The organism is Billgrantia desiderata, assembly GCF_900108215.1.
GTDB classification, from domain to species: Bacteria; Pseudomonadota; Gammaproteobacteria; order Pseudomonadales; family Halomonadaceae; genus Halomonas; species Halomonas desiderata.
Genome location: NZ_FNVC01000008.1, coordinates 57,010 through 113,095 on the forward strand (window position 1 = coordinate 57,010; position 56,086 = coordinate 113,095).

Genomic DNA, 56,086 nt, shown 5'->3' on the forward strand with positions numbered 1-56,086 from the left:
CGTGCCAAATAAATCATCGGCACGTGCCTTGGCATCTTGAGCCTGATACTCCGCCCTACGCCACATCCTGCACCTCTCGGCACTTGGGATAGGCCGAGCAGCCCCAGAATCGGTTACCGGCGTTTGCCCCTCGTTTCGATGTGCGCAGCACCATGGCGCTGCCGCACTTGAGGCAGGTTCTGTCGGAGCTGGATTCGAAGCGGGCCTGGAGCCGTTTCACGTGCTGACGGTGCGTTTGTCGCGTGGCTGCCAGGCGGCCGGTGGTGATCTTTTCCAGCACTCGCTCTACCTGGGCTTGCGCCAGCACGGGCTCGCGGAACGATTTGATGTAGCGCACATAGCCGCCGCCGATGGTGACGTTGTCGGGCATGCGGGTCTTGAACACGGCGCTGCCGGAGAAGACCACCAGCGAGTGAATGGTGTCTGGCGGCACGTCGAGCAGGGCTTCCAGCGCCTTCACGTGCTTGTAGTTCTGGCGCAGCGGGTTCTGAAACTTGAAGCTCTTGCGGTAGAGCTTCTGGGTCCACTGCCCCTGCCGTTCGCTGCCGAAGATCCAGCCCGCCATGTGCTTGGTCTCGATGACGAAGATGCCGTAGCGGGAGACCAGCACGTGGTCGATCTGGGTGGTGCCGTCGGGCGTGGGCAGCGTGACGTTGTGAACGCCGCGGTACTCCTCGGCCGGCAGCCGCACCTTGGCGATCAGCTTGACGAAGGCTTCGCCGAACATGCCCTTGAACCAGCGGGACTTGAGCACGCCCAGGAGCACGATGAGGGGCAGCACCCACCATAGCGGTCTGGCGGCTTCAAAGAGGATCGAATAGTCCAAAGCAACATCTCGTTTCAGCGATTCGGCTAGTGTCGTTTGCTTCAGCTGCTTAGGTCACGCTAGCGCTTTCTATCGTGTAATTCTACGTAACGGGCCTGAATATTGACCTATGTCGCTTCGAAGTAGGCAAAAGCTTATACGATGTAAGAAACGGCTTACGCCAGGCTGGCGAAAGGAACTACGGCTAAACGCCACGCAATGTGGAAAATTGGCGAGCGGCCTTCACGCCTTGGCACGCTGGCTTGCATGGATGTGCTGACTGCCGATTTTACGTATGAAACCTGAGCAGGATTCCGTGCATGCACCCATATCAAGAAGATCAAGAACATCGCCGGTCGGTGCTGCAGGCCATGCTGCTGGTCACCATCGCCAGCGCGCTCGTCTTTGCGGCGCTCAACTTTCCCGACGGCATGATGTTGGTCGGCGGTATCCAGGTTGCCCTTGCGACTCTCGCCGCCGGCCTGCTGGTCGTGGTTCGTCGCACACGGCGAGTCCAGACATGGTGCCTGCTCTTTTTGCTGATACTGCTGTCGGTAACGATTCTGCTGCTGAGCCGACCGGAGATCTCGCCGTTCGCCTTCATCTGGCTGCTGGTCATCCCGCTCGTCACGCACCTTCTGCTCGGTTCCAGGCTGGGCCTGCTGCTCTCGGTGGGCTCTATGGGGGCTGGCGCCGCCCTCTTCTTGTACCGCTTTGGCGGCAACCCCGAACTCGTTCGGGTGGAGGTGATGTCCAACGCCATCATCGCCGCGCTGACCACCCTTGGCATGTCACACTTCTACGAGCGTACTCGTGAACGGTCCGAGCTGAGGTTGACGCGCCTGGCCACGATCGACCCGCTGACCGGGCTGGCCAATCGCGCGCGTCTCATCGATGTCTTCCACTGGGAGCAGGCACAAGCGCGGCGCAATGGGACCCCACTCTCGTTGCTGATGCTGGACCTTGATCGCTTCAAGCGGATCAACGACGAGCACGGGCACGAGGCCGGCGACGCAGTGCTGGTCGCCTTCGCTCGCATGCTGCAGCAGCGCCTGAGGGAGATCGACCTGATCTCACGCTTTGGCGGCGAGGAATTCCTGGTACTACTGAACAACACCGATAGTAAGCGAGCCGTCGACGTTGCCGAGGAGCTTCGGCAGAGCCTGGAGCAACTGGATATCGAATATCAGGGCAAGAGCCTGAAGCTCACCGTCAGCATAGGCGTCGCCGAATACGGGCCCGACGGGCTTGACCTGGATACGCTCAGTCGAGTCGCCGATAAACGGCTGTACCAGGCCAAGGCGAGTGGGCGCAACTGCGTTCGCGGCCCAATTGCGGAATCCGGTGTTGAGCAGGAAGCGGCTCTCAGCAAGTAGCCGGGCGAGGTGGATGTTGGATCATGTCGTGGAAATTCCTGCCCCTGAGGACCCGGTTACCAGCTACAGTTCAAAAACCGAGCCAATGCGCCTGCAGCCGAGCTTTTCGTAATATCCATCCTCATCCGAAAGTACATAAACGCTTTGATTCGGATGCGCTTTTTTTAATTTTCCGAGAAGCTCTCTTCCGAAGCCCCTGCATCTGTAACGCGGCGCAACGTAAAGCTCGCTTACGTAAATACCGAACTCATCAACCAAGGCACGGAGATACCCACACACCTCGCCATGGCTTTTATAGATATAGGTTTCGCTGCTCAACAATGCAGCCTTGAATGCCCCTAACGCTTCCCCGCGAACAAACGCGTTCCAGTCTGGCTCGGATTCCAGAAGTGCGATCAATTCTGATTCTTGATTCTTATCGTACCGAATGATATTGCCTGTAAATTTCATCATAGGATCCTACACTGAAATTTCTGCAATTCTCGTGCTCAACCATTCACATATACCTCCACCACAGCATGATAAGGTGCACCGGAACCAGTCACCGGTCTGCCGTGGCTGGCGCCCCTTTACACCGGGCGGCTGTTGCCTCTCCAGTCAGCGCTTACTAACCCAGAGCGAACTGCCTCCCCTTGCAGTGATCGAGCGGCCGGAGGTGGATGCCGGTGATCATGTCCACCCTCTCTCCTTGCTAAGCCGTTGCGTTTTGGAGCAAGACTATCATCTGCCCTGGTGGTTGACTGAGTGTTCGCACAAAGGAGACATGGATGGCAGCGTGAGGATCGGATATAGCTTGAGAGGGACTTCCTGAAAGGAGAAAGGAAGTGCGGCGCAGCATACCCATGCAGCGGCTGGACGGGCTTGTCGATCCACGGCAAGGGCTGAGTACGGCCGAAGCCCAGGCGCGGAGCGCTCGCTACGGCCCCAATACCATTATCCCGGGGGTGCGAAGCGGCTGGCGCACCACCCTGGCGGATACGCTGCGTGATCCGATGCTGTGGTTCCTGCTGGCCACCGGCGCGCTGTTCACGCTCATCGGCAGCTACACCGAGGCGCTGGTCATGCTGCTGGCCCTGGTGCCGCTGTTCGGCATGGACGCCTACCTGCATCGGCGTACCCAGGCGTCGGTGGAGGGGCTCAGCGGTCGGCTCGCGACCACCGCCAGGGTGCTGCGCGATGGTTCGCAGCAGACCGTGGCGGCCGAGGGGCTGGTGCCAGGCGATCTCGTGCTGGTGCGCTCCGGCGAGTTCTTTCCGGCCGATGGCCTGATCGTCGCGGGTGAAGAACTGCAGGTGGATGAGTCCACGCTCACGGGCGAGGCCTGGCCGGTACACAAGCAGGTGGTGGAGCGGGAATTGTTTTCCAACGTCCGTGAGACTGCGGTCGAAGATGTTTACTGGGGTCTGGCCGGCACCCGTCAGCTGACGGGGCACGCCTGGCTGCGCGTCGCCCTGACCGGCGCCGAAACCCTCTATGGCGAAGTGGTACGCTCGGCGGTAGCGGGCACCCACGCCCAGACCCCGTTGCAACGCTCGGTGGCACACCTGGTCAAGGTGCTGATCGTTGCGGCAATCGTCTTCTGCCTGGCGCTGGCGTGGCTGCGCTATCACCAGGGGCACGGCCTCGTGGACGCCCTGCTCAGCGCGCTGACCCTGGCCATCGCCGCTCTGCCCGAAGAGTTTCCCGTGGTGCTCACCTTCTTTCTCGGCGTGGGCGTCTATCGCCTCGCCCGGCGACGCGCCCTGGTGCGGCGCAGCCTGGTGGTGGAAAACATCGGCCGCGTGAGCTGTGTCTGCTCGGACAAGACTGGCACTCTCACCGAAGGACGGCTGAGGCTGACGCACCTGCTCCCGATGTCGAATATCAGCGAGCAACGCTTACGAACGCTGGCGGCGGCCGCTTCCCAGGCCGACAGCGGCGACCCGCTGGACGAGGCGGTATTATCGAACTGCCCGCCGCCGGTGGAGCAGCACATACTGGCTCGTTTTCCATTCACCGAAGATCGGCGCAAGGCGACCATGGTGAGCGAGCAGCCAGATGGCCTGCTGGTCGCGGTCAAGGGTGCGCCAGAAGTGGTGCTGGGTCTCTGCGAGCTGCCGGTGGCCGAACGGCGCGACTGGCTGGCAGCGGTGGAAGCCTACAGCAATGACGGCCACAAGGTGATCGGCTGCGCCTACCGCACCCTCGCCAGAGAGAGCTGGACAGGGGGCGAACCTGACCGGGGGCTGAGCTTCGCCGGACTGCTGGCCTTCGAGGACCCGGTGCGCCAGGGGGTTCCGGAGGCCATTGCGGCCTGCCGGGCGGCAGGCATCCGCGTCATCATGGTCACCGGAGACCATCCCGGTACGGCTATCGCCATCGCGCGTGAGCTGGGGCTTGGCGGTGAACAACCGCAGCTGATCACGGGAGACGAACTCGCGGCACAAATAGCGCGCGGCGAGCCCATCGCCAGCGAGATCGACATCGTCGCGCGAACCCTGCCGGCACAGAAGCTCGCCCTGGTGCGCACCCTACAGGCCGGTGGCGAAATCGTTGCGGTGACCGGCGATGGGGTCAACGACGTACCCGCCCTGCAGGCGGCCGACATCGGCATCGCCATGGGGGAGCGAGGTACCCGCAGCGCCCGAGAGGTGTCGGCCATCGTGCTGCTTGACGACGACTTCGGCAGCATCGTCGGGGCCATCGCCGAGGGGCGCCGCCTGTTCACCAATCTGCAGCTGAGCTTCCAGTACCTGCTGATGGTGCACATTCCGCTGGTGATCACCGCCGCTTTGATCCCGATGCTGGGCTATCCCCTGCTCTACCTGCCGATCCACATCGTATGGCTGGAACTGATCATTCACCCCACCGCGCTGCTGGTGTTTCAGAACCTGCCGTCGGCTCATGCCATGGGGCCACCCCCAGCGAAAGGAACTCAGCCGCGCTTCTTCGATCGGCGCGAGTGGTGGGTCATCCTGGCAGTGGGCGCAGTAGTGACCCTGGTGGTCACGAGCACGTACTTGAATAGCCTCGGAGCCGACTACGCCGTCGACCATGCCAGGACCGTGGCGCTGCTCTCGCTGATCTTCGCCGGGGCCGGTATCACGGCAGCGTTGAGCCGCCTGCGCAACATCGCGGCATGGCTCATGGTGGTTGTTTCCCCTGCCCTGTCGGCCCTGCTCGTTCAAACGCCCGGGCTGGGCACATTGCTGCATCTGCAACCGCTGCACCTGGAAGATTGGCTACTGGTATTGGGCGGCGGGCTGCTCGCCGCCCTGCTGGTACGCCTGGGCCTGTGGCGGCGGGAGCCGCGCGCTTGAAACCGCGGCACTACTGCAATGCTTGCTTCAACGAAAGAAACGCCTCTTGGTCATCTCGGTGCATACCAGGTAAGCGGCGAGCAGCATGAGCATGAACGCCAGCAGACTCCCTTGCAGGGGCACGAACAGCCAGCGTGGCTCGGCATTGCGTGCCAAGCGAGCAAAGCTTTCCAGTTCGCCGAGATGGGTAACTACGAGCATCGGGCTCAACAACAGCACCAGCCCGACATACCAGGAACGCTGGTGCCGCTTCAGGAAAGCGATAACGGTACGCCGCAGGCTGGCGCTACCGTTCGTGAACAGTCGCCTGGTCATGGCGCCTGTCGATCCCGTGGATAGGCCGGAGTCCGTATGCAGGAAGACGGAAATGGGGCTGCTGCGAATCCATGATGCACGATCATCCGGCCTCCCAGGAACTGGCGATTCAAGTCTGAATCGCACAACCAAGCTCACCTGACGACTTAGATTCGTGTCCTGCACTCGACGAGGATGACGAGAAGCGCTACATCAATATGTATGTCCGCAAGGAGAAGGAGGCAAGCCAAATACGTGAACCAGAACAGGCACTGGGAGTGAGGCAGCGTCAATCATGCTACCCGACGAGGAGCTAGGCGAAGAAAAGGGCCACGCTTGTCATGAAGTGAGCCCGCAGACGACTCCCGAGGTCGAGATGCTCGACGCCTACTCGCGAGCCGTCATAGCCGTGGTGGACGCGGTGGGTCCCGCTGTGGTCAGCCTCTTCACTAGTGGTAACCCGAGCCATGGCGGTGTCGAGCAACAAGGCGCAGGCTCGGGCTTCATCCTTGCTCCGGATGGCTATCTGCTGACCAACAGCCACGTGGTCGGCAAAAGCAAGCAACTGAGGACGATTTTCACCAGCGGACAAAAAACCACAGCTGCAGTGGTGGGTCGAGACCCCGACACCGATTTGGCTGTTCTGCGGACCGAGGCCACCGCTCTGCCCTACGCCACGCTGGGAGACTCCAGCCAACTTCGTGTTGGGCAGTTGGTTATTGCCATGGGCAATCCGCTGGGTTTCGAGTCGACAGTTTCCACCGGTGTCATTAGCGCCCTCGGACGCACCTTCCGGAGCCAGAATGGACGACTTATCGAAAACGTCATCCAGCATACCGCCCCCCTGAACCCCGGAAACTCTGGTGGTCCGCTGCTGGACTCGAGGGGGCGCGTAATTGGCATCAACACCGCCATCATTGCCGCTGCCCAAGGGATCGGCTTCGCCATACCTGCTAACACGGCCAAGTGGGTGGTGTCTCACCTGATCAGGCACGGTCGGGTAAAGCGCAGTTACTTGGGTATCCACGCCCGTAACCGAAAATTGGATCGGCGCTTAGCCCGTTTGCACCGTTTGGAGCAAGACACAGCCGCCGAAATAATGATGGTGGATCCGCAAGGCCCGGCTAGCAAGGCCGGCCTCAAAGAGGGCGACCTCGTCGTCGCCATCGATGAAAAACCCCTGTTCAGCGTCGACGATCTGCAACGGTCGTTGGCGGAGCACAAGCCAGGAATAGCTGTCAGGCTGATGTTCATCCGCAGGCTTGAGCTACTCAATGTGATGATCGAGCCTGTTGAAGCGAACTGATACGACTCATGTAGGGCAGTTGAAGCTCTCGCATCATGCAGCCTAAGTGCTTAAAACAACCGTCTCACCCGGGAGCGACGGTGGAATCCCCGGCTGTTCATCGCTTCGCTTCGTCGCGAACGATATGTCCATCCACCAGTTCGATGACCCGGTCGCAGCGTGCCGAAATCCGCGGGTCATGAGTGACGATCAGCACCGCGCAATCGTGTTCGGCATTGAAGCGACGAAACAGCTCGAACACTTCTTCGGCACTGACGGTATCGAGGTTGCCGGTGGGTTCATCCGCCAGCAGCAGCACCGGCTCGCTGACCAGGGCCCGCGCAATCGCCACGCGTTGCTGCTGGCCGCCCGAGAGTTCATTGGGCCGTCGGGACGCAAGGGCAGCCAGCCCTACCGCGGCCAGCAATCCCCTGGCCCTGTCGATCATCGCGGCGGTTGGCCGACCTTGCCGAATCATCAACGGCATCAGCACGTTGTCCAGCACGCTGAAGGCCTGGATCAGGTGATGGAACTGGAAGACCAGGCCGATCGTGCCACCGCGCAGGTCGGTGCGCTCCTGGTCGTCCATGGCACGGGTCGGCCGCTCGAGAACGAACAGCTCTCCTGATGTTGGTGTGTCGAGCAGGCCGATAAGGTTGAGCAGCGTACTCTTGCCCGAGCCGGAGGGTCCGGTGAGGCTGGCAAAGGTACCGCGATCGAGGCGTAGGTCGATCGCATGCAGCACTTCGTTCTCCACCGGGGTGCCTACGTCATAGGCCTTGCACACGCCGGCCAGCCGCAGCACTTCGTTGCCCTGAACCTCGTGGCTCTCAATCTCATGGCTCCTAGACATGGCGAATGGCCACCGCGGGGTCGAGTCGGGCCGCCCGGCTGGCGGGCCATGCGGCAGCAGCGAGGCCCGCCATACTAGCCAGCGCCATGGCCGCCGGAATGAGCCACGGGTTGAAACCGATCACGAACAGGCGGGGGCCGAACACGTCGAAGGCCAGCACCAGCAGCGAGCCGAACAGTGCCCCCAATCCCCCACCGGCCAGCCCCAGCAGTGCCCCCTGGATCAGAAACACACGCAGGATTCGCCCCCGGTCAAGGCCCATTGCCCGCAAAATGCCGATCTCGCGGGTGCGCTGCACCACGCTGACCGCCAGCACGCTGGCGATGCCGAATGCCACCGAAAGGCTGACGAAGCTACGAATCATGGTCGTGGAGAGGGTCTGGGAGCGCAGCGCATTGAGTAGCTGCGCATTCGTCTCCATCCAACTCTCCACGCGCTGTCCGGTTAGCGCCTCAAGGCGAAGCGCCAGCCGGTCGGCAGCGAACACCTCCGCTACGGTGAGTTCGAGCGCCGTCACTCCCCCGGGCAGGTCAAGGAGGCTGCGAGCCTCGTCCAGGTCGAGATACATGAGTCGATTGTCGATCTCGCGAACCCCCAGCTCGAAGACACCCGCCACGGTCATGACCACGGTGCGCTCCCCGGCAGTGTCGAGACGCATCCGGTCACCGCTCTGAAGCCCCAGGTCATCAGCCAGCTCCCGGCCGATCAGGATCTCTCCGGGACGCAGCCGGAACACGCCTTCGACCATATGGTCGGCAATGGGCAGGATGGCCCGCAGCCGCTCCGTGTCGGCCCCGATGATCGAGACCGAGCGATTGGCGCTGCCGCGCACCGCCAGGGCCGGACCGCTGATCGTCGGCGATACCGCGGTCACGCCCGGCCAGCGATCGAGCACGGGCACCAGCGCCTGCCAGTTGTCGATGGAGCGCAGGCGCTGCGGTCTGCGGTCCTCCAGCACCAGGGCGATCGGCGCCGGGTCCTGCAACGGCAGTACGCGATTGAACTCCTCGGGCGGCAGCAGGCGAATGTGGGCCTGAGTGCCCAGGGTGCGCTCGATGATATTGGCTTGGAGACCGGAGATGAGGGCACTTATGAAAACCACCACGGCCGCCCCCACCATGATACCGACCAGCATCAGGGCAGTCTGGGCGCGTCCATCACGCAGCAGGCTCCAGGCGATGAACCCTTCGATCCACATGATCGTCACCGAATGAAGGAAAAAGGCTCCCGGGACGGGGCGGGCGCCCCCTGCTCCGGGTGGTCGGTGATGCGGGGCCGGATGCGCTGCCCCGGGCTGAGGCCAGGATCGGCCAGCACGATCTCTCCCGCCGTCAACCCTGCAGTGATCTCGGTGTGGAGCAGCCCCCTCAGCCCCAGGGTCACGCTGCGAGGTGAAACACGGCCTGCTTCGACCCCGTACACCCGGGCAGAGGCGCCCTCGACCCCGAATAGGGCATCGTTGGGCACGACCAGCGCCCGTTCAAGGCGCGCCGTTTCCACATTGACCGAGACGGTCATGTCCTCACGCAGAAACCAGGGCTCCTCATCCATGACCAGCCTTACGTCCACGGTGCCGCGGGCGGCGTCGACGATCGGTGCAATCAGGCTGATCGTGGCGTCGAACGGTTGGTCGGGATAGGCGTCGGTGACGCAGCGGGCACGCTGCCCCACCGCGAGCTGGCCGAGGTGTCGCTCGTCGAACGGCACCCGCAGTTCGCGCTGCCCGGTGCGAGCGATCTCCAACAGTACCCTGCCGGGTTGCACCACATCCCCTGGCTCCACGTTACGGGTCAGTACCGTGCCGGTGACCGGGGAGTGGATGACGGCACGCTCCAGGGCGGCCTCAGCGGCGGCCAGCCGTGCTCGCAGCAGCGCCTCCTCCGCACCGCCCGGTGCCAACGCTTCCACGTCGAGGCGCGAACGCTCCAGGGCGGCCCGGGCCGCGGCCTCACGCTCTTCGGCCTGCTCTACCGCCTGGCGCGAGACCATGTTGCTTGCCAACAGGCGGCGTACTCGCTCATGTTCCCGCTGAGCCTGCTCGAAATGCACCCTGGCGTCGGCAAGTCCGGCCTCGGCCTGGGGCCGCCGCGCGCTCTCCAACTGGCGAAGTGCCGCTCGAGTCTCCTGCACGCGCTCGGCAAGTTCCGATGAATCGAGCACCACCAGGACGTCGCCGGGCTCGACCTGCTGCCCTTCGCGTACCAGGCGCTCGGTCACCCGCCCCACGATCTCGCTGCCGATCTGTGCCCGCGACGAAGCCACCACCCGGCCGCTGGCCACCACCTGCTGGGTCAACGCGCCCTCTTTCACTTCATACGCCGTGGCAGCAACAGGTATCCGCCAGTAGACGAGCCCTGCGGCCACCATGGCGACAACCACAACGAGGAGAACGATCCATCGGCTCATGGGCATCTCACGTACTGCCGCCATCCATCGCACGAAGTCAGGAAGAAAGCCCCGTTGCGCCGCTGCTTCTTGTCCATCTCATGTTACCGCCCAAGCGCTCAATGAGATTCACCTGATCATAGCCCACGCAGCCAGAATAGAACGGGGGTAGGCAGAGGGTCTTGATCCCAGGCAAGTTTGATGAATATCAATGGCCGAAGTGACGAAGCCTGCAATACTGGTGCTTGAGCTTAACGGACCACCGCGACGGCGATTGCCCGCGGCCAACCCGCCTCGATCATGGAGGCCATGTCATGTCGCCCGATTCACCCAACCCGTCCGACCCTGATGTCACTCCCCAGGCCGCCCCCTGTGAACGACTACCCGCTACCGCGGAGCGCCCCAACCCAGGGTTCTACTCCACCCATGCCCTGGATCGGGCCTTCAAGGCCAACCTGGCCAGGCTGACCGCCGGCATTACCCCGGCCGGCCTGGCCAGCGTCTATTTCGAGTGGCTGGTCCACCTGATGCTCTCCCCGGGCAAGCAACTGGAGCTGGGCGAGAAGTTCACTCGCAAGCTGACGCGATTCGGGCAGTACCTCGGTCGCCAGGCGCTCGAGCCCTGCCCGGGTGCCTGCATCGAGCCCCTGGAACAGGACCGCCGCTTCAGTGGCGAGGAGTGGCAGCGCTGGCCCTACAACCTGATCTACCAATCCTTTCTGCTGACCCAGCAGTGGTGGCACAACGCCACCAGCGAGATCGACGGCCTGTCGCCGGAGAGCGAGCGGGTGGTGAACTTCATCACCCGCCAGATACTCGACCGGTACTCGCCATCCAACTCTCCGTGGCTGAACCCTGAAGTGGTTGCTACCACTATGGCGACCGGTGGGCAGAATCTGGCGGTGGGTTGGCAGCACTTCATCGAGGACTGGGAGCGGGCCGTGTCCGGCAAGCCACCGGTCGGTGCCGAGGCGTTCCGCGTAGGCAAGAACCTGGCGATCACTCCCGGAAAGGTGGTGTACCGGAATCACCTGATCGAGCTGATCCAGTACTCACCAACGACGAAGCAGGTTTACGCGGAACCGGTGCTGATCGTGCCCGCCTGGATCATGAAGTTCTACATTCTCGACCTTTCTCCCTCCCAGTCATTGGTCAAATACTTGGTGGACCAAGGCCATACCGTCTTCATGATCTCCTGGCGCAACCCGAGCTCGGAGGATCACGACCTCGGCATGGAGGATTATCGTCGCCTGGGACCGATGGCGGCGCTGGATGCAATCTGTGCCATCACTGGCAACCACAAGGTCCATGGGGTGGGTTACTGTCTGGGTGGTACGCTGCTCTCCATCGCGGCGGCCGCCATGGCGCGGGATGGCGACGAGAGGCTGGCTTCCCTGACCACCCTGGCCACTCAGGTGGACTTCACCGAAGCCGGCGAACTGATGCTGTTCATCGGCGAAAGCCAGGTCTCGTACCTGGAGAACATGATGTGGGATCAGGGCTATCTCGACGGCTACCAGATGGCCGGCGCTTTCCAGATCCTGCGCTCCAACGATCTGATCTGGTCGCGCATCGTGCATGACTACCTCCTGGGCGGACGCCAGCCCATGAATGCTCTGATGGCCTGGAATGCAGACCTGACTCGCATGCCCTACCGCATGCATTCCGAATATCTTCGCCAGCTGTTTCTGAACAACGATCTGGCCAATGGGCACTATCGGGTGGATGGCCGACCGGTCGTGATTCAGGACATTCGGGCGCCACTGTTCGTCGTCAGTACCACCACCGATCACGTGGCTCCCTGGAAGTCCGTCTACAAGATCCATCTGCTGGCGGATACCGACGAGGTCACCTTCGTGCTGACCAGCGGTGGGCACAACGCGGGTATCGTCAGTGAGCCGGGGCATCCGGGCCGCCGCTTTCGGATGTCTGAGCCACAGCATGAGCAGACGTACCTGGATCCGGAAACCTGGCAGCACATCACGCCCGAGCAGGACGGCTCCTGGTGGCCGGCCTGGCATCAGTGGCTAGCGGCCCATTCCTCCGGGCAGGTACCGCCGCCAGGCATGGGTAGCCAACAGCACCCTCCCCTGACCGACGCGCCGGGAAGCTATGTGTTGGCGCCATGAGAGGTGGGTTGCGAGGCGCGCCATATCACCACCGCTCTACCCAGGAACATGCCGCCAAGCAGACCGTAAACGAGGCTGACAGTGGCGGCGAAGGCGGCCGTATCAGCGATGGGAAGCTGCATGCCGATAATCACGCCAACGGCAAACTTGGCACAGAAGATCGTCAGCATGAGTGCAAGCGGAAGCCAGCTGCCCGGCACGTGGAAGGTTTGGTCCTGCGGTGAGAAGCACACGCCTCGGGGCAGCTCGAGCTTGAGATGGAGCAGTACGGCAAGGCCGATACCGAGCGACCAGAGGGTGAAACTTACTGGCTCGGCGCCGAATGCATTGATCAAGCCATAGAGCCCGAGGAAGAGGAAAATCGCCGGAATGATACCCAGCTTGGAAAGACCGATGGTTCGATCCTGACTCTGCTGATAGCCCCGATAGAGCAGAAACAGCAGCAGCGGCCATACCCATAGCGGCGTGTTTGTTATTATCTCGATCAGCATCGGTATTCCCTGGCGTTGTGTTTCGCCCCAGCATAGCGAGGCGCAGCCAGCCCCTCCAGTCAGTGCTTACTAACCCAGAGAGAGTCGCTCTGGGCATCAAACCGGCTTTGTTGCTCTCCTCGCGCCTATTCAGCTAACGCGTCCGGGCGCCCACTGACCCCGATCATGATCCACTGCCCTGCTTCCTTGAAGGGTAGCATGGCCAAGGCTTTGCTTGAGCTAAATCAAGAATTCATGAATCACTCTGACTACACTGACTGCAAACTCACCCTGGATGAGGAAAGGCGAATGTTCACTCTCGAGAATCAGGTAGCACTGGTAACGGGTGCCGCCAAGGGCATCGGCAAAGGGATCGCCACGGTGCTGGTGAAGGCCGGCGCTAGGGTGATCATTGCCGATATCGACGAGCAAGCGGGCAAGGCCACGGCCGAGGCGCTGGGCGCGGAGTTCGAGCATCTCGATGTCGGCGACCTGGCCAGTTGCCAGGCGGCGGTCAAGGCGGTGCTGGACCGCCACCAACAACTCGACATCCTCTGTTCCAATACCGGCATCTTCCCCCAGGCCACGCTGGACAGCATGAGCGAGGCCGACTGGGAGCAGGTGATGTCGATCAACCTACGAGGTACCTTCTTCATGGTGCAGGCCGCACTGCCGGCCATGCGAGCTCAGCGGTATGGTCGCGTCGTCATTACTTCATCTATTACTGGTCCGATCACCGGCTTTCCCGGTTGGGCGCACTATGGCGCCAGCAAGGCTGGTCAACTCGGCTTCATGCGGTCGGCGGCCCTGGAGTGCGCCCGCGACGGCATCACCATCAACGCGGTGATGCCCGGTAACGTACTAACCGAGGGGCTAAAAGCCCAAGGAGAGGAGTACCTGCGCCAGATGGCCGAATCGGTGCCAGCCAAGATCCTGGGCGAACCTGAGGACATCGGCCATGCCGCCTGCTTCCTCGCCTCTCCCGAAGCACGTTATATCACCGGCCAGACACTGGTAGTGGATGGCGGGCAGGTGCTGCCGGAATCATTCGAGGCAATATAAGCACGCCGCCTACCCTCTCCCACGCATCGCCCGGACGTCTTCTAGGTCCACCGGTCGTGACAATGCCAGCTTATAGCGAACCAGATCCTCTTTGAGCATCAGCGGAAGCTCCACGCCGAGGAGGTACCTGGTTTCATAGCGCGAGAAATCGATATCAAGCGGAATCCATGTCTGGCTTTCCTTATCGAAGATGCTCGCTCCAGCGGCACACCCTACTTCGATCTTGATGTCTTCATATTTGAACTGTACGTAGGTCAGGTCCCAGCCTTCCTCACGATAGTGAGCAGCAGGCTTGGTTATGAATTCCTGGCCTGCCTCCACCACTTCTGAGAAGCGCTCACCGGGAACGAACAAGTCGACGTCGTTCAGGTCGCGCTCGGAACCGTACCCCTTTGCTGCCAGCCCGCCACAGATCAGAAAGGGTATGTTTCTGTTCCTCAGCAAACCTGCGATCCATTTGATGGCTTCCTGATGCACTCTGTCTCCCGTTACAACCTTACTGCTTCGGGGCTTCAAAAATGGCGTTCAGCTCATCGAAGCTTGCCGCATTGCCCAGGCCTTCGAAACTCCCTTCCTCTGCCATCATTCTGGCGGCCCGCATGAAGGCACCCCAGGCGGTGCGTGCGAGCGCCGAGCCGACGCTGATACGCCGCACGCCGAGTTCGGCCAGGTGCTGCACCGTCAGTCCCATATTGCCCATCACGATGGCATTGACCGGCTTGGGCGCGACGGCGCTGACGATGGCGCTCAGTTCCTCCCGCGTTCGCGGCCCGGGTGCGAAGAGCACGTCTGCACCCGCCTCCGCGTATGCCATCAGGCGTTGCAGCACGTCCTTGAGCGGCTCCGGCTGGCCCACCAGATAGCTTTCCGCCCGTGCGGTGAGCAGCACCTGGGCTCCCGTCGCGTCTATCGCGGCGCGGGCAGCCCGAATGCGCTCCACGGCGAGCGCCAGGTCGTATAGCTGCCCGGGCTCACCGGTGGCGTCTTCGATGGAGAGTCCGGCTACCCCGGTACCGACACAGCGGGCGACATTGGCCGCCACGCCTTCGGGCTCTTGTGCATAGCCGGACTGGAAGTCCGCATTCACCGGCAAGTCGGTGGCGTTCACCATCTCGGCAATATGCGCGAGCGCCGCTTCGCAAGAGAGCCCCAGCACGCTGTCGGCCTGGCCCTGGCTGAATTGAAATCCTGCGCTGGTGGTTGCCAGCGCGCGAAAACCGCAGTGCTGGAGAAAGCGCGCCGTACCGATATCCCAGGGATTGGGAATCACGAAGCAACCGGACTCATGAAGTCTGGCAAATTCTGCGCGTCGCTGTTCGAGATCGACCATGACACCTCCTAATGGAGCAACCAACCCCAGTCAGTACTCACTAACCCATCACGCCCGGTTTCAGCGACCGTTCAGCCCCTTTCCGGCTAGAATGTCAGGCATGCACTTCTCGATTCGTGACGCACGCGTGCTGGATTGCTTGGCGCCGGAAAAGTGCAGAATGTAGCCTCTCTGGCGGCCAGGGGTGAGCGCTTCGAAGGCGGTTTTCAGGGCAGTGTTTCCATCCAGCGCGGTCTGAAGTTCTGCCGGATACGCCAGCTCATGTTTCTCGCTGAAGTCCACCTTGGCGCCGGCCTTCTCCAGCGCGATGGCCTCGAGGAGATAGGCTTCAAGTACGGCGGCCTGCGATTCGATCTCGCTCAGTTGTGTGAAGCGGGCCTGGCGCATTGCCTGGGAATGCTCGCCGGGGGCAACGAGGATTCTTTCGGGGTCCTTCAACAGGCTACCCTTGAAAAAGCCGAGCGCGCAGTAGTCTTTCATACTGAAGATTATGGCTACGTTGCCGCTCTGCGCCGAGTAGCAAAGCTTGCCCCACTTCACGCTTTCGGACAGTTGGCATGGGAGTGCTATCGCTCGCAGTCTCTTGCGTTCGTCATGCCATTGCGGCTGGCTCAGCAAGGCTTCCACTTTCCGGTTGGTATCGTTCATCTTCTTTGTTCTCGTTATTGGCGATGAGGCCACCCAGTCAGTACTCACTAACCCATCAGGCCCCATATATAAAGGCTTCTTCTCATCATTGCTCATCAGCCTGGTGGTTGACACCATCTCTTGTCGGGATGTTCGGTATCTTCAGTGGGTTGATTCCCTCCAGGCAAGCCACGTTGAAGCCGTACTGGTTAGGGTTAGATCGCCGCTGATGGTGAGTATAGATTCCGCAGATTTCGCAAAAATAGTGTTTGGCCGTTTTGGTATTGAACTGATAAAGCCTGAGCTTATCTTGTCCGCGGATAACCGTAATCCCCTTCAGAGGTACAGAAGCGACTATCGCTCCACGACGCCTACACATAGAACAATCACAGCGACGTAAATCGATGAGCCCTTCCGGCAGATCGAGCTCGAGCACCACCGAGCCACAATGGCATGTGGCCCTGTGCTTCTTCTCGATGGGTATTCCATCGACTGCTTTCAGATTAAGCGACATGGCTCCCTCCTGAGCCCTCTAGCTATACCACTCCAACCCTTCATAGGGAGTTTCTCGCAGTGCCGCCAGTCGGCTTTGCAGATCGCCGGTGTGAACCTCCAGCTTGTGGCCGTCCGGATCGAGAAAATAGAGGGAGTCGCCTTCGCTGCGATTCTCCTTCCAGATCGCTACGCCCTGCTCGCGAATGACATTGGTACAGCGAGCGAAGGCCTCTGCGCCGACGCTGAAGGCGATGTGAGTATATTCAGGCAGCGGGCCGGTGCGCGTCTCAGCGTCGAGCGACAGGCAGATCCAGTCATCACCAGCATGAAGATAGGCGCCCCGAGCCCATTTCACCACCGGCTGGAGCCCCACCACCCGGGTGTAGAAGTCGAAGGAGCGTTCGAGATCGCGAACTGCAAGCGTCAGGTGGTTGATGCCGGTGATCATGCCCCTCTCCTCAGTCAGCCTCGGTCAGGGGTTTCTTCCTTGAGCGGGCGTACCACCCGGCAAGGGTTGCCGGCGGCGAACACGTCCTCGGGGATGTCCTTGGTCACCACGCTGCCGGCACCGATGACAGTGCGGGAGCCGATGGTGACGCCGGGGCACAGAATCGCCCCACCGCCGATCCATACGTCGTCGCCGATGGTGATCGGCTTGGCGGCTTCCAGGCCGCTGCGGCGCTCTTTGGCATCGAGCGGGTGGGTGGCGGTATAGACCTGTACGCCCGGGCCGAACATGGTGTATTTGCCGATGGTGACTTCCGCCACGTCGAGGATCACGCAGTTGAAATTGAAGAAGACCTTTTCGCCCAGCGTTATGTTGCCGCCGTAGTCGCAGTGGAAAGGTGGCTCGATGAAGGTGCCCTTGCCCATGGCACCGAACAGCTCACTCAGCAGCCGCTTGCGCTCCTTTCCCTGTGCGTCGCTGGTGTCGTTGAAGGCCTTGGTCAACAGGCGGGCACGATGGCGCTCACGAAGCAGCTGCGGGTCGCGGGGGTCGTAGAGCTCACCGGCCAGCATTTTCTCTTTTTCGATCATGCGGTCTCCTTGTTATTGGCGGAATGACAGCTATCGACAATCAGCCGCCAAAGAGCTTCCACGCCAGCGGCAGGAACAATGCGCTGAATACGCCGACCAGGCTCATGCCGAGAGAGGCGAAAGCGCCAGCCTTGGGGCCGAGTTCGAAGGCGCGCACGATGCCGATGGCGTGGCCGTTCGCACCCAGCGCGAAGCCGAGTATGCGCTGGTCGGTGATGTTGAGCAGACGCGCCAGCAGAGAGACGAAAATGGTGGTGAGCACTCCGGTGATAAGCAGACCGCCCAGCATCAGCGAGAGCGAGCCGCCAATCTGCTCTTGAATGCCCATGGCCAGCGGTGCGGTGACCGATTTGGGCGCCAGCGAGGCCAGCACCGCGGGTGGGGCGCCCAGCAGCCAGGCGATGAGCACGGCATAGAAGGCCGCCAGCACGGCGGCGAGCGGTAGACTGCAGAGAATCGGCTTCCACAGAGCGAAGATGTGCTGCCGCTGCTGATAGAGCGGTACTGCCAAAGCCACGGTGGCCGGGCCCAGCAGCAGGGTGAGCCAGGCGACGTTGCGCTGATAGTCGGCGAAGTCGTAGCGCAGTAGCCACAGGCCGGCTGCCGTGAATACGGCGCCGATCAGTACCGCCGGGCACCAGCTCGGTCGGCCCATGCGCTCGAACAGGGTAACGCCGCTGAGATAGGCGGCCAGGGTCAGCGCCACGGCGAGCGTGGGTGTGTCGAGCAGCGAGTCGTATAGCGCGTTCAAGACAGGCGCTCCTGTTCGTCGCCGCTGTCGGCTTCCTTGGGCATGAACCGCAGCATCAGCCATAGCGTGGTGAGCACGCTGAGGAAGGTGCCCACTCCCAGCGCGATCATTACCGCCGTCCAGTGGCCGGCGAACTCGTCGATGACGAAGAATACCCCCACCACCCCGGGCATGATCAGCATGGCGAGCAGGGGAATCAGCGCCTGGCTCGCGGTGGCCACGCTCTCGTTCAGGCGTCGCTTGACCAGCAGCCACGCCAGTAGCAGCAAAAGCCCCGCCATGGCATGGGAAACCGGCAGCGAAAGCAGGTCGACGAAGGCATGACCCAGCAGTTGAAAGCCAAGTAGCCAGAGGAAACCGCGCAACAGCTTCATGCCATCTCCACACCCTGAAAAGAGAGCGCCCCGAGCGATTCCACGGCGAAGTGACTGCCGGCTCGGAGCCCGCGACAAAGATTAGCATGCTTATACTAAATCAGGTGGCAGCTAAAGCGTCCGCAGGAGCGTGAACGCCCCCAGTAAACCTTTCGTCTAAAGCCAGAGTCAAACCGGCAGGCAACGTGGCCTGGTGGAGTTAAGGACGAAACCCATGGAATCGACGCAGAAAGAAGCCCCAAAGCGGCCCATGAAACACCGCCTGTACCATGACGAACTCCCCCAGGAACATGAAGATCCGCTCATCGGTCACTTGCATCGGATTATTCGCTATGCCGTCAAGGTTCTATCGGTTCTGATGGTCATCGTGATCATCTGGGGTGTGATCGATGTGGTCTACATGCTCTATACCCGACTCATGACTCCACCGTTCATGCTGTTCGAGGTGAGCGATATCTTTGCCATCTTCAGCGCCTTCATGGTGGTGCTGATCGCCATCGAGATCTTCATCAACATTCGGCTTTACCTGGGCACCAACATGCTGCCCATCCAACTGGTGATAGCTACGGCATTGATGGCCATCGCCCGTAAGGTCATCATCATGGACACCGATTACATTACCGCAATGGAAATCATGGCCATTGCCGCCGTTGTGCTCGCCTTGGGCATTACGCACTGGCTGGTCACGCGTCGGCCTTGATTCTCGTTTAGCCAAGCGCCGGGTAGGCCCAGTAGTTCTGCCAGGGCCTACCCCGGCGTGGGGCGGCTCGAAGCTCTCTCGATATACAACCAGGCGGGCATGCTGGCCCGCTTCAACCAAGGCAGCCTTGCCAGAACGGCGATAATCAACAGAGCGAAAGCAAGTCGCGCCCATAGCAGGCCGGAGAGGTCCGCTCCCATTAGCATGATCAGCAGCGTGTCTTCGATCAGGCTGTGGCACAGGCCGAGGAAACAGAGCGTGAGGACGATATCCCGTGGGGTCAGTCGGCCCGAGCGCGCCTCACGCAGCAGCAGGCCGGCACCGAAGGTGAGTCCCAGGGTAATGCCAATGACGGTGATGTTGGCTGCTGCCGGGCCGATGCCCAGCAGCCGCAGCAGCGGGTAGAGCAGCTTGTGGATCAGCCGCTCCACGCCCAGCCAGCGCAGCAGTTTGAGCAGGCTCATCAGCGCGAAGATCACCACGAAGATGGTCGCCAACGTCACCGCCTGCCCCTGCAGCCAGGCCGTCAGCGTCGCATCCTGGACCGCGGGTTCCCACACTACTTGGTTGGCATGCTGCAGCCAGCCGCCCCACGAATAGCTCAGATGCAACAGCCAGCCCAATAGCCAGGCACCGCCTGCACGCAGCAGCACGGTCAGCCACCAGGGCACGCCGGCCATGCGCGCCACCGCACCCTCAATCGGCAACGAGTGCCCTACGGCCATCAGCACACCCAGCACCGTGACTTGCGCCACGGTCAGCGGCGTATCCCGCGTGACTTCGAAGAAGATCACCAGGCCGGTGTAGATGTTGGTCAGCAGCGTGGCGGCCCACACCACGCTGAGCGGCTCCGGCAGCCCCAGAGGCGACATCAGCGGAGACAGCCACTGGCTGAGCAGTTCGGTCATGCCCAGCATCTCGAGCGCTTTCACGATCAGCAGCGCCGGCACCATCACCTTGAGCAGGGTCCAGTACACCTTGGCGGCTTCGCGCAGGAGGTTACCCACCGTACCGAAAAGAGGGGCGAGGCGTCGTTGTATCATGGAGTGGGATCCATCAAGGAGCAGCCGCCTAGTTTACAGGCAAGCTCTGGAAAACACTGCCATCAGCGACTCAGGTCTACCGCAAGCTACTCGTCCTTGGGCCCGACCCAGGCGAAGGGGTTGTGGGCAACTTCCCACAGATACCCATCCGGGTCGGCGAAATACCCCGAATAACCGCCCCAGAACACCTTCTGGCCCGGCTTGATCAGCCTGGCGCCGGCAGCGACCGCCTGCTCCAGCAGCTCGTCCACCTCCTCTTCCGATGCCAGATTGTGGGCCAGAGCGATGCCGGAAAAGCCGCTGCCCTCGGGAGATACACCGGCATCCTCAGCCAATGCCTCGCGGCCGTAGAGCCCCAGCCAGGTACCGTTGAGGGTGAAGAAGGCCACCTCCGGCGGCGACTCCATGCGCGGTAAGCCCAATCCCTCTTCGTAGAACCGAATCGACGCCGCAAGATCGCTTACGCCAAGCGTGATCATGCTGATCCTTGGCTTCATGTTGCCTCCTGTACGGTCCAAGATCGCTATTTGCTTACAGCCGACATTTCGGCCTCGGCTCGAGCAGCCAGGCACTTCTGTTGCCACTGACTACGACGCATGCGGTAGAGGCGCACCGGCTGCTGGTTGAGGCTCAGCATCTCGAAACGGCCAAACCCTATCTTTTCGGCCACCCGCAGCGACGCCGCATGATCCGGCTCCACCAGCACGATGATCGAATCGAAACGCCGCTCTTCGAAGGCGTGGTCGAGAGCGGCAGCCGCTGCTTCGGTAGCAAGACCCAACCCCCAGAAGGGCCTGGCGAGCCGATAGCCCAGGTTCCACTCGGTAGAGCCCTTCACCTGCTCGGGCGAGACACCGCAGAAGCCGACGAACTCGTCGTTTTCACTACTCAGCATGGCCAGAGGGCCGGTGCGGTACTGGATGTAGCAATCGAAGCACCAATCCAGGAACAGGCGGGTCGCCGATTCGTCGCAAACGCCGTGCAGCGAATGACGCATCACCTCCGGGTCGGCCAGCATATCGGCAAGCGCGGGCACGTCGGCTGTGGCTAGCGGCCGCAGCCGTAAACGCGGCGTTTCCAATTCGAACATGACACCCTCCCTGGCAGCGGCTCGTTTATCGGTGTCGGCTAGACGGCCCTGTTGTCACGGGTACGGCAATATCGAAGTGCAGCACGTCTTCACGCTTGCCCAGCTTAGTGTAGAGCTCAATGGCCGGGGTATCGCCATGATCCGCCTGAACGTAGACCACGTAGGCACCGTGCTGAGCGGCGATGCCCTGCAGCTGCTCGATCAAGGCGGTAGCGATGCCCTGCCGACGATGCGCTTCTCTTACGGCTAGATCATAAATATAGATCTCGCTGCGCTCCTGCTCGAACTTGTGCAGCACATAGGCGGCCAGACCACCCACTATTTCATCGCCCATGCGCGCCACCAGAGCAATGAATGTGTCGCTGCCCAGTAGCCGCTCCATGTAGGCCTGCCCCGGGCGCGCGGCGCCATAGGTTTCCACCTCATTGAAGGCCTCGCCGAAAACCGTGAGCAGCTCGTGCATCAACGCCGTGTCATCGGGATTTAGTTGGGTCAGGGTGAAGGGATCGGGGGGCATGGGCTGAACGCTCTCTAGCGAGCCATCCTCTGGGCCTGCTGCCTCAGCGCTTCGAACTCCTCTGCGCTGACGGCATTGCGCTCGGCATCGAGAATATGGCCGCCAATGTCGGCAATGGCCTGAGTGATCTGAATCAGCGTTTCGGGATTGCGCGCCACGCTGCGCTTGCTGATGAAGTGAATCAGGATGGAGACCCCGGCCACGGTGGGCTGGTCATCGCCATCGTGAATGGGCGGCAGCGTGCCCGGCGGCGACGAGTTGGCGATGGTCAGCTTGTAACCGGCGAGCTGGTCGCGGATGGTGTAGACGCCAAGCTTGGCGTCATAGTGCGCGTTGTACTCTTTGAGCAGGCGGGCAAGACGCCGATTGGTGTCCAGGCCCGGCCAGTCGAGAATCACGAACAGGCACTGCTTGATGTCCTTGCTCGACACGACCTGAAAACGGCGCATCGGCTCGGGGGCCGGCTCCGGCTCGGTGGGCTGAGCAGGCGGCACGGGTTGAGACGGCGCTGGCTGAGTATCGACGACTCGGGCCTGAACCCGCGGAGCGAGTTCGGCATCTTCACGTTGACGTCGGCTCTTGATGAACGCTACCAGACACAATAGCGCCAGCAACAGCGCGACACCTGCCACGATCAAAACACTTACGACCGGATCCATCCTGCATACCTCGACCTTCACTGGCCCACGATGTTACCCCTGCCACCTGCTCGCACCCTGATGGGCAAACGTGTAGCCATTGTTATTTTGCGTAATGCTACGCCTTTTTGCCACGTCGCGCATGCCGACTTCTCAACGCTGGCGGCCGGCCAAAGCGAGCTCACGACTTTACCATATGAAACGCATTACGCTGCGTTGAAGCATTTCGATGGCAGCGCGAAGCGAGAGACTCCATGCTAAGGGTAACTTGAGCAAAAGAGGAGCCCTGCCATTCACGTGACACTGGTCGCCAGTAGCCGAACTGTCACGCCATGGAATGATGTGAAGGCCAGTGTTGTTGGTGCCGTCAACTCAGGAGTGCTACCCCGATGGTACGACTCGACAAGAAAGCCAAGCGGTTGTACGTGCTGGATACCAACGTTCTTCTGCACGACCCCGCTGCCTTGTACCAGTTCGAGGAACACGAGGTGGTCATCCCCATGACCGTGCTCGAAGAACTCGACAAGCTCAAGAACGGCCTGCGTGAGATTGCCCGCACCGCCCGCCAGGTCAGCCGCACCCTCTCCGACCTGACCAATCAGGTCACCTTCGATGAAATTCAACGGGGCATCCCGATTCCCCGTGCCGGTGGCACCACCCTCGGCAAGCTCCGCTTTCTCTGCTACCCGGAACTGAAGCCGCTGGAGCATCTGGAGGAGAGCCCCGACAACGTGCTGCTGGCCGAGACCTGCCGGCTGCGTGACGAGCGCCCCGATGCCTCGGTCATTCTCGTTTCCAAGGACATCAACCTGCGGGTCAAGGCCGCCGCCCTGCACGTGCCGGTGGAGGACTACCTGACCGACCGCGCCTTCAGCGACAGCGACGTGATGCTCGAAGGGGTGCGGATCTATCCCGAGGCCGAAGGCAGCAGCGGCCCCTGGGATCAGATGGAGGTCGAAGTCGAGGTCGAACGAGTCGACCACCATACCTTCTATCGCCTCGAGGGGCGGATACCGAGCGACTGGCACCTGGGCATGCTGGTGTCCGACAGCGAGAACGGCGCCAGCTTCGAAGCCATCGTGCGCGAACTGGGTCCCAACCAGGCGCGACTGCAGCTGCTGACCAACTACCGTCACAAGGATGGCGTGTGGGGTGTGCACGCTCACGACAGCCGCCAGAACTTCGCCCTCAACCTGTTGATGGACGATGACATCGACCTGGTGACCATCGCCGGCAGTGCCGGCACCGGCAAGACCTTCATGACCCTCGCCGCGGCCTTCCAGCAAACGCTGGACGCCAAGCGTTTCGAGCGTATCGTCTTCACCCGCGCGCCGATCTCGATGAGCGAGGACATCGGCTTCCTGCCCGGCACCGAGGAGGAGAAGATGTCGCCGTGGATGGGCGCCTTCCATGACAACATGGACAACCTGCTGCGCGACGAGCATGACGGCAGCACCAGTTGGAGCCAGGATGCCACCCGCAGCCTGATCGGCTCACGGGTACAGATCCGCGCCCCCGGCTTCATGCGCGGCCGAACCCTCAACGACACTTTCCTGATTATCGACGAAGCGCAGAACTTCACCCCGAAACAGCTCAAGACTCTGCTCACCCGTGCCGGACGCAACACCAAGATCGTCTGCCTGGGCAACGTCGGCCAGATCGACACGCCCTATCTCACCGCCAACACCTGTGGCATGGCGGCGGTGGTGCAACGCTTCAGCAATTGGGCCCATGCCGGCCACGTGACGCTGCGCAGCGTGGAACGCTCGCGCCTGGCCCTGGCCGGCGAGGAGCTGTTGTAGTCTCGAGAAATGCAGTATCGGAGGAGTACGGCATCGGGCTCGGCATCGCCGGGCCCGATGCCTTTGGTTGGCCCGGTCACAGTGATTAACCCAGCCACAACCCCACCAGCAGCAGCACGGCCACCCCCACCATCAGCGGCACGGCCAGGCGGCGAAAGCTGCGCTCGAAGCGCGGCAGTTCGCTGATCGCCGCGGTGGCTCGCGTCTCCCACGTTTGCAGGCGACCGCGCAGCCGCGAGCCACTACTCTCCCCCGCGTTCCCCAGAACACGGAGCAGGCGCAGCAACCGGTTCGACGACTGCGCATACCACCACCAGAGATCGCCCGGCATGAGCCGCTGGGCACGGCGCCACTTGCGCTGGCTGCGCAGGGCCGCCAGGAGCACCAGCGCCGCGACCACCACCCCCAGCGATACGGGCCACAGCAGGCCAGGCCATTCGGTCAGCGGCGGCCAGTTCGGGTGTTCGCCCGCGAGCGGCACCCACAGCGGCACGCTCAGGGCAGCCACGACACAGGTCAGCCAGGCCAGCGGCATGGGGGCGTGCAGGGGGATGCCATAGCTGCCTCGCTCCTGCCACTGCCGCCACAGGGCGCGCGACATCAGCAGCGTGGTGCCGACAGCAGCCACGCTGAGCCAGGCGACCAACGTCCCATGGCCGGCGTCGTAGAGCAGTTCCTTGAAGGTCCACTTCGTCGCCAGGCCAGAGGTCATGGCTCCCGCCAGCGACAGCGCCGGCAGCATGAGCAGCAGCCAGAGCAGCCAGCCCGGCAGCCGAGGCGGATGCTCGCTGATGCCGACGCCGAGGAACAGGGCGCCCTTGGTCAGGCCATGATGGGCGGCGAACAGCGTGATGGCGACCAGCAGCCCGGGCCACAGCGGCGGTGAGACCATACCGACCCCGACCAGCGTCGTGATCATGCCCATCTGACTGACGCTGGAGTAGGCCAGCACCGCCTTGGGATGACGCTGTATCGCGCCATATAGCGCCGCGCCCAACGCCCCCGCCAGACCCAGCGCGATGACGAGCCTGCCCAGCGTCTCGAGCCCGGCCGCCCCCAGCGGCAGCGTGCTGAGCCAGCCGATCAAGCCGGCCTTGATCATCACCCCGCTGAGCACGGCACTGGCCGGCGTCGGTGCCACCGGATGAGCCAGGGGCAGCCATACGTGCAGCCCGATCACCCCGGCCTTGACGCCGAACCCCAGCCACAGCAGCATCGCCATCCAGGCGCCCTGCTCGGCCGTGGCGATGCCTGCGCGCAGCTCGGTCAGGGTGAGCACCTGTGCCGTGCCCGCCGACCACAGCAGTCCGCCGAGTATCAATCCCTCGCCGAGCACCGCCATGATCAGGTAGGCGCGCCCGCCCAGATGCGAGTCGCGGTTGCCGGCGTGTACCACCAGGCCGTACGCGGCAAAGGTCATCAGCGCAAAGCCCAGATAGAAACTGGGGATGTCTTCGGCCACGATCAGCAGCAGGTTGCCGGCGAGCGTCAGCGGCCACAGCAGGGCAAACCCCAGCAGTCGGCGGAAAGCGTCTCCATCACCGGCCTCAGCCGCCTGCTGTTCCACGATCAGGTAGCCCCGCGCATAGAGACCGGCCAGCGCCCACAGCAGAGCGCTGAACAGAAGCCAAGGGCGGCGGCCATCGTCGAGCTGCCATTGTCCTCCCAGCAGCCATCCTTCCATCAGCAGCTGCGCTTCCCCCGGCCACAGCGACAGCAGCAAGGCAGGCACGGGAGCGCAAACCCACCAGTAATCGAGCAGCTCGGGTCGCGGACCGGGACGGCTCAGAGCGCCGCCCTGCATGACCAGCCGCAGCACGTTGCGCAGCCCCAGCATCAGCGGCCACAGCAGCGTCACTGCCAACAGCAGGCTCGGCATCATGGCGTGTACTCCTCGGCCGTCACGAAGGTGGCCAGGTCAAGCGGACTGAACGGCAGCCCCGCGAGCAGGCCCGCCAGGATACTCAGCACGGCCGTGGAGACCGTCGGCCACAGCAGCCAGCCACTGGTTTCGAAACGCCCCAGGCGCCGCTCCTGCGGCCACTCGCCGACGCCGTGCGCCGGCCCCGGGCGGAACCACAGGCGATACAGAATGGGCAGGAAGTAGGCCGCGTTGAGCAAGCTGCTGGCCACCAGGACGAGGATCACCCACGGCATGTTCGCCTGCACCGCTCCCATGCCCAGGTACCATTTGCTGATGAAACCGGCCACCGGTGGCAGCCCGATCATGCCCAGCGCCCCCACGGTGAAAGCGATGCTGGTCAGCGGCATGCGCCTCCCGGCGCCGTTGAGCTGATCGATACGATGGATACCGAGCTCCTCGGCATAGTTGCCGGCACAGTAGAACAGCGTGACCTTCATCAGCCCCTGGTGCATCAGGTGCACGAGCCCGGCAACGGTGCCGAAGGGCCCGAACAGGCTGATGCCGAGCACGATGTAGGAGACCTGGCTGACCGTGGAGAAGGCCAGCCGCGGCTTGAGCTCCTGCTGTGCCAGGGCGCGCATCGAGCCGTACAGGATGGTGATGGTGGCAATGACCGCCAGCAGCGTGAGCAGCCCCAGCTGATAGGTCAGACCGATACCGTAGACGTCGTACACCAGTCGCACGATGCCGAAGGCCCCGGCCTTCACCACCGCTACCGCATGCAGCAGCGCACTCACTGGCGCCGGGGCCACCATGGCCCGGGGCAGCCAGCCGTGCAGAGGCACCAGCGCCGCCTTGACCCCCAGCCCCAGCAGCAGGATCAGGAACAGCACGGTCAGCAGCCCATGTGCCTCGGGACCGAGGTCGGCCAGCATCTCGCGTTCGCCGAAGGTCACGTCGCCCACCATGACGTGCAGCGCCACCACGCCCAGCAGTACCACCAAGCCACCGGTGAGGGTGTAGCGCAGATAGGTGGTGCCGGCATCCAGCGCCTTGGCATGCCCTCGGTGCACCACCAGCGGATAGGTGGAGAGGGTGAGCAGCTCGTAGAACAGCAGGAAGGTGAACAGATTGCCCGCCAGCGCAATACCGATGGTGCTGGCCACGCACAGACTGAAAAAACCGAAGAAACGCTTACGGTTGGGGGAGTCTTCCAGATAGCCGATGGCGTAGACCGTGGTGGCCAGCCACAGCAGCGAGGAGAGGCCGGCGAACATCAAGCCCAGCGCATCCACCTGGAACAGGAAGGTGACCCCCTGCACCACGGTAAAGCTGAAACGATAGCTCTCTCCCTGGTAGAGCCCCCATACCATCAGCGCCACCAGTACCACCTTGAGCAGCGCAGCGCTGAGGTTGAGCGCGGTGCGCATGCGCCACGCCCGCTCCGGCAGGGCAAAGATCAGCGGTACCACCAGCAGCGAGGTGGCCAGTGTGGCCAGCGGCAGCCAGGCCTGGCTCATGCCCCACCTCCCGCTGCACGTAGCAGCATCAGCGGCCACTCCGCCACCAGCCCCAGCAGCAACGATGCCAGCGCCAATGCCAGTGCGAAGAGCTCCATGCTCCAAGGCACCCGGCGATAATCCAGCGGCTCGGCATCCTCGACGAAGGAGTAGCGGAACACGCGGAATATGTAGGCGGCACTGAGCAGCGTACCCAGCGCCAGCGCCGCGATCCAAGGCCAGTAACCCGCCTCCAGCGAGGCATGCAGCAGCAGCCATTTGGCTGTGAAACCGGCGCTGGGCGGCAGCCCGATCAGGCTGATGGCGGCAATACCGAAACTGAGCAGCGAGAGCGGCATGCGCCGGCTGGCACCGGCCAGGCCCCGCACATGGGACTCCCCGGTGGAGTAGATCAGGTTGCCGGTAGCCAGGAACATGCCGGCCTTGGCCAGACTATGCGCCGCCAGCTGCAGCCAGGTACCCTCCCAGGCCACCTCCGCCACCGAGGGGGCAGTGCCGATCAGCAGCGAGAAGCCCAGCAACAGGTAGCCGAGCTGAGAGACCGTAGACCAGGCCACCACGTCCTTGAGCTTGGCCGCCCGCCAGGCCAGCAACCCGCCCCATATCACGGCCGCGCCACCCAGCCCGCCCACCAGCCAGGCGGCGACTCGGGCCTCGGGTACCAATACTAGCCACAGCTGCAGCACGATGAAGAACGAGCCCTTGACCACCAGGGCCGCATGAAGGGCGCTCACCGGCGTCCAGGCCGAAGCGTGCACCGGCGCCAGCCAAGCGTGCAGCGGGAAGGCGGCCGCCTTGAGCAGTAGCCCGGCACTGAGCAGGGCCACGGCCACCCACAGAAGCACACCCGGCTTTGCAGCCAGTGCCAGACCCACCAGATCCAGCCGGCCCCAGGCACCGAGCAGCAGTGCTATGCCCAGCAGAAAGGCCAGCGACCCCACCAGCGCCAGCAGCAGATAGCGCATGCCGGCGGCCAGCGCGTCCACCCTCCCGGGCAACAGCATCAGACCCACGGCGGCCAGCCCCATCAGTTCCAGGCCGATATAGAGGGTGAGAAGATCGCCGGCCAGCCAGATCAGGGACAGGCTAGCGGCCAGGATGCCTTGCAGCGGCCATAGCCAGATCTGTTGACCCTTGCTGCCGATCTCCTCCCTCAAGTACGCCGGCGCATAGGCAGCGCTGGAGAGCACTATGACCTGAGTCAGCAAGAGCAGCAGCAAGGTCAGGCCATTGGCACGCCACTGCAGCGTCAGGGAGCCAAGCTCGATGAGCCAGGTCTGTCCGCCCTGGGGAAGTACTCGGAAAGAGAGCCATGCCAGCGCCATCAACGGCAGCAAGGAGAACGCCACGATCGGCCAACTGCGCCGAGGCTGCCAGCAAGCTGCCAGTACTCCCAACAGCACAGGCAGTCCCAGCACCAGCATCACGGCACTGAAATCGCTGAGGTGAGTTGCGTAAGGCGCCAGGAGACCCAGCCTGTCTATCATGCGCCGCCCCGCCCTGCCCTGGCAGCGCTGCGCACGCTGCGAACTTCGAGCCCGCTGAGCCGCCTGATCAGCAACGCCCCCAGGGCAGTGCCCAGCAAGGCGACCAGCAGCCCGGTCACTACCAGCCCATGGCCTGCCGCCGGATGTCTGTCACCCACCAACCCCATCAGGATCAGAAAGATGCCGGTTCCGATGACGTTGAACGCCAGCAGCCGACGCAGCAGATGCCGATGCAGCGCGAAGGCCCACAGGCCCAGGCCGATCAGGCCCAAGCCGCCGGCCCGCAGCGGTCCGGAGGTATCGGCAAGGCTTGCCAGCGCCATGCCGAGCATCGCCAAGACGGCCAACGCCGGCAGCAGGCGCAGCAGCCCGCGGCGCCAGGTCAGCGGAACCGGGTCACGACAGCGTGCCAGACGCACCTGGGGTGCGCCGGCCCAGAGCTTCACATCCAGGGCATAAAACAGAAAGGCACCGGTGAGCAGAGCTCCCAGCAGCAGCTCGAGCAGTGCCAGCCAGGCAAAGCCCACGCGCCACCAAGTCAGTGCCACGCTCACGGCGAAGGCAACGAACCAGGCACAAGCCCGCACCAGGTGACGGTCGAGCAACACCAGTGCGGCCAATGCCACCATGGCCAGTGCGAGTAGCGCATCCAGGAATGGCGGCATGGGCCTAGGCCTCAGTGATGCCGCCGGTTGACCACCTTCTCGATCAAGGCCTCGGCTTCGCTGCCAGGGCCTTTTTCGAGCATATCGACCGCTTCGTGGTAGTCGCAGAGATAGCGTTTGCAGGAGGCGCAGTGGACCTCATCTGTGGGGTTGCGCACCTGATTGACACGATAGAGATGGCTGCCGCACGAAGGGCAGGCCACCGGCAAGCGAATGTCTTCGGACGTATCGGGCATCATCACAGTCTCCTTGTGTTCAATGACCTTTATGACCAGCACTCTTTTCAATACCTTGGGACTCATCCTGCCTGACTCAACCCTGGAAGGCCAATTCAGGCAGGGCATTCCCCCTTAAGCCTGTCAGAGTCCAAGCTTGTCTGCCACGTAGTCGGCATCCTTGTCGCCGCGCCCGGAGAGATTGACCAGGATGTGCTGGCTCTTCGGCAGCGTCGGCGCGACACGCATCGCCCAGGCCACGGCGTGGGCGCTCTCCAGCGCCGGGATGATGCCCTCTACCCGCGACAGGGTGAGGAAGGCATCGAGGCATTCGGCGTCGGTGGCGGTCTCGTAGTCGACCCGCCCCAGTTCCTTGAGGTAGCTGTGCTGCGGCCCGACGCCGGGGTAGTCGAGTCCCGAGGCGATGGAGTGAACCGGCATCGGGTTGCCCTGTTCGTCTTCCAGCACGTAGCAGGCCATGCCGTGAATCTCGCCGGGCTTGCCCAAGGTCAGGGTGGCCGAGTGGCGCTGGGTATCGAGGCCCTCGCCGGCGGGCTCCACGCCCACCAGGTGCACGGCCTCGTCATCGAGGAAGGCGGTGAACATGCCGATGGCATTGGAGCCGCCGCCGACGCAGGCGGTGACGTGATCGGGCAGGCGGCCGTGGCGCGCAAGGAACTGCTCGCGCGCCTCGCGACCGATGATCGACTGGAAGTCGCGCACCATCTTGGGGAAGGGATGCGGCCCCACCACCGAGCCGATGGCGTAGAGGAAATTCTGCGGATCCTTGAGGTACTCCTCGAAGGCGCTGTCCACGGCGTCCTTGAGTGTCGCCGTGCCGCGGGTGACCGCCACCAGCTTGCAGCCGAGAATCTTCATCTTGGTGACGTTGGGATGCTCCTTCTCGATGTCCACCTGGCCCATGTGGATCTCGCAGGGGATGCCTACCAGGGCGCAGGCAGTGGCCAGCGCCACGCCGTGCTGTCCGGCGCCGGTCTCGGCGATCACCTTGGTCTTGCCCATGAACTTGGCCAGCAGCGCCTCGCCCAGGCAATGGTTGATCTTGTGTGCACCGGTGTGGTTCAGATCCTCGCGCTTGAGGTGGATCTGCGCCCCGCCGAGCCTTTCGGACAGACGCCGGGCATGGAAGATCGGACTGGGGCGGCCCACGTAATCGGCAAACAGCTCGGCCAGCTCCCGCTGGAAGTCGTCGCGCACGCGGATCTCTTCATAGGCGGCGTCGATCTCGTCCATCACCCGCTTGAGTTCGGGCGGTATGAGCTGGCCGCCGAAGCGACCGAAGAAACCTTGGGCGTCGGGCAGGTTGGCGAAATGCGAAGTGCTCATGGGGCGATCCTGAATGGCAAATGGCAGAAGAAAGCCGCTACGAAGAGCGGCGGACAAGACCTCGAAACATCTTGCCCAGCGCCATCAGCCATGTCGAGGTATACCTTGGGTGCGACGGGGCTCAGGATGCGATAACGAGCCCAACGTTGAGCAGCGTCAAGCTTGTCAGCAGCAGCGCGACGTTGAGCCCCATCAACGGCAGCAGTGCTGCGAGTTTCCCCTGCTCGACCTCCGCCGGCAGCGACCACAGGCCACGCACCAGCCAGACCAGGGCCGGCAACGCCAGCCACGTCAGCCAGGCCGCGCCGGGTAGCGCACCGACCAGCCAGGCCACCGGCACCACGGCGAAGGCGGCCACCAGCAGCAGCGCCACCAGCCGTGCCGAGCGCAGCGGCCCCAGGCGGATCGCCAGGTGGTCGCGCCCGACCTGCCGGTCGGCGTCGATGTCGGGTAGCTGATTGATCAGCAGCAGCGCGCTGACCATCAGCGTAGGGATGAGCGCAGCCGCGACCGCCGTGGCGCTGAGCGTGCCGGTCAGCGCCTGGTAGGCGCCCAACACCATCAGCAGGCCGAAGCCGACGCCGGGCGCCAACAGGCAGAGCCAGGGACGGCGGGTCAGCCAGGCGGTGTAGGCCACCACCAGGCCGATACCCAGCAAGCCGTAGATCAGCATCACCGGGCCAGCTCGCCACAGGAACCAGAAGCCTATCGCTACCACGCCGGCCAGGCACAGCATGGCCGCATTGCGCACCGCACCGGCAGCCTCGGGCCGGGCAGACAGAGCTCCGCTGCCGCCGGAGAACGGCGTGCGTTCGGTCAGCGAGTCCAGCCCGGAGCGGAAGTCGTGATGCTCGTTGAACAGGTTGACCGCGGCGTGGGCCAGCAGCGCCCCGAGCAGCACCATCAGGGCATCGAACGTGGCCACCGAGTGGCCGTCGGCCCAGGCCGCGGTGATCGCCAGGCCTGCACACAGCGGTGCCAGCACGAGGAAGTTCGGCCGGCTGCTGCGTAGGCAGGCCCCTAAAGCGGACGGCGGTGGCACCACCATGTCGCTCACGGGCTCAACCCAGGCGGGCGTTGAGCCAGGCAGCGATGTCGCCGACCTGCTGCGGGCAGACCGCATGGGCCATGGGGTAACTGCGGTAATTGACCGGGTAGTCCAGCGATTGCAGGCGCTGTTGAGCGGCCTTGCCCAGGGCTTCGGGCACCACCGGGTCGAAGGAGCCGTGGTGAATCTCGATGGGCAGCCCGCGGTTGGCCTCGTTCAGTTCGATGGTCTCGGCGGTGGCGAAGTAGGTCGACATGGCCAGCAGGCCGCCAAGCGGGGCCGGGAAGGAGAGCGCCGCCTGGTAGGCCACTGCCCCGCCCTGGGAGAAACCGGCCAGGATGATACGCCGGCTGTCGATGCCGTGGTCGATCTGCTCCTGCACCAGCGCCTGGATGCGCTCGGCCGAGGCCACCAGCTGGCGGGTATCGACTCGACGGTCGAGGCTCATCTCATGGATGTCGTACCACGCCGGCATCACCATGCCGCCGTTGATGGTCACAGGCAGGCGCGGCGCATGGGGCAGGATGAAGCGAACGTCGAGCCCCTCTTTCAGCGTCAGCGCCGGCACCAGGGGCTCGAAGTCGTGGCCGTCGGCGCCTAGGCCGTGAAGAATGAAGACGCAGGCATCGGCCGGACGACCGCTCCTGGGCTCGATGATCAATTCGCCGGGATGGCTCATGGCGGGTTCCTTCGTCGTGGTCCGTATCAACCCGACACCCTACCGCAAAGCCATCACCACGGCGAGCGTCGGGCGGCTCAGAACGGCCACACCAGAGGAATCAGTGCCAGGGCAACGATCGCCGTCAGCAGGTTGAGCAGGCCGCCCACGCGCAGGAAGTCGCCGAAGCGATAACCGCCAGGCCCGTGCACCATCAGGTTGGTTTGATAGCCGATGGGTGTGAGGAAGCTGGCCGAGGCGGCAAACATCACCGCCACCACGAAGGGCATGGGGTTGACGCCCAGACTCTCGGCACTCGCCATGACCACCGGGAAGGTGATCACCGCCGCCGCGTTGTTGGTGACCAGCTCGGTCAGCAGCGCTACCAGCAGGTAGCTGCCGATCAACAGCAGCCAGGGATTGCCGTCGGCCAGCCCCAGTGCCAGCCCCGCCAGGGTGGACGCCGCCCCCGAGCTCTCCAGCGCCGCGCCCAGGCCGAAGGAGGCGGCGATGGTGAGCAGCACCTGGGTATCGAGCCCACGTTTGGCCGCCCCCACCGAGCAGCAGCCGGTGACCAGCACCAACACTGCGCCCAGCATGGCGGCGTTCATCATGCTCATCACACCGAAGGTGGCAAGCGCCACCACACCCGCCAGAATGCTCCAGGCCAGCCAGGCTTTCTCGTGCTTGGGACGCGCCTGGCCGTTGACCTGACTGATCAGCAGGAAGTCGCGCGACTGGCGGTGCCGCTCGATGAAAGGCGGGCGCGCCTCCAGCAGCAACACGTCGGCAGGCTGCAGGCGCACCTGGCCGAGGTTGCCCGCCACTCGCTCGCCGCCTCGGCACACCGCCAGTACCGCGGCGCCATACAGCGTGCGGAAGTGGCCGTCACGAATGCGCTTGCCGACGAACTGGCACTGGTCGGAGACCACCGCCTCCACCAGCCGCCGCTCCTTGAAGTCCTTCTCCAGGCTCGACTCGCCGTGGCGCGACGGCATTAGACCGCGAATCTGCTGCAGCTCCACGGCGCCGTCGGAGGTACCGGCAAACACCAGCCGGTCACCGCCCTTCAGCCGCTCGCCCGGCCCCACCACGCTGACCACGTTGCCCTCGCGCTCGATCTCCACCAGAAACAGCTCGCAGAGATGACGCAGGCCGGCTTCTTCCACGGTACGGTCTACCAAGGGGCCGTTCGGGTCGACTTCCATCTCGATGGTGAACTCGCGGGGATTCTCGAACGCCGACGCCGTGCCACGACGCTCCGGCAGTAGCCGCGGCGCAATGACGATCAGATAGAGCGCCCCGATCAGGGCTACCGGCAACCCTACCCAGGCAAGATCGAACAGCCCCATTGCCAGCTCCGGATAGCGCTCCACCAGCAGACCATGCACTACCAGATTGGTACTGGTGCCAATCAGCGTGATGGTGCCGCCCAGTATCGAGGCGAAGCTGAGCGGCATCAGCAGCCGGTGCGCCGGCAGCTTCAGGCGCTGGCTCCAGCTGAGCACGGCGGGAATGTAGGTAGCGACGACCGGAGTGTTGTTGAGAAAGGCGCTGAGGGTGGCGACCGGCAGCACCAACCGTACCAGGGCACCGCCTTCTCGGCGGGGGCGACCCAGCACATGACGAATGATCAGGTCGATACCGCCGGTCTCGCGGATGCTGGCTACCAGCACGTACATGAAGGCCACGGTGAACAGCCCGGTGCTGGAGAAGCCGCCCAGGGCCTGGGCCGGGTCGATGATGCCAAAGGTCAGCAGCAGGATGACCGCCCCCAGCAGAACGATGTCTGGACCGAGGCGCGAAAAAGCCATGAGGGGAAAAACGGCCATGACCACGGCCAATGAGATCCAGGCATCCAGCGGCATGTGCAAGGGTTCCGTTCACAGAGGTGCTGAGCCATTGTGACGGCAGCCGCATATTCTAAAAAGTTATTTTTAGAAATTCACTAATACCCAAAATGCATATACCTTGGACACGGGAAACATGCTCACAGCAACGCAAAAGGCCCGCTTGCGCGGGCCTTTCGTCGCCACCGAGGTGGCACATCAGTTCATGGTAAGCCGAAGCTTAGCCGATGACCTTGATGTTGGAAGCCTGGAGGCCTTTCTTGCCCTGAGTGACGTCGAAGGAGACCTTCTGACCGTCCTGCAGAGTCTTGAAGCCGTCAGCCTGGATCTCGGAGAAATGAGCGAACAGGTCGTCGCCATTGTCGTCCGGAGAGATGAAGCCGAAGCCCTTGGTGTCGTTGAACCACTTGACAGTACCGGTAGCCATTATCGAATTCCTCTAATAGCATTGATTTTCCGGGAAATACCCGAGTTGCAGTGGGTAAAACAAGAAACTTTTCACCGGGAAATCAAGACGCCATGAGCGTTTCGATAACCACTTGCGATGTTCGACTTGCTAACCAACTGCACGCATCTTGCGCTCTTCGTCCCCACACGTCAAACACTATTTTGTGTAGGTGACGTTAATGTTACCTCGATTCGAGAATCCAGGCAGCCGCCTTCTCGGCGATCATCAGCGTCGGTGAATTTGTGTTGCCGCTGGTGATGGTGGGCATCACGCTGGCGTCCACCACCCGCAGTCCCTCGACGCCGCGCACCCGCAGGCGCGAATCCACCACTGCCATGGGGTCGTCGTCGCCGCCCATCTTGGCCGTGCCCACCGGATGGAAGATGGTGGTGCCGATGTCGCCCGCCAGACGCGCCAGGTCTTCGTCGCTCTGGTACTGCACACCAGGCTTGACCTCTTCGGGACGGTACTTGGCGAACGCCGGTTGCTCGGCGATTCGCCGGGTGACCCGCAGCGAATCCGCTGCCACGCGGCGATCCTCTTCGGTGCTGAGATAGTTGGGTGCGATGGCCGGGGCGTGACGCGGGTCGCGGCTCTTGATGCGCACGCTGCCGCGGCTGGTGGGGTTGAGGTTGCACACGCTGGCGGTGATTGCCGGGTAGTCGTGCAGCGGCTGGCCGAAGGCCTCGAGGCTGAGCGGCTGGACGTGGTATTCGATGTTGGGGTGCTCGTACTCGTCGCTGCTGCGGGTGAAGATGCACAGCTGCGAGGGGGCCATGCTCATCGGCCCGGTGCGACGCAGCAGATACTCCATGCCGATTTTCGCCTTGCCCAGCCAGGAGGCGGCCAGGGTGTTGAGGGTCTTGGCGCCGGTGACCTTGTACACCGAGCGGATCTGCAGGTGGTCCTGCAGGTTCTCCCCTACCCCGGGCAGCTCGTGAACCAGCGGAATGCCATGCTCGGCCAGAAGTGCGGCCGGGCCGATGCCGGAGAGCTGCAGCAACTGCGGCGAACCGATGGCGCCGGCGGCCAGGATCACCTCGCGTTTGGCGCTGACCCGGCTGATCGTGCCGTTGCGCTCGAGCTCGACGCCACTGGCACGGGGCTTGCCCTCCGCGGTGTCGAACAGCAGGCGGTGCACCTGGGTGGAGTGCCACAGGGTGAAGTTGCTGCGTTTCTCGCATACCGGACGCAGGAAGGCCTTGGCGGCGTTCCAGCGCCAGCCGTCGCGCTGGTTGACCTCGAAGTAGTCGACGCCCTCGTTGTCGCCGCGATTGAAGTCCCGCGTGCGCGGGATGCCCGCCTGCACCGCCGCTTCGGCGAAGTCGTCGAGTACCTCCCATTTGAGGCGCTGCTTCTCGATCCGCCACTCGCCACCGTGGCCGTGATAGTCGCGGTGGGCGGCATCGGCATCGCCGCCCTCGTCCAGGCGGTAGTGGTCTTCGTGCTTCATGAAGTCGGGCAGGCAGTTCTCCCAGCGCCAGTCGTCGTCGCCCACCAGCTCGGCCCAGCCGTCGTAGTCGCGGGCCTGGCCGCGCAGATAGAGCATGCCGTTGATGCTGGAGCAGCCGCCCAGGGTCTTGCCGCGCGGATAGATCAGCGAGCGGCCGTTGAGCCCCTTGTCCGGCTCGGTCTTGAAGCACCAGTCGGTACGCGGGTTGTTGATGCAGTAGAGATAGCCCACCGGGATATGCACCCAGTGGTAGTTGTCGCGACCGCCCGCCTCGATCAGCAGCACCCGGTTGGCCGGGTCGGCGCTGAGGCGGTTGGCCAGCAGGCAGCCGGCGGTGCCGGCCCCCACCACGATGTAGTCGAATTCCTGCTCTGCCATGGCGTGCTCTCTCTCGGCATGCCACCGGCGCCCTTAGCCGACAGCAAAGCCTCTCTCTCATGTACGGCAGTTGATGCCCGTTCGAGGCTGATCCGAGGGGAAGACCTGCGAGGAGGCGCTGTGAACCCATCCCTGGGCGCTACATTTGCCTTCCCTGGCAAATGACCTCCTCTTCGGTCTCCCCTCGGCGCCTCTCACTGACTCCGTTCTTATCCGTCAGCAGGACTCACTTATGGGTCGGCATGGCGAACTCTGCGCCCGCATTGATCGAGTCTGACCAGCGCTGCATGATCGATTTCTGCTTGGTATAGAAGCGCACGCCCTCTTCGCCGTAGGCGTGGGTGTCACCGAACAGCGAGCGCTTCCAGCCGCCGAAGCCGTGCCACGCCATGGGCACCGGAATCGGCACGTTGATGCCGACCATGCCGACCTGGATGCGGCGGCCGAACTCACGGGCCACGCTGCCGCTCTCGGTGAAGCAGCTCACGCCGTTACCGAACTCGTGGTCGTTGATCAGCTGGATGGCAGTAGCTACGTCGGGTACTCGCACGCAGGCCAGCACCGGGCCGAAGATCTCTTCCTTGTAGATGGTCATCTCCGGGGTGACGTGGTCGAACAGCGAGCCGCCCATCCAGAAGCCTTCGCCGCAGCCGTCGCCAGTGGTGGCGGCATCGAACTCACGGCCGTCGACCACCAGCTCGGCACCCTCGGCAACGCCCTTCTCGATGTAGCCGGTAATGCGCTGGTGGGCCTGGGCGGTGACGATGGGGCCCATCTCGGCGTCGAGCTCGAGGCCGTTCTTGACCTTCAGTGCGCGGGCGCGCTCGGCCAGGCGCGGCACGATCTTGTCGCCCACGTCGCCCACCAGCACCGCCACGCTGATCGCCATGCAGCGCTCGCCGGCGCTGCCGTAGGCGGCGCCGATCAGGGCGTCGACGGCCTTGTCGAGGTCGGCGTCGGGCATGACGACCATGTGGTTCTTGGCCCCGCCCAAGGCCTGGACACGCTTGCCGTGGCGCGCGCCGTTCTCGTAGATCAGGTTGGCGATGGGCGTGGAGCCGACGAAGGAGAGCGCCTGCACGTCGGGATGCTCGATCAGCGCATCGACCGACTCCTTGTCGCCCTGCACCACGTTGAATACGCCGTCGGGCAGGCCGGCCTGCTTGAGCAGCTCGGCAATCAGCAACGAGGCGCTGGGGTCGGTGGGGCTGGGCTTGAGGATGAAGGTATTACCGGCGGCGATGGCCACCGGGAACATCCACATCGGCACCATGGCCGGGAAGTTGAACGGCGTGATGCCGGCCACCACGCCCAGCGGCTGACGCACGGTCCAGTTGTCGATGCCGTTGCTCACCTGTTCGGTGAAGTCGCCCTTGAGCAGCTGCGGAATGCCGCAGGCGAACTCGACGATGTCGATGCCGCGGGCCACTTCACCCTGGGCATCGGTGAAGACCTTGCCATGCTCCAGGGTGATGGCGCGGGCCAGCTCGTCCTTGTTGGCGTTGAGCAGCTCGAGGAACTTGAACAGCACCCGCGCGCGGCGGATCGGCGGGGTGTCGGCCCAGGCCGGGAAGGCGGCCTTGGCGGCGGCCACGGCGGTCGCCACATCGGCGCGGGAGGCCAGCGCCACTTGGCCCGTGACCTGGCCGGTGGCCGGGTTGTAGACGCTCTGATGGCGGCCAGACTCGCCGCTCGTCATTTGTCCGGCGATATAATGGGCAATGGTGTTCTGCGTCATGGGGTGCTCCCTCTTGTCGTAGGCTGCCCTCGGTTGGACGGCACGTCTTTCGGTGCGTCCAGCGAACAGGCACACGGCTGTGACTGTCTAGCCTACCGCGTCGAGGGCAAGGATCAATTGAGTAATTCAAAAGCCAGATATAAGCTTCCTTTATATCCTTGCCGACTGCCCACCATGCCTGATTTACCCACGCTCCGCGCCTTCGTCACCGTGGCCCGTGAAGGCAGCGTCTCACGCGCTGCCGAGCGCCTGCACCTGACCCAGCCGGCGGTCAGCCTCAAGCTCAAGCAGCTACAGGAAGCGCTGGGGCTGACGCTGTTTCGCCGTCGCCCCCAGGGCCTGGCGCTGACCGCCGACGGCCACGCTCTGCTGCCCGCGGCGGAGCGGGCGCTGGCCGCCATGGCCGCCTTCGAGCAGAGTGCCCGTGCCCTTCACGGTACCCTGCGCGGCCGGCTGCGCATCGGCACCATCGTCGACCCGGAGTTCATTCGCCTCGGGGCCTTTCTGCATCGCTTGGTGGAACGCGCGCCGCAGCTGGAAACCGAGCTGCAGCACGGCATGAGCGGCAGCGTGCTGGAGTGGATTCGCCGAGACGAGCTCGACGTCGGCTTTTTCCTCGCGCCGCCCGGCGAAGGTCCCGGGCCGGATGCGCCGGAAATCGCCCATCGTGAGCTGACCCACTTTCACTACCATGTGGTGGCTCCGCCCGGCTGGGGCAGCCGGGTGGCCAGCAGCGACTGGAAGAGCCTGGCCGCTCAGCCCTGGATCGTCACGCCGACGCTTTCGGCCCACCACCGCCTGCTGCGCGGCGTCCTCGACCCGCTCGGGGTGACACCACACGGCGTGGCCCAGGTGGATCAGGAAGCGTGCATGCTGGACCTGGTGCGAGCCGGCGTGGGACTGAGCCTGGCCCGCGACGCCCTGGCCATGGCCGAGCGCCAGGAGCGCGGCCTGGTGGTGGTCGAGGGAGTGCGCCTGCCCTGCGCGCTGTGTTTCATCTGGCGCCGCGAGCGCAGCGAGGAGCCTGCGGTTGCCGCGGCGCTGGAGGTGCTGGGCAGCGTGTGGGGCGAGAGTTAGTACCACCTCAGGCCGTAGTCGTGCGGTTGTCGCTAGCAAAGTCTCGACCTATGATGGGAACGTTCCCACGCACCGAGATGCCTCATGCCCCGTCGCGCCACCATCATCGAAGTCGCCCTTGAAGCCGGCGCCTCCAAGACCAGCGTGTCGCGCTACTTTGCCGGCGAGCGCGACAAGCTCTCGCCGGCGCTGTGCGAGCGCATCGCCGCGGCCGCGCTGCGCCTCGATTATCGCCCCAACCAGATGGCACGGGGCCTCAAGGCGGGCCGCTCACGTCTGATCGGTATGCTGGTGGCGGACATTCGCAACCCCTTCTCGGTGGCGGTGTTGCACGGCGTGGAGCGCGCCTGCCGCGAGCAGGGCCTTTCCCTGCTCGTCTGCAATACCGACAACGACCCTGAGCTGGAGCGCACGCATCTGGCACTGATGTCCTCCTATCAGGTGGAAGGATTGATCATCAATGCATCCGGCAGCCCCGACACAGAGCTTCAGGCGTTGACCGGTCAGGGCCTGCCGCTGGTGCTGCTCGACCGCGAACTGGGCGCGGTACAGGCCGATCTGGTGGGGCTCGACAACGCAAAGGCCATCGATCTGGCCCTCGACCACCTCGCCGAGCAGGGTTACCGCGAGCTGCTCTATCTCAGCGAACCGCCCGAGCGGGCCAGCCCGCGCCGAGAGCGCCTGACACGCTTTCAAGCGGGCCTGGCGGCTCGCCGGCTGGCCGGCGAGGCTTACACCATGAGCGCCAGTGACGATGAGCTGGCGCGCGCTATCGAGGCCTTTCTCACGCGTTCAGCCCCCAAGGGCTCGGGTGACCTGCCGCGCGCCCTGCTATGCGCCAACGGTGCGGTCACCCTGGCCGCCACCCGTGCCCTGCAGCGTCTCGGCGCGCGACTCGGCAAGACGGGACTGATGGGCATCGACGAGCTCGACTGGTGTGCGCTGATCGACCCGGGTATCACCACCCTGGCGCAGCCCACCGAAACGATTGGCCGGCAGGCCGTCGCCAGCCTGCTGGCCAATTCCGTCAGCCAGGCCGCCGCCGAGCCCAGACAGCACCGCTTCGAGCCCAGACTGATAGCGCGGGGCTCCACGCGCCTCACCGGCTGAACTCCCAAACCAAGTGTTCCAGACTGACAATCATCGCCCATTCGAATGGTAACGTTCCCAACAACGAGCGAGATGACCATGAGCCACTCAAACCCTGATTCAAGAAAGGCGCCGAGCCCGGAGATCCTCACCTTCGGCGAGGCGATGACCCTGTTCGTTGCCGATGCGCCCGGCCACCTGGCCGAGGTGGAGCATTTCCAGCGCCGGATTGCCGGCGCCGACACCAACGTGGCCATCGGTCTCGCCCGGCTGGGTTTTCATGTCGGTTGGCTGAGCCGCGTGGGGGCCGACAGCTTCGGCACCTTCATTCGCCATACACTCGAAGCCGAGGGGTTGAACTGCCGTCATCTCGGCGTAGACCCCGACCACCCCACCGGCCTGCTGTTCAAGGAGCGCGCCCTGGGCGGCGCCGACCCACGGGTGGAGTACTTTCGCCGCGGCAGCGCCGCCAGCCACCTCTCGCCGAAGGACGCCGCCGAGGTGGACTTCACTGCCCTGCGCCACCTGCATGCCACCGGCATTCCCCCGGCGCTGTCGCCCAGCGCCCGCGATCTCTCCCGGCACATGCTGGCCCAGGCCCACCAAGTCGGCGCCAGCATCTCGTTCGACCCCAACCTGCGCCCCAGCCTGTGGAAGAGCGAGGCCGAGATGCGCGACACCCTCAACGCCCTTGCCGCCCTCTCCGACTGGGTGCTGCCGGGGCTCGCCGAGGGGCGTCTGCTGACCGGTCAGAACACGCCCGAGGCCATCGCCGATTTCTATCTCGAACGCGGCGCATCGGCGGTGATCATCAAGCTCGGCCCGGAAGGCAGCTTCTACCGCGGCAGCCTGGGTGGGAAGCTCGAGACCTTCAGCGTGCCCGGCTTCGCGGTGGACGAGGTGGTGGACACGGTGGGCGCCGGCGACGGCTTCGCCGTGGGAGCGGTCAGCGCCCTGCTCGACGGTCGCTCCCCGCGGGAAGCGGTACGCCGCGGCAACCTGATCGGCTCGCTGGCAGTGCAGGTGGTGGGCGACATGGAAGGCCTGCCGAGCCGCGAGCAGCTGACCGCGCTCGAGGCCGAGCTGGATAAGGGCGCCCGCTAGCGCCTTGGATTGGGCGGCTGCGCTCAGCTCAGCAAGCGGCGCACCGCCAGCTCCACGCCGCGTAGTTCGGCAAGCCCCTTCAAGCGGCCATAGAGCGGGTAGCCGGGGCGCGTGTCGCGGCGCTGGTCGTCGAGGATGTGGTGGCCGTGATCCGGTCTCAGCGGCAGCCGCGGGCCGCCCTCGCGCTCGCGGCGCCGCTCCTCCGCCACCAGCGCGGCGATCACCGCCACCATGTCGACGTCGCCACCGAGATGATGCGCCTCGTGGAAGGTAAGCGGATCGGCCTCGCGCCGGGTCGAGCGCAGATGGGCAAAGTAGATGCGCGGGCCGAAGCGGCGCGCCATGGCGGCCAGGTCGATGTCCTCGCGCACGCCGTAGGAGCCGGTGCACAGGGTCAGGCCGTTGGCCTCGCTCGGGGCGGCATCGAGCAGCCACTGGGCATCGTCCGGGGTGGAGACCACCCTTGGCAGACCGAACAGCGGCCGCGGCGGGTCGTCGGGATGGATCGCCAGCCGCACGCCGGCCTCCTCGGCCACCGGCACGATGGCGCGCAGGAAGTGGCCGAGATTCTCGCGCAGGCGCTCGGCATCGATATCGGCATAGCCGTCCAGCGCCTCTTGGAAACGCGCCAGGGTATAGTGCTCCTCGGCCCCCGGCAGGCCGGCGATGATGGTATCGATCAGCGCTTCGCGCCCGGCGGCATCGAGGCTCTCGAGGTAGCGCCTGGCCTCGGTTCGTTCGGCCTCGCTGTACTCGGCCTCGGCGCCGGGGCGCTGCAGCAGGTAGAGATCGAAGGCGGCAAAAGCCGTCTGGTCGAAGCGCAGCGCCAGGCCGCCGTCCGGCAGGCGCCAGGCCAGGTCGGTGCGGGTCCAGTCCAGCACCGGCATGAAGTTGTAGCAGACGATGTCGATGCCGCAGGCCGCCAGATTGCGCAGGGTCTCCCGGTAGGCGGCAATGTAGCGCTCGCGCTCGGGTGTGCCCTGCTTGATCGCCTCGTGCACCGGCACGCTCTCCACCACCGACCAGGTCAGCCCCGCGGCCTCGATCTCCGCCTTGCGCCCGGCGATGGCATCCACCGGCCAGGCCGTGCCGTTGGGTATCTCGTGGAGCGCCGTGACGATGCCGGTGGCACCGGTCTGGCGAATCTCGTTGAGGGTGATCGGATCGCCGGGGCCGAACCAGCGCCAGGTATATTCCATGACGAACCTCTCCCTATCAGGTGGGGGCATCGAGCCGTGCAAGCGCGGCAGCGAGGCCATACGTCGTCAGGCAGCAATAGGCCGCCACTACCGCCGCCGTAAAGCCGGCGTGCTCGGCCAGCGCCGGTGGCACCACGGCATCGAGCTCGAGAAAGGCCGGCACTAGCGCCTCGACATTCTCACCGTGGGTTTCGTGCAGCAGCCTGAAGGTGCCCGCCATGGGGTCGTCGACGACATGGTCATTGCCGTGCAGATTGCTTCCGGCGGTATAGCGGATCCAGGCCGCCAAACCGAGCGCGGTGCACGGTACCTCACCCCCCGCTTCGAGCCGCGCCAGGGCGCCATGCAGCCAGCGCTGGGGCAGCTTCTGCGAGCCGTCCATGGCGATCTGCTGCAGACGGTGGCGCAGGCTGTCGTTGCCGAAGCGCACCAGCAGGGAGTCCGCATAGGCCACCAGGTCGGTGCCCTCGGGCATCGCCAGGGTCGGCTCCGCCTCGCACAGCATGTAGCGACGCAGCAGCGCCACCAGGTCGTCGCGGCTAACCGCATCGAACACCGTCTCGATGTCGTCCAGCGCGCCCAGGTAGGCAAGCAGCGAGTGGCTGCCGTTGAGCATGCGTAGCTTCATGGTCTCGAACGGTGCCACATCGGTGACCATCTCCACCCCTTCGGCTTCCCAGTCGGGTCGGCCGAGGGGGAAATCGTCCTCCACCACCCACTGCGAGAAGGCCTCGCCCACCACGGCGTTGAGGTCCTCGACGCCCAGCTCGGCCAGGCGGGCGAAGTCGGCCGCGGTCATGGCCGGCACGATGCGGTCGACCATGCTGCACGGAAACGCCACCTCGCGCTCGATCCAGGCGGCAAGCTCGGCGTCGCGACAGGCGGCGAGCTGTACCACCGCCGCCCGCGTGCGCTGGCCGTTGTTCGGCATGTTGTCGCAGCACAGCACCGTGAACGGCGGGACGCCCGCACTGCGCCGCCGAGCCAGGGCCTCGACCAGGATGCCCGGCGCGGTGCGCGGTGCCTGGGGCTGGTCGATGTCATGGGCGATCAGCGGGTCGTCACGCAGCAGGTTGCCCTCGGCGGGGCTCAGGAAATAGCCCTTCTCGGTCACCGTCAGGGTGACGATACGCGTCTCGGGCGAGGCCATGCGCGCCAGCAGCGACGCGAGATCGCGCCCCCACTCCCCCGCCAGGTCCCGGCCGGTGAACAGGGCCTGCTCGATCACGCCGATCTCGCGCAGGGTGACGGTATCGCTGTCGGCATATTCGGCCACGTGGTAGCGGCAGCCGGCGTCGCGCAGGGCATCCACCAGCGCCACGCCGCCGCGCAGGTTGGCGCTGCAAACTCCCCAGGCACCGTCGCCGCTGCGCTGCCGATAGCGCTCCAGGTAGACCGCCTGGTGGGCGCGGTGGAATGCCCCCAGCCCCAGGTGGACGATGCCTATGCGGCCGGTCGGCGCGGCGGCGGCGATACGTTTCACGTCGTTCATCTTGTCCCCATCAACAGGTCGGGAAGCCACAGCGAGATGGCCGGCACGTAGGCCACCAATAGCAGTACCAGAATATTGCAGACCAGAAACGGCAGGATGGCGCGGGCCACGGTGAGCATCTGCAGCTTGCCGATGCCCGAGACCACGAACAGACACACCCCCACTGGCGGCGTGGTCAGGCCGATCATCAGGTTGAGCACCGCCATCACCGCGAAGTGCACCGGGTCCATGCCGATCCCGGTGGCCACTCCCAGCAGCGCCGGGAACAGGATGATCAGCGCGGCGATGGTCTCCATGAAGGCGCCGACGAACAGCAGGATCAGGTTGAGGATCAGGATAACCACGATGGGGTTGTCGCTGATCGCCATGATCAGGGCGGCGATGGTCTGGGGGATCTGCTGACTGGTGAGGATCCAGCCGAACAGGTTGGCCAGGCCCACCAGCAGCAGCAGCGCCGACGAGGTCAGCACGGTGTCGGTGAGAATGGACGGCAGCTTGCGCCAGGTCAGCCCCTTGTAGACATACATGCCCACCACCAGCGCATAGAGGCTGGCGACGATGGAAGCCTCGGTGGGCGTGAAGAAGCCGCCGATGATGCCGTAGAGGATGATCACCGTCATCAGCAGCGCCCAGAAGGCGGTTCGCCCCTCGCGCAGCAGCTCACGCAGGGTGGCACGGCGCCCCTTGGGGTAGCCGCGCTTCACCGCCAGTAGATAGACGGTGATCATCATCGCCACGCCCAGCAGCAGGCCGGGCACGGCCCCGGCCAGGAACATGCGTCCCACCGAGACGCCCGCCAGCGAGCCGACGATGATCATCGGCACGCTGGGCGGAATGATCGGGCCGATAGTCGACGAGGCGGCGGTAACGGCGGCGGCAAAGGGCTTGTCGTAGCCGGAGCGCGCCATGCCGGGGATCATCACCGAGCCGATGCTGGCGGCATCGGCCACCGCGGTGCCGGAGATGCCGCCGAAGATCATCGAGCCGCCCACGTTGGCCAGACCCAGTCCGCCGCGGATATGGCCGACCACGGCGTTGGAGAAGCGCACGATGTGCTCGGTGATGTTGCCCACGTTCATCAGGTTGCCGGCCAGCACGAAGCCGGGAATGCACAGCAGCACGAAGGTATCGATACCCGAGTACATGCGCTGCGGCACGATGGTCAGCGAGATGCCTTCCAGCAGCAGGTAGGCGAGCGACGAGATGCCCAGCGCGAAGGCGATGGGCAGGCCCAGCACCAGCAGCAGCAGGAACACGCCGAACAGCACCATCACTTCCATGACGCCTCCTCGCGGTCGCTATCAACGTGTGGGCGCCACGCCGCCAGCAGGCCTTCGCAGAAGCCGAGGAAACTGTAGAACAGCACCAGGGCGAACAGCACCACGGTGGAGAAGAAGATATAGAGCATGGGCACCCTCAGGGTGGGCGAGGTCTGCCAGGCGCCGTTCTGGGCGAACTGCCACGCCGCTGGCAGCACCATCAGGGCGAAGCCGCCGATCAGCAGGCAGATCAGCGCCTGATAGACGGCGCGTGCACGCAGCCCCAGCAGGTGATGGAACAGCTCGACGTTGACGTGCCGATGGCGGCGTATCGCCACCCCGGCCGCCAGCGCCACCATGTAGATGAACAGGTAGCGCGACAGCTCCTCGGTCCAGGACAGGGCGAACGGCAGAAACAGCCGGCCCGAAATCTGCAGCACCACGGTCACGGCGATGGCGATGAGTGCCAGATTGGCGAGCAGCATGAACAGACGATCCACCCAGCCGATGACACGACCCAGAAGCCCCTGAAAACCGGGCACGGCGGACAGCGCCTCGAGACTGGCCACGACCTCCTGACCGTCACGCGCTACTTCGTCCTCGCTGCGCTGTGGGGAAACATCCATAGACGCTCCTCGCTGGGGGTTCGCCAAATCGGGAGGAATGGGCGGGCATGGCCCGCCCGTTCGGTTCACAGGTTCTGGATGGCGTCGAACAGCTCACGCTGCTCGTCATTGAGGGCCGCTTCCACCGCCGGTCGCGCCTTCTCGGCGAAGGCCTCGGTGTCGACCTCGACGAACTCCATGCCGCGCTCCTGCAGGGCCTGCTCCAGGCGCTGCTGGTCCTCCTCGAACAGCTCGGCCTGATAGACCTGCATCTCCTGGGCTGCCTCACGCACGATCTGCTGCAGCTCCTCCGGCATGCTCTCGAGCCGGTTGCGGCCGATCACCACGTAGATCCAACTGCGCACGTGGCCGGTCAGGTTCACGTAGTCCTGCACTTCGTTGAAGCTGGCGCTCTCGATCAGGCTGAGCGGGTTCTCCTGGGCCTGAATGGTGTTCTGCTGCAGAGCGGTGAACACCTCGCTGAAGGCCATCGGCGTGGGGCGCGCACCCAACGCCTCCCAGGTGCTGACGAACAGCGGCACGTTGGGCACCCGCAGGCGAATGCCGTCGAGGTCGTCGGGATGGCGGATCGGTCGGTTGGAGGTCAGCTCCCGCGGACCGCGCTCGAACCAGGCCAACGGCACCAGGTTGGCGCGCTCGGCGATCTGCGCCTCGATCTGCTCGCCGATCTCGCTCTCCACCGCCTGGCGCAGATGCTCGGCGTCGCGGAAGGCATAGGGCACCGCCATCATGGCCGCCTTGGGCGCCCAGTTCTGCAGGCTCTCGCCGGTGATGGTCATGTCGGCGGTGCCGAGCTGGATGCTGTTGATGAGATCCATCTCGTTGCCGAGCTGCTCGTTGGGATAGAGCAGCACCTCGATACGGCCGTCGGAATTCTCCTCGACCAGCTGCTTGAAGCGTTCGGCGGCCTGATGCCAGATGTTCTGCTCATTGGCCAGGTGGCCGAAGCGCAGCGTGACATCGGCAGCCAGAAGGGATTGGCTGCCGATGAGAGCCGCCCCGAGGACGGCGCCGGTGACGAGTCGTTTGAACATGGCGTTAGCTCCTGTTGTTGCTGTTATGGGGCATCGCGAGATTGCGATGCCGCTGTCGCCTCGAGCTGGCTCAGGTGCCGGTGTCGGCACCAATGCCGATCAGCACCTTGCGAGCCCTTTCGGGATGGTGATCGAGCATGTGGATGGCGCCGGGCATGTCGTCGAAAGGCAGGCGATGGCTGACCAGCGCCAGCGGATCGAGACGCCCCGAGGCCATGCGCTCGAGCACCTCCGGAAACTTGCGGTTGTTGAGCCGCGAGCCGACCAGGGTCAGCTCCTTCTTGATCACCTCCAACTGCACCAGATCGCTGGGGGTAGGGTTGAAGCCAAGCAGGCCGATACGCCCCGCCGGCGAGGCGATGCGCAGCATCTGCGGCAGCAACGCCGGCACGCAGGCGGCATCGGCGATCAGCGGCATGCCCTCGCCGCCGGTCAGCTCGTGGGCGGCGGCCTCGACGTCCTCCTTGCCGTGCCAGGTGCGCGTGGCGCCGAGCTCCCGGGCCGTGGCCAGGCGCTCCTCGATCAGATCGATGACGGTGATGTCCTCAAGGCCCAGGGCGCGAGCCATCTGCAAGATGGTCAGACCGATCACCCCGGCGCCGTAGATCAGCAGGCGGTCGCCGCGCAGCGGCTGCATCCGCTCCAGCACGTTGGCGGCGATGGAATAGGGCTCCACCAGCGCGCCGGCTTCCAGCCCCAGGCCCTCGGGCAGCAGGTGGACGTTGGCCGCCGGCACGTTGACCCACTCCTCGAAGCCGCCGTCGCGGTGCACACCGATCACCTGCAGCGCACTGCACACGTTGGGGCGGCCGATGCGACACGGGTAGCAGCGCCCGCAGCTGACCACTGGGTCGATGCACACCCGGGCGCCGATCTCGATGCCCTCGACGCCCTCTCCCAGCGCCGCGACCGTGCCGGCGAACTCGTGCCCGGTGATGCGCGGGAAGCGCACGAAGGCATTGTCGCCGTGGATGATGTGCATGTCGGACCCGCAGATTCCGGCGAAGGCCACCTTCACCAGCACCTCGCCGGCAGCGGCACGGGGCGCCTCGGTCTCGACGACGGCATAGTCCAGCGGTGCGTTGACCTGAAAGGCTTTCATCGCTGCGCTCTCCTCACCAGTGCCACAGCGTGCCGTCTTCCAGCCGGTTGACCGGCAGGCTGGCGCGCTTGTAGGGGTACTGCTTGGCCAGGGTCTCGTCGATGTCGACGCCGTGCCCCGGCGCCTCGCCGACCAGGAAGTGACCGTCCTCGAAGCGGTAGTCGTGGGGGAACACGGCGTCGGTCTCCGCGGTATGGGGCATGTGCTCCTGAATGCCGAAGTTGGGCACCCAGGTGTCGAAGTGCACCGCCGCGCCCAGGCACACCGGCGACAGGTCCGTCGGCCCGTGGAAACCGGTGCGCACGTGATAGAGCGCGGCCAGGTCGGCGATGCGCCGCACGTGAGTGATGCCGCCACCGTGAGAGAGCGGCGTGCGCACGTAGTCGATCCACTGGTTCTCGAGCAGCTCGCGGTAGTCGTGGATCGAGTTGAACACCTCCCCTACCGCCAGCGGCGTGGTGGTGTGCTGGCGAATCAGGCGGAAGCTCTCCTGGTTCTCGGCCGGTACGCAGTCCTCGAGCCAGAACAGGTGGTAGGGCTCCACCGCCTTGCCCAGCCGCGCCGCCTCGATGGGGGTGAGCCGGTGGTGCACGTCGTGCAGCACGTGCAGCTCCTCGCCGAAGCGCTCGCGCACCGCGGCGAACAGCTTGGGCACGTGGTTGAGGTACTTCTCGGTGCTCCACACGTGTTCGGCGGGCAAGTCGGAATCCGCCGGCTCGTAGCGCTCGCCCTCGCGCTTGGCGACACCGTAGATCGTCGGGATGCCGGGCACGCCGGCCTGCACGCGCACGGCGCGATAGCCGAGCTTGACGTGCTTTTCCACCTCGGCCAGGCAGCCCTCGATGTCCTTGCCGGTGCAGTGGGCATAGGTCATCACCCGCTCGCGGCTCTTGCCGCCGAGCAACTGGTACAGCGGCATGCCCGCTGCCTTGGCCTTGATGTCCCACAGCGCCAGGTCCACCGCCGACACCGCCGCCATGGTCACCGGCCCCCGGCGCCAGTAGGCGCCGCGGTAGAGGTAGTGCCAGATGTCCTCGATACGGCTGGCGTCGCGCCCGATCAGGGCGGGAATCACGTGCTCCTCGAGGTAGGCCACCACCGCCATCTCACGGCCATTCAGGGTGGCGTCGCCGATGCCGTAGGTGCCCGACTCGGTGACGATCTTGAGGGTGACGAAGTTGCGCCCCGGCGAGGTGACGATCACATAGGCGTCGCTGATTTTCATGAGTGTTCCGTCGCAGTCATGGGGATAAGGGCTTGGCATCAGGGGCTCGGCTCATCGCTCGAAGAGATAACGCTGCACGTTGTCGTAGCACACCGCCCGCACCAGCTCGCCGATACGGTCGAGATCGTCCGGCAGCTCGCCGCGCTGGATCTGCGCGCCGAGCATCTGGCAGAAGATGCGGCGGAAGTAGTCGTGACGGGAGAACGACAGCAGGCTGCGCGAATCGGTGAGCATGCCGACGAAGTGGCGCAGCAGGCCGAAGTTCATCTGCGTGACGAGCTGGCGTTCGATGCCGTCGCGCTGGTCGTTGAACCACCAGGCGGCGCCGAACTGCAGCTTTCCGGGGATGCCGTCGCTGGCGAACGAGCCGACCAGGCTCGCCAGCATCTCGTTGTCGCGGGGGTTGAGGTTGTAGACCACGGTGCGAGGCAGCGCCCGCTCGCGGTCCAGCGCATCGAGAATCGCCGCCAGCGGCTCGGCGTAGGTCACGTCCCCTATCGCATCGAAACCACTGTTGGCACCGATCTCGGCCAGGCCACGCTGGCTCAGGCTGCGCAGCGCGCCCAGGTGCAGCTGCATCACCCAGCCGCGGCGGGCGTACTCGCGCCCCAGCCACAGCAGCACCGCGGTGGTGAAGGAAGCGCTCTCGTCGCTGCCGAGCGCTCTGCCCTGACGGCGGCGCTCGATCAGCCGGTCGAGCTCGGCCGTGCTCGGCGGCGCGACGAACGCCGGCTTCTCCAGGCTGTGGTCGGAGAGACAGCAGCCGTGGGCGGCGAAGTGCTCGAGGCGCTGGTAGAGAGCCGCCAGCAGGTCGTCGTAGCCGCGAATAGTCACCCCGCTGGCGCGCTCCAGCTCGCCGAGATAGTCGACGAAACCGGCCTGCTCGATCTTGAGCACGGTGTCGGCGCGGAAGGTCGGCAGCATGGCAGGCGACGCCCCGCTTTCGACATGGCGCCGGTGCAGCGCGAGATCGTCCACCGGATCGTCGGTGGTGCAGACGGTGCGCACGGCGAAGCGCTCGAGAATTCCCTGTGCGCTCAGCTGCGGCGTGGCCAGGCGCTCGCGTGCGGTCGCCCAGATCTCCTCGGCGGTGGCCGGCGAGAGCAGCATGTTCTCGATGCCCAGCGGATGGCGCAGCTCCAGGTGGGTCCAGTGGTAGAGCGGGTTGCCGAGGCAGTGCGGCACCGTTTCGGCCCAGGCCTGGAAGCGCTCGCGGTCGCTCGCCTCGCCGGTAATGCGCCGCTCCTCGATGCCGGCGATGCGCATCGCCCGCCACTTGTAATGGTCGCCCTTGAGCCACAGCTCGGTGAGATTGTCGAAGCGCATGTCGCCGGCGATCTCTTGCGGGCTCAGGTGCGAGTGGTAGTCGCAGATCGGCATGGCGGCGGCATGCTCGTGGTAGAGCCGACGCGCCGGCTCGTTCTCGAGCAGGAAGTCCGGCCCCATGAAGGTGATCTTGTCGGTGAAGGCCATTGAACCCTCCATAGTTATCGCTGGTTCATGCTCAGCCCATCAGCCAGTTGGGCAGGAACAGCACGATGTCGGGGAAGAAGATGATGCCGAGTACCACCGCGAACACCGCCAGGGCGAAGGGCAGCAGCTCGCGGCTGTAGTCGAAGAAGGAGCAGCGCAGGATGCCGCACACGGTGTACATCGAGATGCCCACCGGTGGCGTCATGCCGCCGAAGGTCACCAGGGTCATCATCAGCAGGCCGAAGTGCACCGGATCGATGCCGGCGGCCTTGATCACCGGCACCAGGATCGGCGTCAGCAGCATCACCACCACGGTGGCCTCGAGCAGCATGCCGAGCAGCACCAGCAGCACGGCGAGCGTGAGCAGCAGCGTAGTGGGACTGGAGAAGACACCCAGGGTCAGCTCGGCGATGGTCTGCGGCACCCGCTCGAAGGAGACCACGTAGCCGATGATTCCCGAGAACATGATGATCAGCATGATCATGCCGATGTCGCGCACGCTGGCGTGCATCGCCGCGAGGATCTCGCGCAGGCCCATCTCGCGGTGGATCACGCAGCCCACCAGCAGCGCATAGGCCACGGCGAAGGCGCCCGCCTCGGTGGGGGTGAACAGGCCATAGCGGATGCCCACCAGCAGCCACACCGGGAACAGCAGCGCCCAGATGCTGCTGCGCGCGGCGGCGAGCACCTCGCGACCCGACGGCAGCGTTTCGCGCACCGGCGCATAGCCGCGGCGCTTGGCGACGAAGAAGGTCGTCACCATCAGTGCCACCATCGACAGGAAGCCGGGCACCACGCCGGCGATGAACAGCCTGCCGATGGAGACCTCGCCGAGATAGCCGTAGAGGATCAGCCCGATGCTCGGCGGAATGGTGGCAGTGATCAGCCCGCCGATGGCCAGCACCGCACCGGAGAAGCCAGGGGTGTAGCCCTGCTGGATCATGCCCTTCCCCAGCACCCGCGACTGCATGGCGGCGTCGGCCACCGCCGAGCCCGACACCCCGCCCATCAGCGTGCTGAGCACGATACTGGCCTGGGCCAGGCCGCCACTCATCCAGCCGGCCAGCAGCGTGGAGAGCCGGATCAGGCGCGGGGTGATGCCGCTGGCGTTCATCAGGTGGCCGATGAAGATGAACAGCGGCACCGCCAGCAGCGGGAACGACTGGGTCGCCGAGACGATGCGCTGCACGCCGATGTTGGTCGGCAGGAAGGTGTCGGGCAGGAAGAAGTAGGTGAACCCGGCAATGCCGATGGCGAAAGCCACGGGCATGCCGATGGCCATCAGCACCAACCCCAGGCCCAGCAGCAGCGCGGCGGTCATGAGTGTTTCTCCACGATCTCGGTGTCCGGCGCCAGGCTCATCACGATGCCCTTGGCCGCCACGCGGCGCAGCAGGGAGACGATCATCAGGCTGGCCCCCACCGGCAGCGCCAGGGTGATGTAGCCGTAGCTCAGTCCGGCCACACCCATCGGGCGCTGCCAGTTGGAAAACGCCAGGGGGAAGCCGTAGCGCACCAGCAGAGCCAGAAAGCCCAGCATCAGCACCAGGCACAGCCCGGTGACCAGGCGCTGCAAGGGCAGCGGCAGGCGGATCGCCAGGGCGTCGATGCGCACCTGGCCGCCGTGGCGCAGGGTGATGTCGGCGCCCAGCACGGCGGTCCAGATGAACAGCAGTTGGGCCAGCTCGGCGCCGCCGGCGAAGGGCTGGCCGATGGCCCGCGCCGTGGAGCTCGCCAGCAGCGTCAGGGACGTCGCGCCCAGCAGCACAACGGCGAGCCAGGCCTCGAGTCGGTCGTACCAGTACCACATGTCGAAGATCCTCGGTGCCGGAGCGCCTCCGGCCGGTGCCATGGAATGCGTGCGAGTCGACCGGCCCCTGCCGCCGAGGCGACAAGGGCCTTCAGGCTCACTCTCCCGCGGTCAACTGGTCGCGATACTGGCCGTAACCGAGTTCGTCGTAGACGCCGCCGACGCGCTCGCGGAACAGCTCGACGTCCACCTCGGTGAAGGTCACCCCCTCCGCCTCCATGCGCTCGCGCACGGCGTCCTGGGCTGCGGCGGTGGCCTGGCTGGCCTCCTCGCCCGCGCGCTGCAGTTCCTCGTCGAGAATGGTGCGCAACTCCTCCGGCAGCGACTGATACCACTGCTCGGAGGTGGCGATGCCGGTCATCAGGTGGATATGGCCGGTCAGCGCAATGTGGGTGATCACCTCATGCAGATTCTGGCCCTCGGCAGCGGTGAGCTGCGCCTCGGCGCCGTCGATTGCCCCCAGTTGCAGCGCGGAGTAGACCTCCGACCAGGGCAGCGGCGTGGGCGTGGCGCCCATCGACTCGATGGTACGCAGCCACACCGGCGAGTTGATGGTGCGCACACGCACACCACGCAGGTCATCGGGCGTTTCCACGAGCTTCTTGGTCAGCATGTGACGCGAGCCCTGGAACCAGTTGTAGTTGAGCAGGCGCAGGCCGCTGTTGACGGCCAGCCCTTCGACCCACTCCTGGTAGAGCTCGGACGAGGTAATCCGGTCGTAGTCGGCATGGTCTTCGACCAGGTAGGGCGCGCTGAGAATGCCCAACTCCGGCTGGTACTCGGAGAGTCGGCCGGCATCGATCAGAATGGCGATGTTGGCGCCGCTGCGGATCTGCTCGACCACGTCCTCGTCGGAACCGAGCTGGCTGTTGGGGAAGACGCGCACGGTCAGCTCGCCTTCCGAGCGCTCTGCAATCGCCTCACTGGCACTCTCCATGGCCTGCACGATGGGGTCCTGGGAACTGAGTGCGGAAGAGAGATTGAGCTGGTAGGCCGCCTGGGCGGCATTGCCGGCCAGCAGCAGTGCCAGCGCGGGAACGAGGATCTGGACTTTCATGACGGGCTCCTGAGTCTTGTTATTACTGTGGATTGGCCACTGCAACGGCCGAGTTCGAACGCCGCAGCGCCGGCCATGATGGCGCTGCGGCGTCCCATGCCTGGTTCAGGCTTCGGCCAGGGTGGCCGAGACGGTGCTCGCCTCGAACATCGTCGGGAAACGCCGCTCCAGCTCCGGCAGGGAGAGCAGGATTTCGCGCTGGTGTATGGCCATGGCCTGGGCGGCCTGCTCCGGTTGGCGTGCGGCAATGGCCGTTACCACGGCCTGGTGCTGATCGGTGAGCTTGGCGATGGGCGTCGAGTCCGGGATGCTCAGGTAACGCACCCGGTCCAACTGCGCCTTGACGTCCTCGATCACTCGCCACGCCATGGTGTTGCCTACCTCCAGCGCCATGGTGCGGTGAAAGGCTTCATCAAGCAGGTAGAAGCGGTCGTGGTCGGCGGGTTCGATGCAGCCACGCTGGCGCTCGATCAGCTCGTTCAGCTCCCTCAGCACCGGGGGCGCCAGCCCCTTCTCGGCCGCCGCCCGGGCGATTGCCACTTCCACCGCCTCACGAAGAAAGCGCGCTTCCAGCACGGCCTGGCGCGAGATTCGCACCACATAGGTACCTCGCTGTGGGCGCACTTCCACCAGCCCCGCCTCGGAGAGCCGGATGAAGGCTTCCCGCACCGGCTGACGACTGACGGAAAAGGCATCGGCGAGCTCCTTCTCGGAGAGCGCCTGGCCGGGCTCCAGCACCATACGGATGATCGACTGGCGCAGTACCTGATAGAGCCGCTGGCGGACCGAGTCGCTCTCGCGGGTCTCCTGCCATAGCGTTTGTAGGGTCTTGTTCATGTATCTATCCCGAATCGCATGCGAAGAGGCGCTGCCGCCACCTGACACAACTAGTATGGTAGTTAGTCTAGAAAACAGAAAGGCTCGCCCGACTAGACTTTGGTCGAGTCCGGAAATTCGACGTTCGATGAGAAAACGAGGAAGCGTTACACGAGGACAGGGGCGGCCTTACGGCCGCCCCTGTTAGTCAACCCGTTACACCCCTTGCACTGCGCGTGCCGCCTCGCGCCGCCGCTTGAGCTCGTAGATGGCAGCAAACAGTACCGTCACCAGAATCAGGATCAGCCCCAGAGCGTTGACCGCCGGCGTCAAACCGGTGCGCACCTTGGAGGCGATGTAGACCGTCAGGGTGGTGTCGTAACCCACCACGAACAGCGTGGTGTTGTAGTTCTCGAAGGATTGCAGGAAGGCGATCACCGCCGCCGAGTAGAGCGCCGGCTTGAGGTACGGCAGCAGGATGCGCCGGAACATCTGCCACTGGCTGGCGCCGAGGTCCAGCGCCGCGCGCTCCATGGTGCGGTCGAAGCGCTGCAAGCGGGCGGTGACCATCAGCATCACGTAGGCGGCAATGAAGGTGGCCTGACCCAGCACGGTGAGGAAGATGCCGCCGCTGACGCCGAACTGACGCCAGAAGATCAGTGTGGAGATGCCGATGATCACACCGGGCGT

Annotated in this window: 55 protein-coding genes (1 of these 55 cut by a window edge); 10 read left to right on the plus strand and 45 right to left on the minus strand. The window is 64.6% G+C overall.

The annotated features are described in order from the left end of the window. Positions 1 to 55: 55 nt before the first annotated feature. Positions 56 to 826: an NERD domain-containing protein gene (locus C4S71_RS09480; protein WP_103968984.1), complete on the minus strand. Its 771-nt coding sequence runs from the start codon at positions 824 to 826 to the stop codon at positions 56 to 58. Between the two features lie 299 nt (positions 827 to 1,125). Here C4S71_RS09480 and C4S71_RS09485 point away from each other — a divergent pair, with 299 nt between their 5' ends. Then, on the plus strand, positions 1,126 to 2,181 hold the full coding sequence (locus C4S71_RS09485) for a GGDEF domain-containing protein (RefSeq protein WP_103968985.1): 1,056 nt from the start codon (positions 1,126 to 1,128) through the stop codon (positions 2,179 to 2,181). Positions 2,182 to 2,244: 63 nt separating this feature from the next. Here C4S71_RS09485 and C4S71_RS09490 read toward each other — a convergent pair whose 3' ends face one another. Then, positions 2,245 to 2,631 (minus strand): GNAT family N-acetyltransferase, encoded by a 387-nt coding sequence (locus tag C4S71_RS09490; RefSeq protein WP_160113376.1) that lies wholly within the window; start codon positions 2,629 to 2,631, stop codon positions 2,245 to 2,247. Between the two features lie 374 nt (positions 2,632 to 3,005). On the opposite strand from C4S71_RS09490, the gene C4S71_RS09495 reads away from it, so the two are divergent. Further along, the gene (locus C4S71_RS09495; protein WP_103968987.1) at positions 3,006 to 5,480 is read left to right on the plus strand and encodes a cation-translocating P-type ATPase; all 2,475 of its coding nucleotides are present in this window, start codon (positions 3,006 to 3,008) and stop codon (positions 5,478 to 5,480) included. 27 nt (positions 5,481 to 5,507) lie between these two features. Here C4S71_RS09495 and C4S71_RS09500 read toward each other — a convergent pair whose 3' ends face one another. Further along, on the minus strand, positions 5,508 to 5,795 hold the full coding sequence (locus tag C4S71_RS09500; RefSeq protein ID WP_103968988.1) for a hypothetical protein: 288 nt from the start codon (positions 5,793 to 5,795) through the stop codon (positions 5,508 to 5,510). A 274-nt stretch (positions 5,796 to 6,069) separates the two neighbouring features. Between C4S71_RS09500 and C4S71_RS09505 the strand changes: the two genes are divergently transcribed. Continuing rightward, positions 6,070 to 7,080, plus strand: a complete 1,011-nt coding sequence (locus C4S71_RS09505) for a S1C family serine protease (RefSeq protein WP_103968989.1) — start codon at positions 6,070 to 6,072, stop codon at positions 7,078 to 7,080. 97 nt (positions 7,081 to 7,177) lie between these two features. On the opposite strand, the gene C4S71_RS09510 is transcribed toward C4S71_RS09505, so the two are convergent. Genes C4S71_RS09510 through C4S71_RS09520 form a run of 3 tightly spaced genes read right to left on the minus strand, consistent with a single transcriptional unit; the run spans position 7,178 to position 10,318 of the window. Further along, entirely contained in the window at positions 7,178 to 7,912 is a 735-nt protein-coding gene (locus C4S71_RS09510; protein ID WP_103968990.1) for an ABC transporter ATP-binding protein, read from the minus strand. Further along, positions 7,905 to 9,110, minus strand: coding sequence for an ABC transporter permease (locus C4S71_RS09515; RefSeq protein WP_103969043.1), 1,206 nt, complete (start codon positions 9,108 to 9,110; stop codon positions 7,905 to 7,907). The genes C4S71_RS09510 and C4S71_RS09515 overlap by 8 nt, the downstream gene beginning before the upstream one ends. A 5-nt stretch (positions 9,111 to 9,115) precedes the next feature. Further along, positions 9,116 to 10,318, minus strand: a complete 1,203-nt coding sequence (locus C4S71_RS09520; RefSeq protein ID WP_200825268.1) for an efflux RND transporter periplasmic adaptor subunit — start codon at positions 10,316 to 10,318, stop codon at positions 9,116 to 9,118. Positions 10,319 to 10,611: 293 nt separating this feature from the next. Between C4S71_RS09520 and C4S71_RS09525 the strand changes: the two genes are divergently transcribed. Further along, on the plus strand, positions 10,612 to 12,426 hold the full coding sequence (locus C4S71_RS09525; protein WP_235014292.1) for a PHA/PHB synthase family protein: 1,815 nt from the start codon (positions 10,612 to 10,614) through the stop codon (positions 12,424 to 12,426). Here the strand turns inward: C4S71_RS09525 and C4S71_RS09530 are convergent. Continuing rightward, a complete protein-coding gene (locus C4S71_RS09530; protein WP_103968992.1) occupies positions 12,408 to 12,917 on the minus strand; it encodes a DUF6622 family protein in 510 nt (169 codons plus the stop codon). The genes C4S71_RS09525 and C4S71_RS09530 overlap by 19 nt on opposite strands. A gap of 288 nt (positions 12,918 to 13,205) precedes the next feature. Between C4S71_RS09530 and fabG the strand changes: the two genes are divergently transcribed. Then, complete coding sequence (gene fabG, locus C4S71_RS09535) at positions 13,206 to 13,958, plus strand: 3-oxoacyl-ACP reductase FabG (protein ID WP_103968993.1); 753 nt, start codon at positions 13,206 to 13,208, stop codon at positions 13,956 to 13,958. Positions 13,959 to 13,967: 9 nt separating this feature from the next. Here fabG and C4S71_RS09540 read toward each other — a convergent pair whose 3' ends face one another. The 8 genes from C4S71_RS09540 to C4S71_RS09575 all read right to left on the minus strand — a co-directional run bounded on the left by C4S71_RS09540 (position 13,968) and on the right by C4S71_RS09575 (position 18,573). Next, positions 13,968 to 14,435 carry a hypothetical protein gene (locus C4S71_RS09540; protein WP_103968994.1) on the minus strand — a complete coding sequence of 156 codons (468 nt, stop codon included), beginning with the start codon at positions 14,433 to 14,435 and terminating at the stop codon, positions 13,968 to 13,970. Between the two features lie 19 nt (positions 14,436 to 14,454). After that, complete coding sequence (locus C4S71_RS09545) at positions 14,455 to 15,288, minus strand: isocitrate lyase/PEP mutase family protein (protein WP_103968995.1); 834 nt, start codon at positions 15,286 to 15,288, stop codon at positions 14,455 to 14,457. A gap of 60 nt (positions 15,289 to 15,348) precedes the next feature. Beyond that, a complete protein-coding gene (locus tag C4S71_RS09550; protein WP_103968996.1) occupies positions 15,349 to 15,936 on the minus strand; it encodes a YdeI/OmpD-associated family protein in 588 nt (195 codons plus the stop codon). Between the two features lie 85 nt (positions 15,937 to 16,021). Continuing rightward, complete coding sequence (locus tag C4S71_RS09555) at positions 16,022 to 16,429, minus strand: GFA family protein (protein ID WP_103968997.1); 408 nt, start codon at positions 16,427 to 16,429, stop codon at positions 16,022 to 16,024. 18 nt (positions 16,430 to 16,447) lie between these two features. Then, on the minus strand, positions 16,448 to 16,858 hold the full coding sequence (locus tag C4S71_RS09560; protein ID WP_103968998.1) for a fosfomycin resistance glutathione transferase: 411 nt from the start codon (positions 16,856 to 16,858) through the stop codon (positions 16,448 to 16,450). A gap of 14 nt (positions 16,859 to 16,872) precedes the next feature. Beyond that, on the minus strand, positions 16,873 to 17,448 hold the full coding sequence (locus C4S71_RS09565) for a sugar O-acetyltransferase (protein WP_103968999.1): 576 nt from the start codon (positions 17,446 to 17,448) through the stop codon (positions 16,873 to 16,875). Between the two features lie 40 nt (positions 17,449 to 17,488). After that, positions 17,489 to 18,199, minus strand: a complete 711-nt coding sequence (locus C4S71_RS09570; protein ID WP_103969000.1) for an LrgB family protein — start codon at positions 18,197 to 18,199, stop codon at positions 17,489 to 17,491. Then, positions 18,196 to 18,573 (minus strand): CidA/LrgA family protein, encoded by a 378-nt coding sequence (locus C4S71_RS09575; protein ID WP_103969001.1) that lies wholly within the window; start codon positions 18,571 to 18,573, stop codon positions 18,196 to 18,198. Before C4S71_RS09575 ends, C4S71_RS09570 begins: the two co-directional genes overlap by 4 nt. Positions 18,574 to 18,787: 214 nt before the next feature. On the opposite strand from C4S71_RS09575, the gene C4S71_RS09580 reads away from it, so the two are divergent. Then, entirely contained in the window at positions 18,788 to 19,273 is a 486-nt protein-coding gene (locus C4S71_RS09580) for a phosphate-starvation-inducible PsiE family protein (protein ID WP_234246518.1), read from the plus strand. A gap of 47 nt (positions 19,274 to 19,320) precedes the next feature. Here C4S71_RS09580 and C4S71_RS09585 read toward each other — a convergent pair whose 3' ends face one another. The 5 genes from C4S71_RS09585 to C4S71_RS09605 form a co-directional block, all read right to left on the minus strand. After that, positions 19,321 to 20,316, minus strand: coding sequence for a nucleoside recognition domain-containing protein (locus C4S71_RS09585; RefSeq protein ID WP_234246516.1), 996 nt, complete (start codon positions 20,314 to 20,316; stop codon positions 19,321 to 19,323). 86 nt (positions 20,317 to 20,402) lie between these two features. Then, on the minus strand, positions 20,403 to 20,813 hold the full coding sequence (locus tag C4S71_RS09590; RefSeq protein WP_103969002.1) for a VOC family protein: 411 nt from the start codon (positions 20,811 to 20,813) through the stop codon (positions 20,403 to 20,405). A gap of 26 nt (positions 20,814 to 20,839) precedes the next feature. After that, positions 20,840 to 21,406 carry a GNAT family N-acetyltransferase gene (locus C4S71_RS09595; protein WP_103969003.1) on the minus strand — a complete coding sequence of 189 codons (567 nt, stop codon included), beginning with the start codon at positions 21,404 to 21,406 and terminating at the stop codon, positions 20,840 to 20,842. 25 nt (positions 21,407 to 21,431) lie between these two features. Beyond that, entirely contained in the window at positions 21,432 to 21,923 is a 492-nt protein-coding gene (locus tag C4S71_RS09600; protein WP_103969004.1) for an AAC(3)-I family aminoglycoside N-acetyltransferase, read from the minus strand. Positions 21,924 to 21,937: 14 nt separating this feature from the next. Continuing rightward, entirely contained in the window at positions 21,938 to 22,582 is a 645-nt protein-coding gene (locus C4S71_RS09605) for a cell division protein ZipA C-terminal FtsZ-binding domain-containing protein (RefSeq protein ID WP_103969005.1), read from the minus strand. Positions 22,583 to 22,950: 368 nt separating this feature from the next. Here C4S71_RS09605 and C4S71_RS09610 point away from each other — a divergent pair, with 368 nt between their 5' ends. Beyond that, positions 22,951 to 24,363: a PhoH family protein gene (locus C4S71_RS09610; protein WP_086510937.1), complete on the plus strand. Its 1,413-nt coding sequence runs from the start codon at positions 22,951 to 22,953 to the stop codon at positions 24,361 to 24,363. 85 nt (positions 24,364 to 24,448) lie between these two features. Here C4S71_RS09610 and C4S71_RS09615 read toward each other — a convergent pair whose 3' ends face one another. The 12 genes from C4S71_RS09615 to C4S71_RS09670 form a co-directional block, all read right to left on the minus strand. After that, the gene (locus C4S71_RS09615) at positions 24,449 to 26,245 is read right to left on the minus strand and encodes a complex I subunit 5 family protein (protein WP_235014294.1); all 1,797 of its coding nucleotides are present in this window, start codon (positions 26,243 to 26,245) and stop codon (positions 24,449 to 24,451) included. Then, positions 26,242 to 27,747, minus strand: coding sequence for a proton-conducting transporter transmembrane domain-containing protein (locus C4S71_RS09620; protein WP_103969006.1), 1,506 nt, complete (start codon positions 27,745 to 27,747; stop codon positions 26,242 to 26,244). The genes C4S71_RS09615 and C4S71_RS09620 overlap by 4 nt, the downstream gene beginning before the upstream one ends. Next, positions 27,744 to 29,234, minus strand: coding sequence for a complex I subunit 5 family protein (locus tag C4S71_RS09625; RefSeq protein WP_103969007.1), 1,491 nt, complete (start codon positions 29,232 to 29,234; stop codon positions 27,744 to 27,746). The genes C4S71_RS09620 and C4S71_RS09625 overlap by 4 nt, the downstream gene beginning before the upstream one ends. After that, positions 29,231 to 29,899 (minus strand): hypothetical protein, encoded by a 669-nt coding sequence (locus tag C4S71_RS09630; RefSeq protein ID WP_234277565.1) that lies wholly within the window; start codon positions 29,897 to 29,899, stop codon positions 29,231 to 29,233. Before C4S71_RS09630 ends, C4S71_RS09625 begins: the two co-directional genes overlap by 4 nt. Positions 29,900 to 29,910: 11 nt before the next feature. Further along, a complete protein-coding gene (locus tag C4S71_RS09635) occupies positions 29,911 to 30,201 on the minus strand; it encodes a hypothetical protein (RefSeq protein ID WP_234277564.1) in 291 nt (96 codons plus the stop codon). Positions 30,202 to 30,258: 57 nt separating this feature from the next. Beyond that, complete coding sequence (gene trpB / locus C4S71_RS09640) at positions 30,259 to 31,461, minus strand: tryptophan synthase subunit beta (RefSeq protein WP_103969008.1); 1,203 nt, start codon at positions 31,459 to 31,461, stop codon at positions 30,259 to 30,261. A gap of 121 nt (positions 31,462 to 31,582) precedes the next feature. Next, the gene (locus tag C4S71_RS09645) at positions 31,583 to 32,509 is read right to left on the minus strand and encodes a prenyltransferase (RefSeq protein WP_103969009.1); all 927 of its coding nucleotides are present in this window, start codon (positions 32,507 to 32,509) and stop codon (positions 31,583 to 31,585) included. Positions 32,510 to 32,522: 13 nt separating this feature from the next. Continuing rightward, on the minus strand, positions 32,523 to 33,188 hold the full coding sequence (locus C4S71_RS09650) for an alpha/beta hydrolase (protein WP_103969010.1): 666 nt from the start codon (positions 33,186 to 33,188) through the stop codon (positions 32,523 to 32,525). A 77-nt stretch (positions 33,189 to 33,265) separates the two neighbouring features. Then, complete coding sequence (locus tag C4S71_RS09655; RefSeq protein ID WP_103969011.1) at positions 33,266 to 35,035, minus strand: SLC13 family permease; 1,770 nt, start codon at positions 35,033 to 35,035, stop codon at positions 33,266 to 33,268. Between the two features lie 202 nt (positions 35,036 to 35,237). Next, the gene (locus C4S71_RS09660; RefSeq protein WP_010629501.1) at positions 35,238 to 35,444 is read right to left on the minus strand and encodes a cold-shock protein; all 207 of its coding nucleotides are present in this window, start codon (positions 35,442 to 35,444) and stop codon (positions 35,238 to 35,240) included. 202 nt (positions 35,445 to 35,646) lie between these two features. Then, the gene (locus C4S71_RS09665; protein WP_103969012.1) at positions 35,647 to 37,296 is read right to left on the minus strand and encodes a GMC family oxidoreductase; all 1,650 of its coding nucleotides are present in this window, start codon (positions 37,294 to 37,296) and stop codon (positions 35,647 to 35,649) included. 226 nt (positions 37,297 to 37,522) lie between these two features. Then, positions 37,523 to 39,034, minus strand: a complete 1,512-nt coding sequence (locus tag C4S71_RS09670) for a CoA-acylating methylmalonate-semialdehyde dehydrogenase (RefSeq protein WP_103969013.1) — start codon at positions 39,032 to 39,034, stop codon at positions 37,523 to 37,525. Positions 39,035 to 39,208: 174 nt separating this feature from the next. Between C4S71_RS09670 and C4S71_RS09675 the strand changes: the two genes are divergently transcribed. From C4S71_RS09675 to C4S71_RS09685, 3 genes are all read left to right on the plus strand, one after another. Beyond that, complete coding sequence (locus C4S71_RS09675; protein ID WP_086510927.1) at positions 39,209 to 40,111, plus strand: LysR family transcriptional regulator; 903 nt, start codon at positions 39,209 to 39,211, stop codon at positions 40,109 to 40,111. 84 nt (positions 40,112 to 40,195) lie between these two features. After that, the gene (locus C4S71_RS09680; protein WP_086510926.1) at positions 40,196 to 41,221 is read left to right on the plus strand and encodes a LacI family DNA-binding transcriptional regulator; all 1,026 of its coding nucleotides are present in this window, start codon (positions 40,196 to 40,198) and stop codon (positions 41,219 to 41,221) included. Between the two features lie 78 nt (positions 41,222 to 41,299). Next, complete coding sequence (locus C4S71_RS09685; RefSeq protein WP_103969047.1) at positions 41,300 to 42,304, plus strand: sugar kinase; 1,005 nt, start codon at positions 41,300 to 41,302, stop codon at positions 42,302 to 42,304. Positions 42,305 to 42,327: 23 nt separating this feature from the next. On the opposite strand, the gene uxuA is transcribed toward C4S71_RS09685, so the two are convergent. From uxuA to C4S71_RS09750, 13 genes are all read right to left on the minus strand, one after another. Then, the gene (uxuA, locus tag C4S71_RS09690) at positions 42,328 to 43,503 is read right to left on the minus strand and encodes a mannonate dehydratase (RefSeq protein WP_103969014.1); all 1,176 of its coding nucleotides are present in this window, start codon (positions 43,501 to 43,503) and stop codon (positions 42,328 to 42,330) included. Positions 43,504 to 43,519: 16 nt separating this feature from the next. Beyond that, entirely contained in the window at positions 43,520 to 44,995 is a 1,476-nt protein-coding gene (locus tag C4S71_RS09695; RefSeq protein WP_103969015.1) for a mannitol dehydrogenase family protein, read from the minus strand. Further along, positions 44,992 to 46,275 (minus strand): TRAP transporter large permease, encoded by a 1,284-nt coding sequence (locus C4S71_RS09700; protein ID WP_103969016.1) that lies wholly within the window; start codon positions 46,273 to 46,275, stop codon positions 44,992 to 44,994. Before C4S71_RS09700 ends, C4S71_RS09695 begins: the two co-directional genes overlap by 4 nt. Further along, the gene (locus C4S71_RS09705; RefSeq protein ID WP_103969017.1) at positions 46,266 to 46,880 is read right to left on the minus strand and encodes a TRAP transporter small permease; all 615 of its coding nucleotides are present in this window, start codon (positions 46,878 to 46,880) and stop codon (positions 46,266 to 46,268) included. Before C4S71_RS09705 ends, C4S71_RS09700 begins: the two co-directional genes overlap by 10 nt. Before the next feature lie 65 nt (positions 46,881 to 46,945). Continuing rightward, on the minus strand, positions 46,946 to 47,914 hold the full coding sequence (locus tag C4S71_RS09710; RefSeq protein WP_103969018.1) for a TRAP transporter substrate-binding protein: 969 nt from the start codon (positions 47,912 to 47,914) through the stop codon (positions 46,946 to 46,948). Positions 47,915 to 47,984: 70 nt separating this feature from the next. Continuing rightward, positions 47,985 to 49,016 (minus strand): zinc-binding alcohol dehydrogenase family protein, encoded by a 1,032-nt coding sequence (locus C4S71_RS09715; protein ID WP_103969019.1) that lies wholly within the window; start codon positions 49,014 to 49,016, stop codon positions 47,985 to 47,987. A gap of 13 nt (positions 49,017 to 49,029) precedes the next feature. Next, a complete protein-coding gene (gene manD, locus C4S71_RS09720; RefSeq protein ID WP_103969020.1) occupies positions 49,030 to 50,241 on the minus strand; it encodes a D-mannonate dehydratase ManD in 1,212 nt (403 codons plus the stop codon). A 51-nt stretch (positions 50,242 to 50,292) separates the two neighbouring features. Next, the gene (gene uxaC, locus C4S71_RS09725) at positions 50,293 to 51,714 is read right to left on the minus strand and encodes a glucuronate isomerase (RefSeq protein ID WP_103969021.1); all 1,422 of its coding nucleotides are present in this window, start codon (positions 51,712 to 51,714) and stop codon (positions 50,293 to 50,295) included. Between the two features lie 31 nt (positions 51,715 to 51,745). Next, on the minus strand, positions 51,746 to 53,035 hold the full coding sequence (locus C4S71_RS09730) for a TRAP transporter large permease (protein ID WP_103969022.1): 1,290 nt from the start codon (positions 53,033 to 53,035) through the stop codon (positions 51,746 to 51,748). Then, a complete protein-coding gene (locus C4S71_RS09735) occupies positions 53,032 to 53,523 on the minus strand; it encodes a TRAP transporter small permease (RefSeq protein ID WP_103969023.1) in 492 nt (163 codons plus the stop codon). The genes C4S71_RS09730 and C4S71_RS09735 overlap by 4 nt, the downstream gene beginning before the upstream one ends. A gap of 97 nt (positions 53,524 to 53,620) precedes the next feature. Next, complete coding sequence (locus C4S71_RS09740; protein ID WP_103969024.1) at positions 53,621 to 54,580, minus strand: C4-dicarboxylate TRAP transporter substrate-binding protein; 960 nt, start codon at positions 54,578 to 54,580, stop codon at positions 53,621 to 53,623. Between the two features lie 105 nt (positions 54,581 to 54,685). Further along, a complete protein-coding gene (locus C4S71_RS09745) occupies positions 54,686 to 55,417 on the minus strand; it encodes a GntR family transcriptional regulator (RefSeq protein WP_086510914.1) in 732 nt (243 codons plus the stop codon). 195 nt (positions 55,418 to 55,612) lie between these two features. Continuing rightward, positions 55,613 to 56,086 carry the 3' portion of an ABC transporter permease gene (locus tag C4S71_RS09750; RefSeq protein ID WP_086510913.1) on the minus strand. It continues 333 nt past the right edge of the window, so only the last 474 of its 807 coding nucleotides appear in the window; the start codon falls outside the window, past its right edge; it ends in the stop codon at positions 55,613 to 55,615.

Bases quoted from the DNA above. Each gene is read 5' to 3' on its own strand.
- C4S71_RS09485 (WP_103968985.1), top strand. From the start codon at position 1,126: ATGCACCCATATCAAGAAGATCAAGAACATCGCCGGTCGGTGCTGCAG.
- C4S71_RS09490 (WP_160113376.1), bottom strand. From the start codon at position 2,631: ATGAAATTTACAGGCAATATCATTCGGTACGATAAGAATCAAGAATCA.
- C4S71_RS09500 (WP_103968988.1), bottom strand. From the start codon at position 5,795: ATGACCAGGCGACTGTTCACGAACGGTAGCGCCAGCCTGCGGCGTACC.
- C4S71_RS09505 (WP_103968989.1), top strand. From the start codon at position 6,070: ATGCTACCCGACGAGGAGCTAGGCGAAGAAAAGGGCCACGCTTGTCAT.
- C4S71_RS09510 (WP_103968990.1), bottom strand. From the start codon at position 7,912: ATGTCTAGGAGCCATGAGATTGAGAGCCACGAGGTTCAGGGCAACGAA.
- C4S71_RS09515 (WP_103969043.1), bottom strand. From the start codon at position 9,110: ATGTGGATCGAAGGGTTCATCGCCTGGAGCCTGCTGCGTGATGGACGC.
- C4S71_RS09520 (WP_200825268.1), bottom strand. From the start codon at position 10,318: ATGAGCCGATGGATCGTTCTCCTCGTTGTGGTTGTCGCCATGGTGGCC.
- C4S71_RS09525 (WP_235014292.1), top strand. From the start codon at position 10,612: ATGTCGCCCGATTCACCCAACCCGTCCGACCCTGATGTCACTCCCCAG.
- C4S71_RS09530 (WP_103968992.1), bottom strand. From the start codon at position 12,917: ATGCTGATCGAGATAATAACAAACACGCCGCTATGGGTATGGCCGCTG.
- fabG (WP_103968993.1), top strand. From the start codon at position 13,206: ATGTTCACTCTCGAGAATCAGGTAGCACTGGTAACGGGTGCCGCCAAG.
- C4S71_RS09545 (WP_103968995.1), bottom strand. From the start codon at position 15,288: ATGGTCGATCTCGAACAGCGACGCGCAGAATTTGCCAGACTTCATGAG.
- C4S71_RS09550 (WP_103968996.1), bottom strand. From the start codon at position 15,936: ATGAACGATACCAACCGGAAAGTGGAAGCCTTGCTGAGCCAGCCGCAA.
- C4S71_RS09555 (WP_103968997.1), bottom strand. From the start codon at position 16,429: ATGTCGCTTAATCTGAAAGCAGTCGATGGAATACCCATCGAGAAGAAG.
- C4S71_RS09560 (WP_103968998.1), bottom strand. From the start codon at position 16,858: ATGATCACCGGCATCAACCACCTGACGCTTGCAGTTCGCGATCTCGAA.
- C4S71_RS09565 (WP_103968999.1), bottom strand. From the start codon at position 17,448: ATGATCGAAAAAGAGAAAATGCTGGCCGGTGAGCTCTACGACCCCCGC.
- C4S71_RS09575 (WP_103969001.1), bottom strand. From the start codon at position 18,573: ATGAAGCTGTTGCGCGGTTTCCTCTGGCTACTTGGCTTTCAACTGCTG.
- C4S71_RS09580 (WP_234246518.1), top strand. From the start codon at position 18,788: ATGGAATCGACGCAGAAAGAAGCCCCAAAGCGGCCCATGAAACACCGC.
- C4S71_RS09585 (WP_234246516.1), bottom strand. From the start codon at position 20,316: ATGATACAACGACGCCTCGCCCCTCTTTTCGGTACGGTGGGTAACCTC.
- C4S71_RS09590 (WP_103969002.1), bottom strand. From the start codon at position 20,813: ATGAAGCCAAGGATCAGCATGATCACGCTTGGCGTAAGCGATCTTGCG.
- C4S71_RS09595 (WP_103969003.1), bottom strand. From the start codon at position 21,406: ATGTTCGAATTGGAAACGCCGCGTTTACGGCTGCGGCCGCTAGCCACA.
- C4S71_RS09600 (WP_103969004.1), bottom strand. From the start codon at position 21,923: ATGCCCCCCGATCCCTTCACCCTGACCCAACTAAATCCCGATGACACG.
- C4S71_RS09605 (WP_103969005.1), bottom strand. From the start codon at position 22,582: ATGGATCCGGTCGTAAGTGTTTTGATCGTGGCAGGTGTCGCGCTGTTG.
- C4S71_RS09610 (WP_086510937.1), top strand. From the start codon at position 22,951: ATGGTACGACTCGACAAGAAAGCCAAGCGGTTGTACGTGCTGGATACC.
- C4S71_RS09615 (WP_235014294.1), bottom strand. From the start codon at position 26,245: ATGATGCCGAGCCTGCTGTTGGCAGTGACGCTGCTGTGGCCGCTGATG.
- C4S71_RS09620 (WP_103969006.1), bottom strand. From the start codon at position 27,747: ATGAGCCAGGCCTGGCTGCCGCTGGCCACACTGGCCACCTCGCTGCTG.
- C4S71_RS09625 (WP_103969007.1), bottom strand. From the start codon at position 29,234: ATGATAGACAGGCTGGGTCTCCTGGCGCCTTACGCAACTCACCTCAGC.
- C4S71_RS09630 (WP_234277565.1), bottom strand. From the start codon at position 29,899: ATGCCGCCATTCCTGGATGCGCTACTCGCACTGGCCATGGTGGCATTG.
- C4S71_RS09635 (WP_234277564.1), bottom strand. From the start codon at position 30,201: ATGAGTCCCAAGGTATTGAAAAGAGTGCTGGTCATAAAGGTCATTGAA.
- trpB (WP_103969008.1), bottom strand. From the start codon at position 31,461: ATGAGCACTTCGCATTTCGCCAACCTGCCCGACGCCCAAGGTTTCTTC.
- C4S71_RS09645 (WP_103969009.1), bottom strand. From the start codon at position 32,509: ATGGTGGTGCCACCGCCGTCCGCTTTAGGGGCCTGCCTACGCAGCAGC.
- C4S71_RS09650 (WP_103969010.1), bottom strand. From the start codon at position 33,188: ATGAGCCATCCCGGCGAATTGATCATCGAGCCCAGGAGCGGTCGTCCG.
- C4S71_RS09655 (WP_103969011.1), bottom strand. From the start codon at position 35,035: ATGCCGCTGGATGCCTGGATCTCATTGGCCGTGGTCATGGCCGTTTTT.
- C4S71_RS09660 (WP_010629501.1), bottom strand. From the start codon at position 35,444: ATGGCTACCGGTACTGTCAAGTGGTTCAACGACACCAAGGGCTTCGGC.
- C4S71_RS09665 (WP_103969012.1), bottom strand. From the start codon at position 37,296: ATGGCAGAGCAGGAATTCGACTACATCGTGGTGGGGGCCGGCACCGCC.
- C4S71_RS09670 (WP_103969013.1), bottom strand. From the start codon at position 39,034: ATGACGCAGAACACCATTGCCCATTATATCGCCGGACAAATGACGAGC.
- C4S71_RS09675 (WP_086510927.1), top strand. From the start codon at position 39,209: ATGCCTGATTTACCCACGCTCCGCGCCTTCGTCACCGTGGCCCGTGAA.
- C4S71_RS09680 (WP_086510926.1), top strand. From the start codon at position 40,196: ATGCCCCGTCGCGCCACCATCATCGAAGTCGCCCTTGAAGCCGGCGCC.
- C4S71_RS09685 (WP_103969047.1), top strand. From the start codon at position 41,300: ATGAGCCACTCAAACCCTGATTCAAGAAAGGCGCCGAGCCCGGAGATC.
- uxuA (WP_103969014.1), bottom strand. From the start codon at position 43,503: ATGGAATATACCTGGCGCTGGTTCGGCCCCGGCGATCCGATCACCCTC.
- C4S71_RS09695 (WP_103969015.1), bottom strand. From the start codon at position 44,995: ATGAACGACGTGAAACGTATCGCCGCCGCCGCGCCGACCGGCCGCATA.
- C4S71_RS09700 (WP_103969016.1), bottom strand. From the start codon at position 46,275: ATGGAAGTGATGGTGCTGTTCGGCGTGTTCCTGCTGCTGCTGGTGCTG.
- C4S71_RS09705 (WP_103969017.1), bottom strand. From the start codon at position 46,880: ATGGATGTTTCCCCACAGCGCAGCGAGGACGAAGTAGCGCGTGACGGT.
- C4S71_RS09710 (WP_103969018.1), bottom strand. From the start codon at position 47,914: ATGTTCAAACGACTCGTCACCGGCGCCGTCCTCGGGGCGGCTCTCATC.
- C4S71_RS09715 (WP_103969019.1), bottom strand. From the start codon at position 49,016: ATGAAAGCCTTTCAGGTCAACGCACCGCTGGACTATGCCGTCGTCGAG.
- manD (WP_103969020.1), bottom strand. From the start codon at position 50,241: ATGAAAATCAGCGACGCCTATGTGATCGTCACCTCGCCGGGGCGCAAC.
- uxaC (WP_103969021.1), bottom strand. From the start codon at position 51,714: ATGGCCTTCACCGACAAGATCACCTTCATGGGGCCGGACTTCCTGCTC.
- C4S71_RS09730 (WP_103969022.1), bottom strand. From the start codon at position 53,035: ATGACCGCCGCGCTGCTGCTGGGCCTGGGGTTGGTGCTGATGGCCATC.
- C4S71_RS09735 (WP_103969023.1), bottom strand. From the start codon at position 53,523: ATGTGGTACTGGTACGACCGACTCGAGGCCTGGCTCGCCGTTGTGCTG.
- C4S71_RS09740 (WP_103969024.1), bottom strand. From the start codon at position 54,580: ATGAAAGTCCAGATCCTCGTTCCCGCGCTGGCACTGCTGCTGGCCGGC.
- C4S71_RS09745 (WP_086510914.1), bottom strand. From the start codon at position 55,417: ATGAACAAGACCCTACAAACGCTATGGCAGGAGACCCGCGAGAGCGAC.